General features: G+C 55.4%; 65 protein-coding genes and 1 pseudogene (1 of these 66 only partly in view). 11 read left to right on the top strand and 55 right to left on the bottom strand.

Annotation, left to right across the window (positions count from 1 at the left end):
• The 4 genes from ACOCF6_RS00945 to ACOCF6_RS00930 all read left to right on the top strand — a co-directional run.
• On the top strand, positions 1–74 hold the end of the coding sequence (locus ACOCF6_RS00945) for a hypothetical protein (protein ID WP_482458512.1). Its footprint begins 274 nt before the window's first position; only the last 74 of its 348 coding nucleotides appear in the window; its start codon lies beyond the left edge, outside the window; it ends in the stop codon at positions 72–74.
• A gap of 104 nt (positions 75–178) precedes the next feature.
• Positions 179–733, top strand: a complete 555-nt coding sequence (locus ACOCF6_RS00940) for a mechanosensitive ion channel family protein (RefSeq protein WP_482458511.1) — start codon at positions 179–181, stop codon at positions 731–733.
• A gap of 135 nt (positions 734–868) precedes the next feature.
• Complete coding sequence (locus ACOCF6_RS00935; protein WP_482458510.1) at positions 869–1741, top strand: bifunctional 5,10-methylenetetrahydrofolate dehydrogenase/5,10-methenyltetrahydrofolate cyclohydrolase; 873 nt, start codon at positions 869–871, stop codon at positions 1739–1741.
• Positions 1742–1753: 12 nt separating this feature from the next.
• Entirely contained in the window at positions 1754–2194 is a 441-nt protein-coding gene (locus ACOCF6_RS00930; protein WP_482458509.1) for an HAD family hydrolase, read from the top strand.
• Here the strand turns inward: ACOCF6_RS00930 and ACOCF6_RS00925 are convergent.
• Positions 2186–3148, bottom strand: a complete 963-nt coding sequence (locus tag ACOCF6_RS00925) for a transposase (RefSeq protein WP_482458508.1) — start codon at positions 3146–3148, stop codon at positions 2186–2188. The genes ACOCF6_RS00930 and ACOCF6_RS00925 overlap by 9 nt on opposite strands.
• Here ACOCF6_RS00925 and ACOCF6_RS00920 point away from each other — a divergent pair.
• The gene (locus ACOCF6_RS00920; RefSeq protein ID WP_482458507.1) at positions 3129–3842 is read left to right on the top strand and encodes an AAA family ATPase; all 714 of its coding nucleotides are present in this window, start codon (positions 3129–3131) and stop codon (positions 3840–3842) included. The genes ACOCF6_RS00925 and ACOCF6_RS00920 overlap by 20 nt on opposite strands.
• A 137-nt stretch (positions 3843–3979) precedes the next feature.
• On the opposite strand, the gene hypE is transcribed toward ACOCF6_RS00920, so the two are convergent.
• The 12 genes from hypE to ACOCF6_RS00860 form a co-directional block, all read right to left on the bottom strand.
• The gene (gene hypE, locus ACOCF6_RS00915) at positions 3980–4990 is read right to left on the bottom strand and encodes a hydrogenase expression/formation protein HypE (protein ID WP_482458506.1); all 1011 of its coding nucleotides are present in this window, start codon (positions 4988–4990) and stop codon (positions 3980–3982) included.
• Positions 4991–5012: 22 nt separating this feature from the next.
• Positions 5013–6104: a hydrogenase formation protein HypD gene (gene hypD, locus ACOCF6_RS00910; protein WP_482458505.1), complete on the bottom strand. Its 1092-nt coding sequence runs from the start codon at positions 6102–6104 to the stop codon at positions 5013–5015.
• A complete protein-coding gene (locus ACOCF6_RS00905) occupies positions 6101–6331 on the bottom strand; it encodes a HypC/HybG/HupF family hydrogenase formation chaperone (protein ID WP_482458504.1) in 231 nt (76 codons plus the stop codon). Before ACOCF6_RS00905 ends, hypD begins: the two co-directional genes overlap by 4 nt.
• Before the next feature lie 119 nt (positions 6332–6450).
• Positions 6451–8787, bottom strand: a complete 2337-nt coding sequence (gene hypF, locus ACOCF6_RS00900; RefSeq protein WP_482458503.1) for a carbamoyltransferase HypF — start codon at positions 8785–8787, stop codon at positions 6451–6453.
• Between the two features lie 4 nt (positions 8788–8791).
• The gene (hypB, locus tag ACOCF6_RS00895) at positions 8792–9607 is read right to left on the bottom strand and encodes a hydrogenase nickel incorporation protein HypB (protein WP_482458502.1); all 816 of its coding nucleotides are present in this window, start codon (positions 9605–9607) and stop codon (positions 8792–8794) included.
• Between the two features lie 2 nt (positions 9608–9609).
• Complete coding sequence (gene hypA, locus ACOCF6_RS00890) at positions 9610–9942, bottom strand: hydrogenase maturation nickel metallochaperone HypA (protein ID WP_482458501.1); 333 nt, start codon at positions 9940–9942, stop codon at positions 9610–9612.
• 32 nt (positions 9943–9974) lie between these two features.
• Positions 9975–10163 carry a twin-arginine translocase TatA/TatE family subunit gene (locus ACOCF6_RS00885; protein WP_482458500.1) on the bottom strand — a complete coding sequence of 63 codons (189 nt, stop codon included), beginning with the start codon at positions 10161–10163 and terminating at the stop codon, positions 9975–9977.
• Between the two features lie 22 nt (positions 10164–10185).
• On the bottom strand, positions 10186–11019 hold the full coding sequence (tatC, locus tag ACOCF6_RS00880) for a twin-arginine translocase subunit TatC (RefSeq protein WP_482458499.1): 834 nt from the start codon (positions 11017–11019) through the stop codon (positions 10186–10188).
• The gene (locus ACOCF6_RS00875) at positions 11016–11147 is read right to left on the bottom strand and encodes a hypothetical protein (protein WP_482458498.1); all 132 of its coding nucleotides are present in this window, start codon (positions 11145–11147) and stop codon (positions 11016–11018) included. The genes tatC and ACOCF6_RS00875 overlap by 4 nt, the downstream gene beginning before the upstream one ends.
• Positions 11140–11595, bottom strand: coding sequence for a HEAT repeat domain-containing protein (locus ACOCF6_RS00870; RefSeq protein WP_482458497.1), 456 nt, complete (start codon positions 11593–11595; stop codon positions 11140–11142). The genes ACOCF6_RS00875 and ACOCF6_RS00870 overlap by 8 nt, the downstream gene beginning before the upstream one ends.
• A 9-nt stretch (positions 11596–11604) precedes the next feature.
• Positions 11605–11871, bottom strand: coding sequence for a TatA/E family twin arginine-targeting protein translocase (locus tag ACOCF6_RS00865; RefSeq protein WP_482458496.1), 267 nt, complete (start codon positions 11869–11871; stop codon positions 11605–11607).
• 16 nt (positions 11872–11887) lie between these two features.
• Positions 11888–12034 (bottom strand): hypothetical protein, encoded by a 147-nt coding sequence (locus ACOCF6_RS00860; RefSeq protein ID WP_482458495.1) that lies wholly within the window; start codon positions 12032–12034, stop codon positions 11888–11890.
• A gap of 182 nt (positions 12035–12216) precedes the next feature.
• On the opposite strand from ACOCF6_RS00860, the gene ACOCF6_RS00855 reads away from it, so the two are divergent.
• From ACOCF6_RS00855 to ACOCF6_RS00835, 5 genes are all read left to right on the top strand, one after another.
• The gene (locus ACOCF6_RS00855) at positions 12217–12369 is read left to right on the top strand and encodes a hypothetical protein (RefSeq protein ID WP_482458494.1); all 153 of its coding nucleotides are present in this window, start codon (positions 12217–12219) and stop codon (positions 12367–12369) included.
• Positions 12370–12411: 42 nt separating this feature from the next.
• Entirely contained in the window at positions 12412–12585 is a 174-nt protein-coding gene (locus ACOCF6_RS00850) for a hypothetical protein (protein ID WP_482458493.1), read from the top strand.
• Positions 12586–12671: 86 nt separating this feature from the next.
• The gene (locus ACOCF6_RS00845; protein WP_482458492.1) at positions 12672–14549 is read left to right on the top strand and encodes an aldehyde ferredoxin oxidoreductase N-terminal domain-containing protein; all 1878 of its coding nucleotides are present in this window, start codon (positions 12672–12674) and stop codon (positions 14547–14549) included.
• A gap of 321 nt (positions 14550–14870) precedes the next feature.
• Complete coding sequence (locus ACOCF6_RS00840; protein ID WP_482458491.1) at positions 14871–15392, top strand: LysM peptidoglycan-binding domain-containing protein; 522 nt, start codon at positions 14871–14873, stop codon at positions 15390–15392.
• Between the two features lie 218 nt (positions 15393–15610).
• Positions 15611–17833: an NADP-dependent isocitrate dehydrogenase gene (locus ACOCF6_RS00835; protein WP_482458490.1), complete on the top strand. Its 2223-nt coding sequence runs from the start codon at positions 15611–15613 to the stop codon at positions 17831–17833.
• Positions 17834–18134: 301 nt separating this feature from the next.
• Here ACOCF6_RS00835 and ACOCF6_RS00830 read toward each other — a convergent pair whose 3' ends face one another.
• Positions 18135–19709 carry an HAD-IC family P-type ATPase gene (locus tag ACOCF6_RS00830; protein ID WP_482458739.1) on the bottom strand — a complete coding sequence of 525 codons (1575 nt, stop codon included), beginning with the start codon at positions 19707–19709 and terminating at the stop codon, positions 18135–18137.
• Positions 19710–19759: 50 nt separating this feature from the next.
• Between ACOCF6_RS00830 and ACOCF6_RS00825 the strand changes: the two genes are divergently transcribed.
• Positions 19760–21325: a transposase gene (locus tag ACOCF6_RS00825; protein ID WP_482458489.1), complete on the top strand. Its 1566-nt coding sequence runs from the start codon at positions 19760–19762 to the stop codon at positions 21323–21325.
• 65 nt (positions 21326–21390) lie between these two features.
• Here ACOCF6_RS00825 and ACOCF6_RS00820 read toward each other — a convergent pair whose 3' ends face one another.
• The 41 genes and pseudogenes from ACOCF6_RS00820 to ACOCF6_RS00620 all read right to left on the bottom strand — a co-directional run.
• Positions 21391–22830 (bottom strand): Ni/Fe hydrogenase subunit alpha, encoded by a 1440-nt coding sequence (locus ACOCF6_RS00820; protein WP_482458488.1) that lies wholly within the window; start codon positions 22828–22830, stop codon positions 21391–21393.
• A gap of 32 nt (positions 22831–22862) precedes the next feature.
• Positions 22863–23414, bottom strand: coding sequence for an NADH-quinone oxidoreductase subunit B family protein (locus tag ACOCF6_RS00815; RefSeq protein ID WP_482458487.1), 552 nt, complete (start codon positions 23412–23414; stop codon positions 22863–22865).
• Positions 23411–24133, bottom strand: a complete 723-nt coding sequence (hoxU, locus tag ACOCF6_RS00810) for a bidirectional hydrogenase complex protein HoxU (protein WP_482458486.1) — start codon at positions 24131–24133, stop codon at positions 23411–23413. Before hoxU ends, ACOCF6_RS00815 begins: the two co-directional genes overlap by 4 nt.
• A gap of 91 nt (positions 24134–24224) precedes the next feature.
• Positions 24225–24362 (bottom strand): hypothetical protein, encoded by a 138-nt coding sequence (locus ACOCF6_RS00805; protein WP_482458485.1) that lies wholly within the window; start codon positions 24360–24362, stop codon positions 24225–24227.
• The gene (locus ACOCF6_RS00800) at positions 24346–24483 is read right to left on the bottom strand and encodes a hypothetical protein (RefSeq protein WP_482458484.1); all 138 of its coding nucleotides are present in this window, start codon (positions 24481–24483) and stop codon (positions 24346–24348) included. The genes ACOCF6_RS00805 and ACOCF6_RS00800 overlap by 17 nt, the downstream gene beginning before the upstream one ends.
• Complete coding sequence (locus ACOCF6_RS00795) at positions 24476–24982, bottom strand: NAD(P)H-dependent oxidoreductase subunit E (RefSeq protein ID WP_482458483.1); 507 nt, start codon at positions 24980–24982, stop codon at positions 24476–24478. Before ACOCF6_RS00795 ends, ACOCF6_RS00800 begins: the two co-directional genes overlap by 8 nt.
• Positions 24983–25185: 203 nt before the next feature.
• Positions 25186–25473 (bottom strand): sll1863 family stress response protein, encoded by a 288-nt coding sequence (locus ACOCF6_RS00790; RefSeq protein ID WP_482458482.1) that lies wholly within the window; start codon positions 25471–25473, stop codon positions 25186–25188.
• Entirely contained in the window at positions 25470–25949 is a 480-nt protein-coding gene (locus tag ACOCF6_RS00785) for a TrkA C-terminal domain-containing protein (protein WP_482458481.1), read from the bottom strand. The genes ACOCF6_RS00790 and ACOCF6_RS00785 overlap by 4 nt, the downstream gene beginning before the upstream one ends.
• Positions 25894–26646: a cation:proton antiporter domain-containing protein gene (locus tag ACOCF6_RS00780; protein WP_482458480.1), complete on the bottom strand. Its 753-nt coding sequence runs from the start codon at positions 26644–26646 to the stop codon at positions 25894–25896. Before ACOCF6_RS00780 ends, ACOCF6_RS00785 begins: the two co-directional genes overlap by 56 nt.
• A 181-nt stretch (positions 26647–26827) precedes the next feature.
• Positions 26828–26956 carry a hypothetical protein gene (locus ACOCF6_RS00775; RefSeq protein WP_482458738.1) on the bottom strand — a complete coding sequence of 43 codons (129 nt, stop codon included), beginning with the start codon at positions 26954–26956 and terminating at the stop codon, positions 26828–26830.
• Positions 26957–26968: 12 nt separating this feature from the next.
• A pseudogene (locus ACOCF6_RS00770) lies at positions 26969–27168 on the bottom strand (indolepyruvate ferredoxin oxidoreductase subunit alpha); the annotation flags it as partial.
• Positions 27169–27213: 45 nt separating this feature from the next.
• Positions 27214–29964 (bottom strand): phosphoenolpyruvate carboxylase, encoded by a 2751-nt coding sequence (locus ACOCF6_RS00765; RefSeq protein WP_482458479.1) that lies wholly within the window; start codon positions 29962–29964, stop codon positions 27214–27216.
• 64 nt (positions 29965–30028) lie between these two features.
• Positions 30029–31021 carry an L-threonylcarbamoyladenylate synthase gene (locus tag ACOCF6_RS00760; RefSeq protein WP_482458478.1) on the bottom strand — a complete coding sequence of 331 codons (993 nt, stop codon included), beginning with the start codon at positions 31019–31021 and terminating at the stop codon, positions 30029–30031.
• Positions 31018–31905, bottom strand: coding sequence for a phosphoribosylaminoimidazolesuccinocarboxamide synthase (locus ACOCF6_RS00755; protein WP_482458477.1), 888 nt, complete (start codon positions 31903–31905; stop codon positions 31018–31020). The genes ACOCF6_RS00760 and ACOCF6_RS00755 overlap by 4 nt, the downstream gene beginning before the upstream one ends.
• A gap of 29 nt (positions 31906–31934) precedes the next feature.
• On the bottom strand, positions 31935–32567 hold the full coding sequence (locus ACOCF6_RS00750) for a carbonic anhydrase (RefSeq protein ID WP_482458476.1): 633 nt from the start codon (positions 32565–32567) through the stop codon (positions 31935–31937).
• Positions 32568–32593: 26 nt separating this feature from the next.
• The gene (gene purE, locus ACOCF6_RS00745) at positions 32594–33127 is read right to left on the bottom strand and encodes a 5-(carboxyamino)imidazole ribonucleotide mutase (RefSeq protein WP_482458475.1); all 534 of its coding nucleotides are present in this window, start codon (positions 33125–33127) and stop codon (positions 32594–32596) included.
• Between the two features lie 72 nt (positions 33128–33199).
• Positions 33200–36760 (bottom strand): pyruvate:ferredoxin (flavodoxin) oxidoreductase, encoded by a 3561-nt coding sequence (gene nifJ, locus ACOCF6_RS00740; RefSeq protein ID WP_482458474.1) that lies wholly within the window; start codon positions 36758–36760, stop codon positions 33200–33202.
• Positions 36761–36838: 78 nt separating this feature from the next.
• The gene (pal, locus tag ACOCF6_RS00735) at positions 36839–37420 is read right to left on the bottom strand and encodes a peptidoglycan-associated lipoprotein Pal (protein ID WP_482458473.1); all 582 of its coding nucleotides are present in this window, start codon (positions 37418–37420) and stop codon (positions 36839–36841) included.
• Positions 37421–38328: 908 nt separating this feature from the next.
• Positions 38329–39543 (bottom strand): Fic family protein, encoded by a 1215-nt coding sequence (locus ACOCF6_RS00730; RefSeq protein WP_482458472.1) that lies wholly within the window; start codon positions 39541–39543, stop codon positions 38329–38331.
• 195 nt (positions 39544–39738) lie between these two features.
• On the bottom strand, positions 39739–40662 hold the full coding sequence (locus tag ACOCF6_RS00725; RefSeq protein ID WP_482458471.1) for a TerC family protein: 924 nt from the start codon (positions 40660–40662) through the stop codon (positions 39739–39741).
• A gap of 59 nt (positions 40663–40721) precedes the next feature.
• On the bottom strand, positions 40722–40994 hold the full coding sequence (locus ACOCF6_RS00720) for a TFIIB-type zinc ribbon-containing protein (RefSeq protein ID WP_482458470.1): 273 nt from the start codon (positions 40992–40994) through the stop codon (positions 40722–40724).
• Between the two features lie 33 nt (positions 40995–41027).
• Complete coding sequence (locus ACOCF6_RS00715; RefSeq protein WP_482458469.1) at positions 41028–41777, bottom strand: TerC family protein; 750 nt, start codon at positions 41775–41777, stop codon at positions 41028–41030.
• Positions 41778–41814: 37 nt separating this feature from the next.
• A complete protein-coding gene (locus ACOCF6_RS00710; RefSeq protein WP_482458468.1) occupies positions 41815–42036 on the bottom strand; it encodes a DUF6290 family protein in 222 nt (73 codons plus the stop codon).
• 56 nt (positions 42037–42092) lie between these two features.
• Positions 42093–42956 carry a zinc metalloprotease HtpX gene (gene htpX / locus ACOCF6_RS00705; protein WP_482458467.1) on the bottom strand — a complete coding sequence of 288 codons (864 nt, stop codon included), beginning with the start codon at positions 42954–42956 and terminating at the stop codon, positions 42093–42095.
• Between the two features lie 408 nt (positions 42957–43364).
• Positions 43365–43496, bottom strand: a complete 132-nt coding sequence (locus ACOCF6_RS00700; protein WP_482458466.1) for a hypothetical protein — start codon at positions 43494–43496, stop codon at positions 43365–43367.
• 41 nt (positions 43497–43537) lie between these two features.
• Positions 43538–44875 (bottom strand): type II toxin-antitoxin system HipA family toxin, encoded by a 1338-nt coding sequence (locus ACOCF6_RS00695; RefSeq protein WP_482458465.1) that lies wholly within the window; start codon positions 44873–44875, stop codon positions 43538–43540.
• Positions 44876–45127, bottom strand: a complete 252-nt coding sequence (locus ACOCF6_RS00690; RefSeq protein WP_482458464.1) for a helix-turn-helix domain-containing protein — start codon at positions 45125–45127, stop codon at positions 44876–44878.
• Between the two features lie 127 nt (positions 45128–45254).
• Positions 45255–46670 carry a tyrosine-type recombinase/integrase gene (locus tag ACOCF6_RS00685; RefSeq protein WP_482458463.1) on the bottom strand — a complete coding sequence of 472 codons (1416 nt, stop codon included), beginning with the start codon at positions 46668–46670 and terminating at the stop codon, positions 45255–45257.
• Positions 46671–46783: 113 nt separating this feature from the next.
• Positions 46784–47284, bottom strand: coding sequence for a DM9 repeat-containing protein (locus ACOCF6_RS00680; RefSeq protein ID WP_482458462.1), 501 nt, complete (start codon positions 47282–47284; stop codon positions 46784–46786).
• A 130-nt stretch (positions 47285–47414) separates the two neighbouring features.
• Positions 47415–48059 carry an ERCC4 domain-containing protein gene (locus ACOCF6_RS00675; protein ID WP_482458461.1) on the bottom strand — a complete coding sequence of 215 codons (645 nt, stop codon included), beginning with the start codon at positions 48057–48059 and terminating at the stop codon, positions 47415–47417.
• 17 nt (positions 48060–48076) lie between these two features.
• On the bottom strand, positions 48077–48874 hold the full coding sequence (locus ACOCF6_RS00670) for a competence protein CoiA family protein (protein ID WP_482458460.1): 798 nt from the start codon (positions 48872–48874) through the stop codon (positions 48077–48079).
• Positions 48875–48894: 20 nt separating this feature from the next.
• Positions 48895–49674: a hypothetical protein gene (locus tag ACOCF6_RS00665; RefSeq protein ID WP_482458459.1), complete on the bottom strand. Its 780-nt coding sequence runs from the start codon at positions 49672–49674 to the stop codon at positions 48895–48897.
• Positions 49675–49702: 28 nt separating this feature from the next.
• Positions 49703–51418 carry an ankyrin repeat domain-containing protein gene (locus tag ACOCF6_RS00660; protein WP_482458458.1) on the bottom strand — a complete coding sequence of 572 codons (1716 nt, stop codon included), beginning with the start codon at positions 51416–51418 and terminating at the stop codon, positions 49703–49705.
• A 175-nt stretch (positions 51419–51593) separates the two neighbouring features.
• Positions 51594–51998 (bottom strand): helix-turn-helix domain-containing protein, encoded by a 405-nt coding sequence (locus ACOCF6_RS00655; protein ID WP_482458457.1) that lies wholly within the window; start codon positions 51996–51998, stop codon positions 51594–51596.
• A 69-nt stretch (positions 51999–52067) separates the two neighbouring features.
• Complete coding sequence (locus ACOCF6_RS00650) at positions 52068–52580, bottom strand: hypothetical protein (protein ID WP_482458456.1); 513 nt, start codon at positions 52578–52580, stop codon at positions 52068–52070.
• Positions 52577–53077 carry a hypothetical protein gene (locus tag ACOCF6_RS00645; protein WP_482458455.1) on the bottom strand — a complete coding sequence of 167 codons (501 nt, stop codon included), beginning with the start codon at positions 53075–53077 and terminating at the stop codon, positions 52577–52579. The genes ACOCF6_RS00650 and ACOCF6_RS00645 overlap by 4 nt, the downstream gene beginning before the upstream one ends.
• Positions 53074–53337 (bottom strand): hypothetical protein, encoded by a 264-nt coding sequence (locus ACOCF6_RS00640; RefSeq protein ID WP_482458454.1) that lies wholly within the window; start codon positions 53335–53337, stop codon positions 53074–53076. The genes ACOCF6_RS00645 and ACOCF6_RS00640 overlap by 4 nt, the downstream gene beginning before the upstream one ends.
• Before the next feature lie 30 nt (positions 53338–53367).
• Entirely contained in the window at positions 53368–54378 is a 1011-nt protein-coding gene (locus ACOCF6_RS00635) for a M50 family metallopeptidase (protein WP_482458453.1), read from the bottom strand.
• Between the two features lie 3 nt (positions 54379–54381).
• Positions 54382–54834: a DUF2059 domain-containing protein gene (locus ACOCF6_RS00630; protein ID WP_482458452.1), complete on the bottom strand. Its 453-nt coding sequence runs from the start codon at positions 54832–54834 to the stop codon at positions 54382–54384.
• 17 nt (positions 54835–54851) lie between these two features.
• On the bottom strand, positions 54852–55040 hold the full coding sequence (locus tag ACOCF6_RS00625; protein ID WP_482458451.1) for a hypothetical protein: 189 nt from the start codon (positions 55038–55040) through the stop codon (positions 54852–54854).
• Positions 55041–55051: 11 nt separating this feature from the next.
• On the bottom strand, positions 55052–55461 hold a 410-nt coding region (locus ACOCF6_RS00620), incomplete at its 5' end, for a hypothetical protein (RefSeq protein ID WP_482458450.1).

Raw genomic sequence — 55461 nt, 5'->3', positions numbered from 1 at the left:
TCAGCGAAGCACCAATTACAGACATGTTAAAGCGTAACATCGCGAAAAATATCATGACATATGCATATACTTAAAGCCGCATATGTCCAAACTCCAGTCGGCAACTTCGTTGCCGTGACCCTCAATATCATCCTGGTGGTGGCCATCCTCGGCTACTGCGGGATACAGACGACGACCTTTGCCGCATTGGTGGCCGGCATCGGCATCGCCATCGGCGCTGCCTGGGGGGCTCCTTTCCAACCTGGCGGCAGGCATCTTTCTCGTCGTGCTTCATCCCTTCAAGGTGGGGGATTTCGTGACGGCGGCCGGGGTGACCGGCACCATCAAGGAGATCGGACTCTTCGTCACCACCATCAACACGCCGGACAACGTCATGACGCTGGTCGGCAATGGCAAGATCTTCAGCGACACCATTCAGAACTACACCGCCAATGACTTCCGGCGGGTCGAACTGAAGTGCCAGCTGGCGAGCAGTGCCGATCATGTTGCCGCCATGTTGCTGCTAAGGGAGAAGCTGGCGGCGCTTCCCAACGTACTGGCGCAACCGGCGGTGGAGGTGGAAATCCTCGAGTTCAACCTGGTGGGACCGGTGCTGGCGGTGCGCTCCTTCTGTCATAACGACCATTACTGGCAAGTCTATTTCGATGGCAACCGCACCATCCGCGAAGCCCTCGCCGCCGCCGGCTTTCCGTCACCCATGCCGGCGCAGATGGTGGTGGTCAATAACCAGTAACCGGTATTTCCCGGAACTTGCGGTATGCAACGAAGGGGGCTGTTGTGGCCCCCTTCGTTTTGTGGTAGAAAGAAAGTCACTTTTGCGAGGCGGCGGAGGAGTTCCCCCCCTTGTTATGAGAGAGGACGGCATATCATGAACCTGTTGGATGGCAAGAAATGCGCGGAGAGCCTGATCGCCGACATAGCGAAAAAGGTGGCGGGATATGTGGATTCCGGCCTGCGCAAACCCCACATGACCATCATCCTGGTGGGGAAGCATGCGCCGAGCGAGTCATACGTCAAGTCGAAGATAACCACCAGCACCCTGGCGGGGTTCGACAGCAACATGATCCGCTTTCCGGAAACGGTCAGGGAGGCGGAACTGCTGGCGAAGATCGAGGAGATCAACAACGATCAGACCACCGACGGGGTGATCGTCCAGCTTCCTCTCCCCAAGCATATCAACCAGCAGCACATCATCAACGCCATATCACCCGATAAGGACATCGACGGCTTCCATCCGACGAACTTCGGCCGGATGACACTGGGACAGAAGGCGTTCAGGCCGGCGACCGCCTACGGCATCTGCAAGCTGCTGCAGTTCTACCAGGTGCCGGTGCAAGGGAAGCACTGCGTCGTCATCGGCAGGTCCAACATCGTCGGCAAGCCCATATCAATCATGCTTTCCAACGATTTCGACATCGGCAATGCCACGGTCACCCTGACCCACATCGAGACGCCGCGGGAGCTGCTGCTGGACGAGACGCGCCGGGGTGACATCGTGATCGTGGCGGTCGGCATCCCGGGGTTCGTTACGGAAGATATGGTGAAGGATGGGGTCGTCCTCATCGACGTGGGGATCAACCGGCTGGAGAACGGCAAGATCGTGGGGGACGTGGATTTCGAGCGTGTCGCGCCGAAATGCTCCTGGATTACGCCGGTCCCCGGCGGGGTCGGCCGGATGACCGTCACTGCGTTGATGATAAACACGCTTATGGCCTATCAGAACAATTTCAACCTGGCCTGACCGGCCAATCTCATGTTCAAGGCGATTTTCTGGGACAATGACGGAGTGTTGATGGAGACCGAGCACCTCTACTACCGTGCCAATGCGGAAGCCATGGCGCGGGTGGGGGTGGAACTGACCATCGATGCCTTCCGGGAGATATCGCTCCGGCGGGGGGAGAGCGTGCTGCAACTAGCTCTCGGTGGCGAGGAGGAGGTGCGGAGGTGGCGCGACATCCGCTATTGGGAACTCTTGGCTGCGGAGGCAGAGGTTATCCCGGGGGTGCCGGAAATCCTGACGAGACTCCACGGCAGGCAACCGATGGCGATAGTCACCAGCTGCCGCCGGGGGAATTTCCTGCGGATGCACCATGCAAGCGGCCTGCTCGGTTATTTCGACTTCATCCTCACCCGCGAGGACTACGGCAACTCCAGTCACGGTAGGGATGCCGGTTACCCGGCACCCCTACCGTGACTCCAAGTTGTTAAGATTGTTTTCAAATACCGCTTTTAGTTTCTGTATTTGAACGGCCAATTGCGTGTCATTAACCATACGATCCGACAAGCGGCGAACCGCAGAGCTCATACTTCCCACGTCCCTGTTGACAAGCATACCAACTTCAGAAAGTGTTCCACACTTCAGTTCCTTAGCGAGCCAACCCGCAACTGCCCGTGCTTCGGCGCTCTTTCTGCTCTGTGATGCTGTTTTTATCACGGTCTCATCAATAACATACGTCCGGCACACCTCGGCTACAATTTCTTGAGCGTTTATTCGAAGCGGCAGCCTATTGGAATCGACAAGACATTTCTCCAGAAAACTGTCGTCTCCCAGAAGTCGCGAGTCTGTTGCTCCCTTACCGTGAAATTCCGGTCGATGTCCTTCCCCGATGCCGTCCAGCACGAAATTTTCGTAACTTGTCCGGGCCGTTGCCGCCGATTCCTCGAACTGTCCAAGAGCCCATTCAGTAGTCAGCCAGGGAAGCGTTTCCTTACCCATATATGCATGATGACTACTCCATGGGTAATCACCCGGGGCTTTTACCATGCCAGCCCGGACGGGATTGAGGTGTATATAGCGTACCAACTCCAGAAGATAGCCGTCACTATCCACAAGAACCGCATTGTAGCGCCCCTGGAACAGATGCCCGGTTCTTTTGGTCCGCCAGTTGATCCAGCGGGTGTAGCGAAACGAGAGATTTTGCATGCCTCGCTGCAAGGGAAGATCGCCGCACTGCAAGGCTAGATGGATATGGTTGGTCATGAGGCAAAAGGCGTGAACACGGTAGCCGAAGCGGACAGTTCCTTCCTGAAGCAATAGATAGAAACGGAACCGGTCATCGTCGTCAAGAAATACTGGCTGTCCACCGTTACCGCGAAATATAACGTGGTAGAGCCCGCCGGGTAGGTGTATGCGTGGTTTTCGTGCCATATTGAAAAATTACATCAGATCGTTTATTTTGTCAACTTGGAAGCCTGACCCGAATGGCGCTATTTTGTCAACTTGGAAGCCTGACCCGAATGGCGCTATGACCCGAATGGCGCTACAGAGCCGGAGCGCCGATTTCTATCGTGAACTTGGAGACCTGTTCGGCGTATCTCTCAATCCGGCCAAGCGTTACGGCGGGTTCAAGGCGTTACGTACTCGATGGAACGACCATTGCAGAACGACACTGCTCCGGCCCGTGCTCTTGATTGATGAAGCCCAGGAGGTCAGTTCCGAATGTCTGACCGAGTTAAGGCTGTTGCAAAGTACAAGTTTCGATTCTAAAAGCCTGCTCTTTACCATCTTGTGTGGTGATACCAGACTGCTGGATAGGTCTCGAACTCCAGCGCTCCTGCCACTGGGCAGTCGTATCACAACCCGTCTGTCCTTAAATCAGTTATCATCTGAGGATCTGGTCGCTTACCTCGATTTTGCTCTGCAAAAAGCCGGAGCACCGCAACTCATAACGCCAGAGCTAATCCATGTACTGGCAGCGCATGCACATGGGAACATGAGGGTACTCACCCATATGGCAGCGGAATTGCTCGCTGCTGCCGCCGAACGGGATCTCCCAAGAATCGATGAATCACTCTATCTCGAACTATTTACTCAACCAGTACGCAAGCAACGGCGGTCATGAGGTAAGCTTATGAAGCTGACAGTATATAATCCACAAAAAGGCTGTCTGGAAACGCTTGACGTTGAGTTCACAGCAGAAAACACAACCTGGTTTGAAAATAGTAATAATGCCAGCTCAATCAGAAGAATTGAGAAGAATCAGCAAATCCGCGGCAATTGCTCCCCTGCCAGCATCTCAACCGACCGCATCCCCCCGACCACCGTCTCCATCTGTACCCGCCCGGGGCCGGAAGCGGTCACCTCGCCGATGATGGCCGCCTCACTTCCCAGTGGATGACGCCGCATCCGCTCCAGCACTCGTTCGGCAGCCTGTGGCGCAACAATGGCAAGAAGTTTCCCCTCATTGGCTACGTAGAGCGGGTCGAGTCCGAGGATGGCGCAGGCCCCCTTTACCGCACCGTTAAGCGGCAGAGCACTTTCGGCCAGGGTGATGCCGACCTGCGACTGGATGGCGATCTCCTTCATGGTCGTGGCGACCCCGCCACGGGTCGGGTCACGCAGAACGTGGATCAACTCACCTTCCACCAGGAGCTCCTCAACGATGCCGTTCAGCGGAGCGCAGTCGCTTCCGATGTCGATCTCCAGTTCCAGCCCTTCCCTCCTGGCCAGCACCGCAATGCCGTGGTCGCCGATGGTGCCGTTGATCAGGATTCTGTCCCCCGGCTTCGCCATGTTGCCGCTTATCTCCAGATTATGCTCGAAAACCCCGATGCCGGAGGTGTTGATGAAGATCTTGTCGGCGCTTCCCCTGGCGACTACCTTGGTGTCGCCGGTGACGATCCTGACTTGCGCCTGGTCTGCGGCCCGGCGCATCGAACCGAGTATCTCCGCCAGGGCCGTGCGGCTGAACCCCTCCTCAAGGATCAAGCCGACGCTGATGTAGAGCGGCCGCGCCCCCATCATCGCCAGGTCGTTGACCGTGCCGTTAATGGCCAGATCACCGATGTTGCCGCCGGAAAAGAAGATCGGATCAACCACGTAGGAGTCGGTGGTAAAGGCGAGCCGCTGGCCGTTGTGGGTCACTACCGCCGCATCGTTCTGCCCGGAGGCCGGGGAGTCGGAGAGGATCGGAATGATCAGTTCGTCGAGGAGCTGGTGGGAAAGTTTGCCGCCGCTGCCGTGGCCTAAAAGAATCAGGTCTTTATTCAATTCGGTTCTCCTTCATTAGGTTCTAACGCCCATATTTATACGCTGCCGCGCAGGTCCCCTCACTCGACACCATGCACGCCCCCACGGGAGACTCCGGGGTGCACTCACCGGCGAAGAGGGGGCACTCGAATGGCGACACTTTCCCTTTCAGGATTTCGCCGCACAGGCACCCCTTGTGTTCGCGCAACTCCTCCACTTCGACCGGAATCATTTTTTCCGCATCGAAGGCGGCATATTTTGCGTTGATCTCCAGGCCGCTTCCCGGTATGACGCCGAGCCCCCGCCACTCCGCATCGAAGGGGGTAAACACTTCGGCCAGCACCTCCTGGGCCTTCCGGTTCCCTTCCCATTTCACGGCCCGGCTGTACTCGATCTCCACTTCGCTTCTCCCTTCCACTACCTGGCGAACCAGCATCTCCACCCCCTGCATGACGTCGGTCGGCTCGAAGCCGGTGACCACGCACGGGACATGCTGCTCGGAGGCCAGAAAACGGTAGGCGTTCGCGCCGATGATGACGCTCACGTGAGCCGGGCAAATGTAGCCGTCGATCCGCAGCTCCGGGTCGGCGGAGAGGACCTGCATCGGTATGGGAATGGTCTTGTGCGCCGCCAGGACGAAGTAGTTTCCGACCCCCCTGGCATGGGCTGCCAGGATGCTTCCGGCGATCGTCGGAGCGGTGGTCTCGAACCCGACCCCGAGGAATATGACCCGTTTGTCCGGATTTCTGGCCGCCATAGCAACGGCGTCCAGCGGCGAATAGACGATCCTGACATCGGCCCCCTTGGCCCGCTCTTCCATCAGGGATGAGCTGGAGCCGGGGACGCGCACCATGTCGCCGAAGGTGGCGATGATCGTTTCGGGGAGCCTGCTGTAGGCGACGGTCTTGTCAATGTAGCCGTTGGGAGTGACGCAGACCGGGCAGCCGGGTCCGGATATGAGCCGTACCTCCCGAGGCAGGAGACTCCTGATTCCGTACTGGTAGATGGCCATGGTATGGGTGCCGCAGACCTCCATGAATGTCATCGGCTCGTTTCTTCCGGCTGTCATGTTTCTTATCCGCTCGGCCAACCCGAGCACCACCCGCCGGTCGCGGAATTCGTCAATATAGTTCATTGCATGTCCTCTTCCTTGAACACTTCCCGCATCATCCGCAGAGTTTCCTGTGCTTCATCCTCGTCCAGCCTGGAGATGGCGAAACCGGCATGGACAATAACGAAATCCCCCACCTTCACCTCCTCGCCGAGGAGCATGAGGTTTGCCTCGCGTTTGACTCCGTCGATCTCGGCCACAACATCGTCGCCATCCCTGCTCACCACCCGCATCGGTACACCCAGACACATAACTGACTCCTTTTAACTACATGTATTAATCAAAAACCGGTGGAAATCGAATTTGCCACAGGGCACAGAGAGACCGGAACCCGGATTTTCCTTCTCCGCATTTCCGTTGATCTCCGTGGTTAAAGACTCTTTCTTGCTCTGCCCGCAATCACGGCCTGTCCCAGCGCGAGCCCCCCGTCGTTGGGCGGCACCAGCCTCTGGCTGTAGACCCTGAACCCCTGCTCCGAGAGGGAGGTATGAACCCCCTCGCTGAGAAGCCTGTTCTGGAACACGCCGCCGGAGAGGACCACCCGGTCCGTACCGCTTTCGGCGCGGACCTCCTCGCACACCTCCGCCACCGCGGCAGCCAGCGTGTTGTGGAAGGCGCGGGCAATTACGGCACGGTCCGTACCGGCTGCCGCGTCCTCCGCTATCTTCTCCACCATCCCGCGCCAATCCAGCACCAGCGCCCCTTCCCCTCTCGCAATGAAAAAGGGATAGATCCGACGCCCCGCTTCACTCTCCGCCAGCGCCTCCAGCTCGATGGCCGCCTGCCCTTCGTAGGTGACCAGGTTTCTGAGACCGATGATGGACGCCACGGCGTCGAACAGCCTGCCGCAGCTGGAGGTGAGGGGAGAGTTGATCCGCCGCTCCAGCATCCGGAGGTAGATTTTCCGCTCCTGCTCGGATATTCCGGCCAAAAAGGGGAGCGGCAGGTTGAATACCCTCTCTCCGTAAACTGCATGGAGCCAGGCAAGGGCCATGCGGAAAGGCTCTCTCACCGCCGCGTCCCCGCCCGGCATGGGGACCCGGAGGAAATGAGCCATGCGCCGGAACTCCGCATAGCCGCCGTGCAGGAACTCCCCTCCCCAGACTGTGCCGTCGCCGCCGAAGCCGGCGCCGTCTAGAATCACCCCGATGACCTCTCCTTCCAGGCCGTTTTCGGCCATGCAGGAAGCCATGTGGGCGTGGTGGTGCTGGACCCCAACCTTCGGCAGACCGGGGATCCCGGCGGCAAAGGAAGCGGAAAGGTAGTCGGGGTGGAGGTCATGGGCCACCACCGCCGGCCTGATCTCGAGGATCCGCTGCAGGTGCGCCACCGTCTCTTCAAGGGAGCGAAGGGTCGCGGCGTTTTTCAGGTCGCCGATATGCTGGCTCATGAAGGCGCGGTCCCCGCTCGTGAGGCAGACCGTCCCCTTGAGCTCGGCTCCTACCGCGAGGACGCTCTGCTGAGCCGCGGGCAGCGCAATCCCCCGTGGGACGTAGCCGCGCGAGCGGCGCAGGAAAAGGGGCCCTCCCCGGAAAACGCGGATCACCGAGTCATCGGTGCGGGCATGGATCTCCCGGTCGTGGGAGAGGAAGAAGTCGGCAATGCCGGCCAGCCTTTCCAGCGCCTCGCCATCACGGAAGGCGATCGGCTCGTCGGAAATGTTGCCGCTCGTCATCACCAGGGCGGTGAAGTTGTCCCTCAACAAAAGATGGTGGATTGGCGTGGAGGGGAGCATCACGCCGAAATAGCCGTTGGCGGGTGCGACCGGATATGCGATCGGGTTCTCCTCCCTCTTCCGCACAAGCACAATCGGGCGTTCCGGCCCCGACAGCAGCCGCTCCTCAATTTCGGATACCAGGGCGAAGCTCCGGATTGAACAATTGTCCGGCGCCATGAGCGCAAAGGGTTTCTCATCCCTCTTTTTCCGCAGCCTGAGTTCCCTCACGGCGGCGTCGTTGCAGGCGTCAACCGCCAGGTGGTATCCCCCGACCCCCTTGATGGCCACTATCTTTCCCTCGCGCAGGAGACGGACCGCGGTTTGCAGAGAGGCATCGCCGCGCGTCTCCACCGGGTGACCCGCTCCGTCGGCCAGGAGAAGGCGCGGACCGCATGCGGGGCAGGCGTTGGGCTGGGCGTGAAAGCGGCGGTTCGCCGGGTCTTCGTATTCGGCCAAACAGCCCGGGCACATGATGAAGGGCGCCATGGTGGTGAAAGGGCGGTCGTAGGGAATACCGGTGATGATCGAGTAGCGGGGGCCGCAGTTGGTGCAGTTGATGAAGGGATACCGGTACCGGTGGTCGGCGGGGTCGAACAGCTCCCGGAGGCAGTCCGGGCAGACATCACAGTCGGGGGAGAGCTGCACGCTCCCTCCCTTGCCGCCGCTCGGCAGGATAACGAAACCATCTTCCCTGCAAAGGGGGATATCTTCAGATTTTATGTCGGTGATGGCGGCAAGCGGGGGCGCCTCGGTCTCCATCCCGACAAGAAAGGCGCTTATACCGGTTTCCTCGCCCTCCGCCTCCAGTAGAACGCCTCCCGAACTGTTTTGCACCCATCCGCTCAGCTGGTGATTCCGGGCAAGCCTGAAGACAAAGGGACGGAACCCTACCCCCTGGACGATGCCCTCTATTTCGACTCTTATCCGCCTGATAGGACCCTCTTCTTTACATCCAGCGTCATCCGGCAAAAAATCCGTGGTTTGTCTCATGCAGCTAGCTGCCAACCGTCACCCTCTGCTTTTTAACCCCTTCCGCCAGCCACTCATACCAGGCGTCCATCCCCTGGCCGGTCCTGGCGGATTCCTCGAAGATCCTGATGCCGGGGCTGACACGGCGGGCCATCTCCTGGCACGCCTCCATGTCGAAATCGAGGTGGGGGAGGAGATCCACCTTATTCATCAGAATGAGGTCGGCGGCATGGAACATCTGCGGATACTTGAGCGGCTTGTCCTCTCCCTCGGTAACGCTCAGTACCGCCACCTTGTGGTCTTCTCCCAGGTCGAAGGCTGCGGGGCAGACGAGGTTGCCGACATTCTCGATGAAGAGGATTTCAAGGCTGCCGAGGTCGAACTCGTCGATTGCATGGCAGATCATGTGGGCATCCAGGTGGCAACCGGCGCCGGTATTTATCTGCTTGACCGGAACTCCGGTGGCGGCTATCCGCCTGGCATCGTTGTCGGTCTGCTGGTCTCCCTCGATGACGGCGCAGCGAAATTTTCCCGCCAGGTGGCGGAGGGTCCGTTCCAGTATGGTAGTCTTGCCGGAGCCGGGGGAGCTTACCAGGTTCAGGACGAATACCCCCTTCTCCCGGAAAAGTGCCCGATTCCCCGCAGCCAGACGGTTGTTCTTGCCCAGGATGTCGGTTTCCACGCTGATCGTTTCCGTAGCAACCCCATCGTGATGGCGATGCTCGTGCTTATGACCATGTTGGTGTGAGTGATCGTGCCCATGGTCATGACCATGTTTGTGATCATGCTCGTGGTCGTGATGATGGTTTCCTTCGGGACCGCAACCGCATGTTGTACACATATTTATTCTACCTCCAGTTCTTTAACTCTCAGTTCCTCGCCGGAAAGGATGTCAAGTTCGTATCCGCCGCAGGCGGGACACGTTCCATAGTAGGACTTCACTTCAAATTCGGCGGCGCAATCCCGGCAGCGACCCCTACCCGGTATGCAATCAATGACCAGACGCGCTCCATCAAGCAGAGTTTCCTTTGTGCAGGCCTCGAAGCAGAATTCAATCGCATCAGGCATGACATTGCTGAGCGCGCCTATCTCCATAACAACCGAGAGTATACGCTTGCCTGCGGCAGCGCTCTCACATATTTCCACGACACCTTGGACTATCGACAACTCATGCACTAAGAAACCACCTTTCAAAAAAACCGATACTACTAACCCTCATTAATTACAGTTTCATTCTTCGAATTGATCTCGATTTCGTCTTTTCCTTCGGAAGCCTTTTTGAAATTCCTGATGCTCTTGCCGAAGGAGCTCCCTATCTCCGGCAGCTTGCCGGCGCCGAATACCACCAGCACGATAGAGAGAATGATTAACAATTCAGGCACGCCGAATCCGAACATGTAAGCCTCCATAAATTTGGGTTTATACTGCTAATGGTGCAATTTTTTTCCGGCCGAATAGCAGCGCCGTCCAGACGCTCACCTCGTACATCGTATAAAGAGGCACCATGATGACGAACATGGTTATCAGATCGGCGTGAAATGACGCGACGATGGCGCTCGCCAGCAGGGCGTACTTGCGGTTCCGGGCGAGCAGGCCGTGCGTTACGATTCCCAGGCGGGAAAGCAGCAGAGAAATAACCGGCAGCTCGAATATAATTCCGAAAATCAGGATCAAACGCAGACAGAAGTCGATGTATTCGCTCAGATTGAACCAGCTCTGCAGCCCTTCCGCTTCATAGGAGAGGGAAAAATTGATAATGACCGGCCAGATGAACATGAGGAAAAAAACCGCGCCGACGCAGAAGCTTACCGTACCGGCGGTGACAAACGGCAGAACGAAGCGTTTCGACTTGAGGTCGAGACGCGGCGCGATCAACAGCCATACCTGGTAAAAAATAACCGGGAGTACCAGGAACAGACCGGCGATGCCGGATATCTTGCACTGGATGAAAAACGGTTCCAGGGGGGTGCTGTAGTTCAACCGACGTTCCTTGACGGAAGAGACCAAGTCTTTGTCCAGCTTGTAGTGATCGTAGAGTGCGGGCAAGCGCTCCTTGACCTTCAGGTAGGCCGCTTTTTTCAAGTCGGTCAGGTAGGTCTTGCCGGTTATCGGCTTTTCAACGAAACTCAGCAGGCCCGTGGAAAAGTTCCAGAAAACTCCCATGCCAATGACAATTGCTACGACCATGACAATCAGCCGCTTTCGCAGCATCGTCAGAAGTTCGATTACAGCCGGCATTTTCCAGTCAATCATTGAATATCCTTAACCATGGTGCCGGCCTGTTTTGGCAATTGCTTCAATCGAACCGCGGCGGCATTCCGGATCATTTCGCTATTATCGCTCTCGCGGATGCTTTTCAGAATCCCGATGGACTCAGGCATCCTGGAAGTTCCCCAGATAATCAACCACCGACCATCTTATCAGCTCGTTGGCGTTGCTCATTTTTTTCAGGATTTCATTCCTGTATTTTTTGCTTTTGATTGTTCCGAGATCTCTGATCGCCATGCCGGATACATCTGGATTTGATGAATCCAAGTGCTGTCGAAACAGGGCTTCTGCCAGGGTAGCATCGGACTTCATCATGGCCCTGGCGGCGGCTCTACGCACCCTGCTCGGCTTTTTTGTGTCGTTATAAGTATTGACGAAACATGAATTTCCGGCTTTACCGCTTAGAGCCTGGATTTTATCGTTATATTCAGTAATTTTTGTTTCTTCAACCGCGTGGGCAAGTTGCCATACATTGTAATGATAATACAATCTGTCTTTCGATAACCAGCCAAGCGAAACGACAACCAATACAATTGCAAGCAAAAATGTTGGTTTTTTCATAGAGGCTGATCAGGCGCAAACTTCACTTGCAGCCGCCTCATGCGCCTTTTCCGGTTCCACCTTCTCTTTCGCGGCGTTTTCCCTGGCTAACCGCTCCTTTTCCTCGGCGGCCCGGGACTCCTCCTCCATATTCCTCTTGAAATCGTTCGTGGCCTGTTTGAACTCGGCCAGTCCTTTCCCCAGGGAGCGGGCCAGTTCTGGTAGCTTTTGCGGACCGAGCACAACCAGCGCGATGACCAGGATTATTATCATTTCCGGCATTCCTATTCCAAACATGACTGCTCCTATCTCATTATATTCGGTCTATTTCTGTCTTAACCGCCTTGATCAGCGCGGGAAACATCTCCTGGACTTGTGGGGAAAGCTCGACGCCCCAGTCGATCCGGGCCGGTTCAATGCCGATCACCACCGCCTCCGGCGTGGTTTGCCGCCCCGCCATAAATAGGGTCCGTGGTTTTCGTGCCATATTGAAAAATTACATCAGATCGTTTATTTTGTCAACTTGGAAGCCTGACTTGGAAGCCTGACCCAAAGCCCATGCAAAGCCCATGATGACCCAAAGCCCAAAGACCCCAATAGCGTTCCCTTTATGACGCCGCTTTCTCGGCCATCGGCGCCACCGTGACCTATGCCCGGGAACTGGTGAATCAGGATTACAACGTGAATGGCATCACATTTACGGTGACTTATGGCGAGGATAACCGTTCGCGGACCGCTCCCGGTCGGATTGCCGATCTGAAACAACGGGCGCTCGCCGGAGAGGAGATAGAATAGCTGCAGAACCTGCTGATCGGGGTTAACATTCGCGAGAAGCGGGTGCTGGATGCCTTGCTGAAGTTTGAGCGCGAAGCCGGGTTTGACCAGTTTATCGACATCGGCGAGGCCACGACGGAGAAGCTGGCAAAACTGGCGGCGTTCATTTCCAAGAGCATCAGTGCACAGTCACAGAGCCTCGGCACCGGCGGGGCAAGCAAGGTGCTGACGTTCTGACAAAAACGGACTGGACAGCTTGAAATACCGGCAAGATCAGCTATTCTATCCTGAGCTCTACCACATGCGAGCACAAAGGATCAGCCATGGAAATGCAGCAACGGGTTCTCTTCGTCGATCCGGCAACCGGCTTTTACCGGGTTTCAAAATACAGCTTTGAGCGCTACTTCGGCCCGGTAGACCTGGGCGTTCACCTGACCGAACAGTTCAAAAGTCTGAATTTCGGGGTCGGCATCTTTGCCGGATCGATCTTTCCCGGCTCCAACCGAATGGTAGTGACCGGATTTTCTCCCTGCTGGCAGGGCTTCTACATCAGCTCCATGGGGGGGGCCGGCCTGGTGTTCGACAACCTGGGGATCAACATGCTAAGCCTGGTAGGCAAAGCAACCGTACCTTCAGTGCTCTACCTGAACCGTAACCATGGTGAAGAGATCCAGGTAGAGGTGATCCCGATCGATGTCGCTGCAGTCTGGGCCGGCGGACGCCAGGGGGTCTACAGTCTGACCGACCGGGTGTTTGAGCTGTTCGGCAAGCGTTACGAAAACGATCCGCGCATTCTGGTGACCGGACCGGCCAGTCTACAGACCGACATCGGGGGGATCATGTCGGTGCCGATCACCAATGGCAAGATCAGCTATGTCGATACCTGGGCCGGTCGAGGCGGCTTCGGCAGCCAATTGCTGCAGGAGCACGGCATTGCCGCCATCATCTTCGGGGGGACGGTAGTAAACGATGATTTCCGCGATCATAAGGTGGCCGATGAGTGGTTCCAGCAGAAGTACAACCAGCGCTTGATGCACAAAGACCTGGAGGCGACCAGCAAATACCGTTTCGATGCAAAGATCGGGACCGGCGGCACCTTCGGGGTTAATTACGCCGGTATGGGTGGGCGGATCATGGCATTCAACTACCGCACCATCTTCCAGACAGAAGGGGAGCGCTTGGAACTGCAGCAGAAACTGGTGGTCGATCACTATCTCAAACAGTTCAACGAAGAGACCATTGTTCCGAAATACCAGGCCACGTGCGGCGAACCATGTGTAGCGGTCTGCAAGAAGATGCATGGTCCCTACAAGAAGGACTACGAACCGTACCAGACCATGGGACCGCTCTGCGGCATCTTTGACCAGCGAGCGGCTGAACAGCTCAATCATCACTGCGATGCCATGGGTTTTGACGCCATTTCCGGCGGCGGGGTGCTGGCCTGGCTTCTGGAGCTGCTGCACGAAAGGGTGCTGACCCCTGAAGAATTGGGGGTCAGCAGGCTGCCCCGCTGGGATTTGGCCGGTTTCGCCGTAGTGGCGGACTCGCTGCACAACGCCGAACTGGGGTGTGAACTGATCGACGCAATCTTGGAGCGGCGTGGCCTGCTCGATTTCCGGGAGGGGGTTCGCAAGTGGAGCCGAACCCATTCGCACGACAAGGGGGTGCCCCTGCACGACCGGCTGGTCTACATCTCCTTCGGCCGGCGGGGCTGGATGGTGCCGAATCAGTATTGGACAGCCGGAGCCCTGGCGCCGATGGCGATCATGGGGAAATACTACATGGTCTACTCTAATGAGTTCATCCCTCCCCGGGAACTGGGGCGGCGATGTGCCGAGCGATTGCGGCAAGAGTTGGTGCTGGACAACCTGGGGATCTGTCGCTTTCACCGTGGATGGGCCGAAGAACTGCTACCGGAGGTGATGGGGGCGCTCTATGACCGCAAGGAACTGTTCAACCGGTCTATCGCTGTGTTGGCAAGCCGTCTGCACAGCCACAACTGCCCAATCTTCTGGGAGTCGGAACGAAATATCGACTTTATCCTGACATTTTTGCGGCGAAAGCAGGAGGTGGACGGCGATCAAAATCCGGAACTTGCGGTATGGCTGGATAAGTTTGCCGTTGATCGACTGGAGGCGGCAAAGGAATTTTGGTACGAGACACTGAAGGGAATCGACGAGAGCCTGCGGGAGTTTTTCTGAATGGGGAGTGCTGCCTGGAAACGATTCTTGCTTTTATCCTTAAAACGGCAGTTACTCACGCAAAGGCGCAAAGCTCGCTAAGAAAGTCAAATACTTACAAACATAAAGGCCTTAACCAAACAGGTGAAAGAATACAATCTTGCACAGGTCAGGGGGTCAGGCTTGGAGCCTGAGACCCCAATAGCGATCGCTGGTCGCGTTGCTGACTGTCACTGCCGGCTGCGCGCCGACCGTTTGGCGCTGGTGTGACGAAGCTCGCCAGGCTGACCTGCTCATAGCTGCGAACGAGGTCGAGCAGCTGACAATTACTATCTGCTGGCGTTGACCAAGGGCCAGCTCATCGAGCAGTCACTGCTCGCCGATCGTCAGCGCCGGGAGGAGGCGGCCCGGCAGCTGGCGGAAGAGGCCCGTCGCGAAGAGACCCGCCGCAAGGAACTCGCCGAACGGGCCGAACGGGCCGAACAGGAGCAGCGTCAGGTAAAGGAGCGCGAGGCGGCCATCGCCAAACTGAGGGCTGAGCTGGAGCTGGCTGCCCAGGCGGAAGCCCGGCGCAAGCAGGAACGCTCCCGCCAGCTCCGGGAAAAGCCGCTGCCTACACACCATACCGTCAAGCGTGGCGAGACACTGCCGCAAGTCGCGGCCCAGGCAGATGTCTACAACGAAGCATCGCTGTGGCCCCTCATCTACCGGGCAAACCGGGACCAAGTCCGCGACCCGCGAGTCATCTGGCCCGGACAGGTACTCCGCATCCCCCGCAATTACAGCCGTGACGACCTGGCAGAGGCCCGCCGCTACAGTCAGGAACGACCTCTTCGCTGGCGGTTCAAATCCCCTGTTTTTTAGCCAAACTGAAGGAATTCAGCCAGCCAAGAGTGCGCTATTTTTGCTTGACATCCAAAAAGCGTTTGTATATCGTTTGCAAAAATTTTCGGCCAGGATGATATATGGCTAATTAGTTGAATCCGCAGGCTTTCAGCATCGACCAGGACCCCGGGCAAGTATGGCGGCAATGATCACGACAGGCAACGTTGGCGGTCTGACATAAAAACCAAGGAGAGAACATGACTACTAAGACGATTATCTGGACCGAAATTGACGAAGCACCTGCATTGGCAACCTATTCTTTGCTCCCCATTGTCCAGGGATTCACCAAGGGCACCGGCGTTGCCGTCGAGACACGGGACATTTCGCTGGCCGGCCGGATCATCGCCAACTTCCCGGAGAACCTGACCGAAGCACAGCGGATCCCCGATTATCTGACCCAGCTGGGTGACCTCACGCTCTCCCCGGACGCCAATATCATCAAGCTGCCGAACATCAGTGCCTCGGTTCCCCAACTGAAAGAGGCCATCAAAGAGCTGCAGGAGCAGGGCTATAACGTTCCGGATTATCCCGAGGTGCCGAAAAACGATGCCGAAAAAACGATCCAGGAGCGGTATGCCAAGGTTCTCGGCAGCGCCGTCAACCCGGTTCTGCGCGAAGGTAACTCCGATCGCCGCGCTCCCCTTTCGGTGAAGAACTTCTCCAAGAAGCACCCCCACAAGCTTGGCGCCTGGACTCCCGATTCCAAGTCGGAAGTCGCCCATATGACTACCGGCGATTTCTACGGCAACGAGAAGTCCGTGACTATGGATGCGGTGGTTGGTTTCAAGATCGAGCTGGTGGGCAAGGATGGCAAGACCATCGTGCTCAAGGACAAACTGACCTCTGTCGCCGACGAGATCCTTGATGGCACCTTCATGAGCAAGAAGGCGCTGAAGCAGTTTTATGCCGATCAGATCGAAGATGCGAAAAAGAATGGCCAGCTGTTGTCGCTGCACCTCAAGGCCACCATGATGAAGGTGTCTGACCCGATCATGTTCGGTCATGCCGTTTCTGTTTTCTACAAGGATGTGTTCGACAAGCATGCAGCAACCTTCGAGGAGCTGGATGTCAACCCCAACATGGGTCTTGGTGACCTCTACAATAAGATCCAAAGCCTGCCGGCGGCCAAGAAAGCCGAGATCGAGGCTGACATCCAGGCGGTGTACGCCAAGCGTCCGGCCCTGGCCATGGTCGACTCGGACAAGGGAATCACCAACCTGCATGTGCCCAACGACATCATCATCGACGCCTCCATGCCGGTCGTCGTGCGTGAGTCGGGCAAGATGTGGAACGCGGAAGGGAAGCTGCAGGACACCAAGGCCATGATCCCCGACCGCTGCTATGCCACCATGTACAAGGTGATCATCCAGGACTGCCAGAAGTACGGTGCCCTTGACCCCGCCACCATGGGTTCCGTACCCAACGTCGGTCTCATGGCACAGAAGGCAGAGGAGTATGGCTCACACCCGACAACATTTGAAATCCCCGTAGACGGGACCGTCCGTGTCGTCGATGTCAACGGTAAGGTGCTCATGGAGCATGACGTGGAAGCCGGCGATATCTGGAGAATGTCCCGGGCCAAGGACATCCCGATCCAGGACTGGGTCAAGCTGGCCGTGAGAAGAGCCAGGGCCACCGGCGCCCCGGCCGTGTTCTGGCTGGACAAGAACCGCGCCCACGATGCCCAGCTCATCGCCAAGGTGGAGAGGTACCTGAAGAATCACGACACCGCCGGCCTGGAGATCAAGATCCTTGATCCGGTCGCGGCGATGCGCTACTCCTTGGAGCGGATCCGCAAGGGTCTGGATACCATCTCCGTCACCGGCAACGTCCTTCGCGACTACCTGACCGACCTGTTCCCGATCCTGGAAGTCGGCACCAGCGCCAAGATGCTCTCCATCGTGCCGCTGTTGGCCGGTGGCGGTCTGTTCGAGACCGGTGCAGGGGGCTCAGCTCCCAAGCACGTACAGCAGTTTCAGAAGGAAGGGTACCTGCGCTGGGACTCCCTGGGTGAATTCTCGGCCCTGGCCGCCTCCCTGGAGCATTTGGCTGCCACCTTCAAGAACGACAAGGCCCATATCCTGGCCGAGACCCTGGACCAGGCCATTGCCAAGTTCCTGGACAACAACAAGTCGCCTGCCCGCAAGGTGGGCCAGATCGACAACCGGGGCAGCCACTTCTACCTGGCCCTCTACTGGGCTCAGGCGCTGGCCGAGCAAGGCAAGGACGCCGGGCTGAAGGCCCGTTTTGCCAAGATCGCCCAGCAACTGGGCGACAGCGAGGCCAAGAACAACGAAGAGCTGCTGGCAGCCCAAGGCAAGCCGGTGGATATGGGCGGCTACTATCACCCGGACAAGGTGAAAGTCTCCAAGGCCATGCGCCCCAGCGCGTCCTTGAACGCGATCATTGACGCTCTCTAGAACAAGAGCAGGCAGATACCCTGAAGGATACCAATCAAGTTGAAAAGAAGGATGAAAACGAAGATGTTGTCGATGCTCAGGGACTTCTCGACCAGGAAGCCTGTGAAGAATTCCAGTCCCGTGTCAAAGCCGCGTCAAAGCCGCGTTCATGGAAAAGAACCACGCCGACGTTGAACAGGAGGGCCAAGCCGACACATACGCCGAACCATACGAGCGCTTCCCTCATGCCGATGACATGACCAACGAAAAGATGATCATCTTTTCGAATTTTTTGATATTTTCTATCATGCCGTCTCCTTACTTAGACTGTAGTCCGTCGGCGAATCGCTTTTTCTATCTCGATGATGACATAGAAGATGAAGGAAGCGGATATAATCAGCCCCCATTCCCGAAGACCGATCGCCTGGCTGCCGAACGCGGTATGCATTGCCGGCAGATAGGTGAAAAGCAGCTGGAGCAGAATCATGATGCCGACGCCGACAAGAAGCCAGCGGTTGCTGAAAAGGCCGATCTTGAACATGGAATGGCGCAGAGAACGGCAGTTGAACAGATAGAACAGTTCACCGAAAACAAAGACGTTGACCGCACAGGTACGCGCCGCAGCCACGCTGTTCCCTTGCTGCAGTTCCCATTGGAACAGGCCGAAAGAGCCCACGAGCAACAGAAAACCGACAATCCCGATTTTCATCATCAACTCCCTGGTCAAAAGCGGTTTTTGCGGGTCCAGGGGTGGTCGCTGCATGATCCCCGGTTCCTTCGGCTCGAACGACAGCGTCAACCCCAACAGCACCGCCGTGGTCATGTTAATCCAGAGGATCTGCACCGGCAGTATCGGCAGCTGGGCGCCGGCAAAGACCGCCGCCAGGATCACCAACCCTTCGCCGAGATTGGTGGGGAGGGTCCAGGTGATGAACTTGACCAGGTTGTCGTAGACCCCGCGTCCTTCTTCGACCGCCGCTTCGATGGAGGAAAAGTTGTCATCGGTCAGCACCATGTCAGCCGCCTCCTTGGCAACCTCGGTGCCGGTAATCCCCATGGCCACCCCGATATTGGCCTCGCGCAAGGCCGGAGCGTCATTTACCCCGTCGCCGGTCATGGCGACAATATTGCCTGACACCTGCAGAGCCTCCACCAGCCGCAGCTTCTGCTCTGGAGCAACGCGGGCGAATACCGTCGTCCGCTCCACTGCAGTGATCAGCTCCACGTCGGAAAGCTCTGCCAATTCCCTGCCGTTCAGCGCCAACAGCTGGCCCGCTTCGTCGGCGTCTCCCTTCAACCCGATTTGTCTGGCTATGGCGGCGGCGGTAATAACGTGATCACCGGTGATCATTTTTACCCTGATTCCGGCAGCCTGACAGACCTGCACTGCGACAACGGCTTCGGGCCGGGGGGGATCGATCATCCCCTGCAGGCCGAGAAAGGTGAGTCCCCCGGCTACATCGCCATGCTCCAGCTCAATGAAGGAGTGGTGCCGCTCGGCACGGGCGAACGCCAGAACCCGCAGACCCTTCTCTGCCATCTCTGCTGCCGCCCGGTGGCAGTCGTCAGATTCCAGAGGGATCAATTCCCCTGTGCGGGAGAGAGTCCGGCTGCAACGAGCCAGGACACTTTCCACTGAACCCTTGAGATAGACCACACTACTGTCGATGCTGCCATGCTGTGTCGCCATATACTGATATTGTGACTCGAAGGGGATGACGCCATGGCGGGGCAAATCTGCTGAAAACTGCTCCCATTCAAGATCCGCCTTGCGGGCAGTCACAACCAGCGCCGCTTCGGTCGGGTCCCCCTCCACCCGCCACTCATCCCCGGCCTTGACCAGGACGGCATCATTGCAAAGCAGCCCGGAGATCAGACATTCGCGCAGCGCAGGCATGTTCAACGGGGTTATGCGTTCTCCGCCACGGTTAAACCTAAAAACGGCAGATGAAATGCCAAAAATGTTGTAACATCCCGGCAGCACTTCAGATTACCTGTCAGGAGGATTCACCAAATGATATTCAGGCCGTTGAACGTCCCTCTCGGGTTGCCGTTGATACCTTTGCCGGTCGTATCCATGTTGAGTGGGACCCGGATGCAGCGGTTACACCGATGGGGCAGCTTCCCTTCTTCATTGAATTCCTGAAGGTCAGTGGCCTGTATGACGCCTTTGTTGCCGAGTGCCCGCTTCGTTATACAAGCCCGAACGCACCGAAGGTTCGAGATGTTCTGGGGACCCTTTTGCTGTCAATTCTTACCGGCCACAAACGTTACGCCCACATCACCACCATCCGCAGCGACCGGGTCAATCCGGAACTTTTGGGGATGAAAGAGATCGCAAGCGAGGATTCCATTCGTCGTGCTCTTGCCGCCATGGATGAAGTAGAAGCAATTGCTTGGGCCGACCGGAGTCTGGCCAACAGCACCCGTCCCGTGCTCACGCTTGCTCCGTGGATACTGGATACCGACAACACGGTCAAATGCCTGTACGGAAAACAGGAAGGGGCCGTCAAGAGCTACAACCCCAAGAAGCCGGGACGGCCTTCTCATGCCTATCACAGCTACTTCATGGCCAACACCCGGATGGCCCTCGGCGTGGAGGTGGAAGCCGGGGACAAGCATACCGGCAAACACGTATCCGTGGGCTTGTGGCAGCTGCTTGACGGCCTGCCCAGAGAACTTTGGCCGGACTTTATCCGGGGCGACGTTTCCTTTGGCTCTGAAGCGATCATGCACGAAGCAGAAGAGCGCACTCTCCACTACCTGACCAAACTCCGTTTGACCGCGAATGTCAAAAAGCTCATCAACCGGCTGATCGCAAAAGGCGAATGGGTTGATGCCGGTCAAGGCTTCAAGGGCTGTGAGTCCACACTCAGCCTAACCGGTTGGAGCAAAAGTCGCCGGGTCATCGTCCTCAAGCGGCCGATCCGGGGAGAGGTGCTCATAAGCGACGAGCAAATGAATCTGACGTTCATCGAAACCGAGGACGGCGTCAGAAAGTACGAGTACCAAGTGCTGGTCACCTCACTTACCGATGAAATTCTCACCATCGCTCAACACTACCGGGACCGGGGCGACTGCGAGAACTGTTTCGATGAACTGAAAAACCAGTGGGGCTGGGGTGGCTTTACCACCCATGATTTGCAACGCTGTCGGATCATCAGCCGACTGGTGGCACTGGTCTACAACTGGTGGTCTCTCTTCGTGCGCCTGGCAAATCCCGACATACACCACGAAGCCATTACCAGCAGACCGCTTATGCTGCACTCTGTCGGCAGACAAACAAGCCATGCCGGTCAGACAATAGTTACCATTACCGGCACCCATGCAAAAGCATCAGTCGTACAGACTGCAATGCGAGAACTGGCGTGCTTTTTCAAAGAACTTGCCCGTACTGCGGAGCAGTTGGGGGTAGTGGAACGAGTCAAGTTGATTGCCCGGCGGGCATTCAGGAAGTTACTTGCTTCGCCGCCACTTCTACCCAGCCTGAAATTGCTACCGGCTACGGGGTGAATTCAATCAACTGCCGTTTTTAGGTTGAAACCTGCGAACAGCGCCTGTCACCATCCTATACGTATTCAAGAACTCAGGTTGATGCTGTCTAACAGCTCTCCCCCGGGCCCGTAGAGTTTCATCTGCAGCGGCATCCGTCCCAAGGCATGTGTTGAACAGGAAAGGCAGGGATCATAGCAGCGGATGCCATGCTCAACCCGGTTCAACAAACCTTCATCCAGCCGTCCGTTGCTCAGGTACCGTTTGGCGATCTGCAACACGGTGCGGTTCATGGCCCGGTTGTTGTGTCCCGTGGCGATGATCAGGTTGACATGGTTCAGGAGGCCATTGTCATCCACGTGATACTCATGGAACAGCACCCCGCGCGGGGCCTCAACCACCCCGATCCCGACCCGGTTGTTGGTGCGGGCGTGGCTGCGCACGTTGGTATCCAGGATTTCCGGATTGTTCAGCAGGGCATCCATAGTTTCCAGGCAAAACAGCAGCTCGATCAGTCGCGCCTGGTGGTAATAGAAGCTCCCCTGGACCGGACCGCCCCCCTCGCCAAATAGGCGGAAGCGTCGCAGTTCCTCTTCCGCCAGGGGGGTGGCTGCGTGGCTCGCCACGTTAAGGCGGGCCAGAGGGCCCACCCGGTACATGCCGGCATCGGTTTCGTGACCCCGTGGCTTATAGTAGGGAAACTTGAGATACGTCCAACTCTCCTCCGCCTCGCCGATGATGTCGCCAAACCGGGTTGGATCGAAGCCATCCTCAAGGCAGGTGCCCGATTCGTCTACCATCCGCAGGGTACCGTCATAGTGCTCCAGCCCCCCATCGGCCCCCACCAGACCCATGAAGAGACTGGGGAAGTTACCGTAGCAGCCAGCTTCCTCCGTCATGCGCGCCAAGGCTTCGTTTCCCAGGGTAAGGGCCGTGCGAGCGGTTGCCATCGCTTCCGGCAGCCCGGCGGCAATCCAGTCCCGCTTTTCCGGGGAAAGCGGTTCCCGCACTCCGCCGGAGACCGCCCAGGCCGGGTGGACAGCGCGGTCACCGATCAGGCGGATCACATCCTGGCCAAACTGCCTGAGCCGGATACCCTCCTTCGCCAGTTGAGGCATTGCCTCTAATAGACCGATCAGGTTGCGCTTTTTGGGATCGCTTTCCATCCCCAGCAGCAGGTCGGGACCGGACAGCAGGAAGAAGCTCAAGGCATGGCTCTGCACCAGTTGGGCGCAATGCATCAGCCGTCGCAGTTTTTCCGCTGCCGGCGGTATCTTCACCCCCTTGAGGGCATCTCCGGCCTTGGCCGAAGCCAGAGCATGGCTGACCGGGCAAATGCCGCAGATCCTCTCCGTTATGGAGGGCATCGCACGATAGCTGCGACCCAGGCAGAACTTCTCAAATCCCCTGAACTCAGTCACATGGAATCGGGCATCAGCCACCTGGCCGGCGTCATTCAGATGAATGGTGATCCTGGCATGCCCTTCGATACGGGTTACCGGTGAAATCGTGATAGTCTGTGTCATGCATTCTCCCTGATACTGATAAACTGTTCGCGTTACCCGAATGTTTTCTGTTCCGCGCTCAACTGCACCGGTTCACCCTGCAGCAGGGCCGAAAGCGCCGCCCAGATCCGCTCCGGGTCCGGGGGACAGCCGGGGATGTAGGCATCCACCGTAACCACCTGATGCAGCGGCAGCACCCGTGGCAGCAGCGCCGGCAACTCCTGCACCGCTTCCGCCCCATGGGGGGCACTGCCGGGACCGGCATGATAGACGGCGGTCAGCAGGTCATCAACCGTAAAAAAGTTTCTCAGGCTGGTAACGCTACCGGTTACGGCGCAATCGCCGAAACTCACCAGAATGCGACTCCGCTCCCTGATCTGCTCCAGCAATTCCAGATTATCCACATTGGCAACCGCCCCTTCGATCAGGGCCACGTCCACCCCTTCGGGAAATTCCTTGGCATCTACCAGGGGGCCGTAGACCAGTTCGATGGAACCGGCGATCTCCACCAGACGCTCCCCCAGGTCAAGAAAGCTCATGTGACAGCCGGAACAACCGCCCAGCCAGGCAGTGGCCAGACGCAGTATTGGTGACGGCCGGTTCATAGCCTCCTCCCTTTCGCGACCAGACGGCGGCGCTCAAGAATCCGCAGCAAGAATTCCCGCTCCTTGACCATCTCGCCAACGGTGGCGCCCTTTTTGAACAGGGCTCCGGTGGGGCAGATCTGGACGCACTTGCCGCAGTCAGTACAGCTTGGGCTCTCTCCCCACGGGCGATCCAGGTCTGCTACTATCCGGCTGGTAACTCCCCGACCGCAAACATCCAGAGTGTGGGCGCCTTCCACGGCATCGCAGATCCGCACACAGCGCAGGCAGAGGACGCAGCGGTTATGATCCAGGGCAAACCGCTCACGGCTGGCGTCCATGGGAAGAAGCTGGTGAAGATAATCGAATCGGACATGATCCACTCCCAGTCGCGCCGCCAGGGTCTGAAGTTCGCAGCTGTTGTTCTGAACACAGACCGAGCAGGTGTGGGTTCGCTCCGCCAGCAGCAGTTCAATGATGATCCGCCGGTACTCGACAATGGTGTCACTGCCGGTAACGACCACCATCCCCTCCTGTGCCTGGGTCATGCATGCCGATACCGGGCGGGAGCTCCCCTGCAGTTCAACTAGACAGAGCCGGCAGCCACCCATCGGCTCAAGCCCCTCCATGTGGCAGAGTGTCGGGATCTCGACGCCATGCTCCCTTGCTACCTCAAGAAGCGTCTGCCCCTGCTGCGCTGCAATCATTTCACCATCCATCATAAGAGTAATGGCAGGCATCAGAAATCCTCCCCGTTAACTCGCCCCGTCGCGATGCGGTGCAGCAGTTCATCTGCCATCTGGTGTATCGGCAGTTCGCTCATGGCGCATACTAGATCAGATCCGCCTCACTAGGTCGCTGCACCGTCAGCAGCAGTCCCCGGCTGCAGGGTCCCAGGCAGCCGGTTCCCACCACTTCCAGTTCCGCCGGAGTTTTGGAGAGGCCCACTTTTTCACGCAGAGCTGTCACAACTGCTTCCGTCCCGGCAGCCATACAGGGGGGTGCCACGGCAGACCAGCAGGCGCAGCCCCATGCTGTGACGTCGCACCTCCACAGTTTCAGCAAGCTCGGCAAGTTCGGCTCTAGTCATCCTGCACCTCCAGCAACTGCTGGAGTTTCTCCAGCGCTCCTGCAAGGGTCTCGGGGCCGTAGACCCGGTCATCCAGGGTCAGCATTGGCGCCAGACTGCAGTTCCCCAGACAGCGGGCCGTCCCAAGAAAGAGCTTGCCGTCGCTGGTGGTCTGTCCGGCCTGTATCCCGCAGCTCTCCTCCAGCGATTTCACAACCTCTCCAACTCCCTTGACATAGCAGGCTGTGCCGGTACAAACTATGCAACTATGCTCGCCCCTGGGACGCAGGGTAAAAAAATGGTAGAACGTGGCCACACCAAACACCTGGCTTTCGGGTAATTTCAGCTTGGCGGAGACATGGGCCAGCAGCTCCCGGCTCAGGTAACCATAGGCCTCCTGGGCGGTATGCAGCACCTCAATCAGAGCATCCGGCTGAAACCGAAGTCGCTTCATTGCCTGCTCCACCAATTTGAGGCGGGGATCATCAGGAGGAGAAACAGCTTTATAACTATCGGTCATGGTCTCTCTCTTTCGCTCGGCATGTCAACGGGAACTTTTAGAGGATATTAACCAGGATCATAAGTATGCCACAAAAAATCGAAACATCTGCGCAGATTATGTTGAATCTATATGTGTGCAAACCAGGTGCAGATTTCACAGAAGGGGACAGGCCGGCGGCATCTTCAGCGCAACGTGAACAAACACCAGATGAAACCGGATTCCTATTTAAAGCGGGACTTGGCCGAGTCGATGGCCTCGCCGATGGCGGTCCAGGCGAGATCGGCCCCCGCCTTCAGGTCTTGCCAGGCACTCTCTCCGGACTTCTGCACTTCCTCGATCTTCTGGCGGGCCGCGGCCTGCTTTGCCTTCAGGGCCGTAATCTGCTCGGCGTACTCACTCTTGAGTTCGGCCGAGACCTCATCGGCCTTGGCGGCCAGCTTGTCGATATCGGCGTTCCATTCCTCCAGTTTTGCCTGCATCTTGCACACATACTCGTCTCTATTGCTCATGTTTGCTCTCCTTTGGTTGTGGGTTGCTCTGCCTGTCTGCCTGGGTGCTGCCTGAAACTGCCGGACGTTAACCGGTGACGCACCTCTCCCAGCACCGCGTCATCAGCCAACAAATGCAACTGATCGCCGCCGCTTACCACCGTACTCCCGTCCGGCACGACAAATTTGCCATCGCGCTTGATGTAGACCACCAGCACCCCGCCGGGTAGGCGCAGATTGACCAGCTGCCGCCCCGCCACGCCTGAATCCGCAGCGACCGTGATTGCATGCAAGGTGCCGACGGTTACTTCTTCTTCGGTCATCGCCGCGTCCAGCTCCGTTCCGAGTAAGGGCAGTGCTTTGAGGTTCAGCCAGCGGGCCATCACCGGGATTGTCGCCCCCTGCAGCAGCGCCGAGGTCAGAACGATGAAAAAGACCAGATTAAAGATCATCTCCGCCTTGGCAATGCCGGCCACGAGAGGAAAAGTGGCGAGCACGATCGGCACCGACCCGCGCAACCCGCCCCAGGAACATGACGATTTGCATCAGCCAGGCGAGACCGTCGAGGAAGCGGACCAGGCTCTTCTTCTGGACAAAGGCGCTGTTTCCCATCACCATGCCGGCGACGTAGACGGCCAGGAAACCGTTCGCCTTCGACAGGCTGGTCAGGGTGTAGATCAGCGGCACCAGCGTCAAGGTCAGCACTGGGTATAACCCCTCATAATCGAGTTGCAGCCGGTTGATGAGTATCACCGCTCCCCTCCCAAAGAGGTAGCCCAATCCTGCGCCGATAACTATTTGCCACACGACTAAGGGGAGCAGGGAGAGAATGCCGGCCAGCGGATCGGTCAGCAGCATGATCATACCGACCGTCAGGAAGACCGCCATCGGGTCGTTGCTTCCCGACTCCAGCTCCAGCAACGGTTTGAGATTGCCGCGCAGATTGATGTTGCGGAAGCGGAGAACCGCAGAGACAGCCGCAGCATCGGTGGAGGAAACGATCGCCCCGAGCAACAGCCCCTCCAACCAGGAGAAATTCAAGGTCACACGAACAAACCAGCCGAGCAACAGGGCGGTGCTCCCCACGCCGACGGTCGAGAGCGCCAACCCTTCGCGCAGCACCGGTTTGACACTCTGCCATTTGGTGTCCAGACTGCCGGCAAAGAGGATATAGGCCAGAGCAATAACCCCCACCAACTGCACCATAGGGGGGTATCGAAATAGATACCGCCCGGCCCCTCGGATCCGGCCAGCATCCCGACCAGCAGAAACAGCAGCATGGCCGGGATGCCGAGGCGACTGGAGACCTTGCTGGCCAGGATTGCCACCAGAAGCAGGATTGAAACCGCGAGCATGATCAGTTCGATCTGCATCATTATGGACTCTTTCTGCCTCCACTTTTCCTGCGTGGCAACCACACTCTCGCTTCCGTTCCGGCTCCCGACTGACTGGTAATCAGCAGCGTGCCACCATGTTCTTCGCAGATTTTTTTGGCGATCGGCATGACAAGGCCGGTGCCGCCAAATGATGCGCCGATGGCAACCTCCAAGGCGACCTTCTCGTTGGGGGCCCCCATGATGCATCAATTTCCTTGTATCTGACGACATTTTCAAGAATCTCGGTGGAGGGGGTGCCTGGATAGGCGCTGGCAACCGTTACCCCTGCCTCGTGGGCTCCCCGGGCAAAGGCTTCGTTACCGGATAGAATCTCTTTCATTTCATTAGCTCCTCGTACGTATCATCGAATTGCTCTGCTGTTGCATTACCCGGTATTCCTGACACCTCCTGCTATGGCGTTGACCGACAGAAACAGCTCGCCCAGCAGTGTCTCCGAACTGGGATATCCTGCATCACTATCCTGCACCTTTCTCCATGCCCGCAGCAGGTTGATCTGTTGTCGATGCAGGGCTTCAAGCGGTGCTTTACGCAGAGTTATGGCAGCCAACTGCATGGGGCGCCGAACGGCAAGCGACTCACTGAACAGACGGTGAATAAAATTCACCGTCAGCTCGAATTCCTTGTCGATCATTCCGGAAAAATGTGTACGAAGTTCGCGATCATCCACAAGTTCTGCATAGAGGTGCATGATCTCCAGGTCAGCCTGCAGTGTTGCCAGTTCAATGTTCATGAAGAGATAGCGCAGGAGCGGGAAACGGGTAATATCCGCGCAGAGAAGTTCAAAGAACTGAGGGTGAGTTTCATTGAGCCGTGCCAGAGCGGTACCGGCACCATACCAACTCGGCAGCAGGTAGCGTGACTGGTTCCAGCTGAAGACCCAGGGAATGGCCCGCAAATCAGCCAGTGTTCTGCGTCCGGTGCGACGTGAGGGTCTCGAGCCGATCCTCAACTGTTCCATGACATCAATCGGTGTCGCTTGAGAAAAGAACTCCATAAAGCTATCGCTGCAGATCAATTCTTCGTATTTCAGCCGACTGGCATCAACAAGAAATTCCATGATTATTGCCAGTTCCGGCGCCGATGCGTTCGGGCGGGAAACTCTGGCCGTCATGCCGAGAACACCTGCCAGCTGAAGCTCCAGGTTGTAGGTGGCAGTCAAGAGGTTCGAATATTTCTGGGAGATCGTTTCGCCCTGTTCTGTCATGCGGAATGCCCCACGCAGCGACCCATGCGGCAACGCTTCGAGAAACCGGAACGTCGGACCGGCGCCACGTCCTATTGATCCTCCGCGTCCGTGAAAGAAGCAGATATCCGTATCAAAGCGGTTACCGACTTCGGTGAGTTCGAGCTGTGCCTTGTAAAGTGCCCCGTGGCTGGCTATGATGCCGCCATCTTTGCAACTGTCGCTGTAGCCGACCATCACCTGCTGGAGTGGCCTTTTTCTTTCTGCCGTTCCGAGTGTATTTCTGGTTATCGGGTGTGACAAAAACTGTTGCAGAATCAGTGGAGCACCCTGCAAGTCATCAATTGTTTCAAACAGCGGCACAACCCGCAGCAGTGAGCGACATCCCGTCTCTTCATACACAAGCAGTCCAGCCTCTCGCGCCAGCAGGTAAACAGTCAGCAGGTCGGAGCAGTTCCTGGTCATGCTGACGATCAGTGATCCAATGCCGTCATCACCATACATGCGGATGTGATCTGCCAGCACCCGATAGCAGTAAAGAACGGCATCAGCTTCTGCACCGGCCCGAAAGCCGGGAAGCAGAAAGGGACGCGGTGAGGCAAGCTCTCCGGTAAGAAACGTGATGCGCTTTTCTTCCGACCACCCGGAGAAGTCAGAATCCTCAATGCCCGCAGCGGCAAGCAGCTCTGCAACGGCGCGATCATGAAAGGCGCTGTTCTGACGAATGTCCAATACGGCCAAGTGGAAGCCGATCGAATCAACCAGGCGCCGGATGTTGAACAGCTCCATATCAGCGAGGCGCACAGCACCTACTGCCCGGAGTGAACCGTCAAGCATGGCGAGATCCTCTGACAATTCAGACGGTATTTTATAGTGCCCCGAGGTATCGTCCAGAGTCGTCACATGATCACGAAAGGCGGTCAATGGCAGACAGGATATAATGAGGTTGAGTGCCTGACGCCAAGATTCTACCGGATTGCGGGCAATGGCCTCAGCACCGGCGGTTCCGAGGTGTGCCGCCCGATCCTGTATCCATTGCCTGAGAACCTCCGGAACCGGTTGAAGATAATCGGAGAGACTGAACTTGGCGGCCAGATCCACCAGACGGCGACGAATAACCGAGAGAGCATTAAGCCGCAGGTCCTGAAGAGACTCGTGCGTCACCTCTGCCGTGACCAGCGGATGCCCATCCCGGTCGCCCCCAACCCAGGTGCCGAAGCTCAGCCGGGGAAGCTGGTGCTGCATAAAGCTGTCGGTCGCAAACCCTGCATCCTGCCAGGCAGCCTGAAGTCTGTTGTCAAGGATCGGCAGCGTTTCCGGGAATACGTTCTTCAGGTAATGGATAACATTCCTTCGTTCTGACCGCACTTCAGGTTTTTCAAGGTAGATATTGCCGGTACGCCAGAGGAGTTCCAGCAATTCCTTGATCTCATAGCGTATCTGGCGCTGTTCCACTGGTGTCAGTATGGGATTATCCCGCTTTACCAGCAGAAGGTAGAGCGCACGATGCTTGTCAATAACCGACACCCGTTTTGCCTCGGTAGGGTGAGCCGTCAGCACCGGTTCAACATGAACAGCTCCAAGGCTCGCAGCGATTTCGTCTTCCATATAGCCATCGGCTTTCAGCTTCAGCAAGGTATTGCCCCACAAACCCCGCTCAGAGGACAGACCGTTTTCGCTCTCTACCATGCGGCGCACCTGTACCGCAGCATTCTCCTCCACCATTCCGAGCAGTTGAAATGCTATGGAATAGAGCTGACACGCCCGCTCGGCAGCAACCTGATCATTAAATGACCGGGATTCGTCACGCCAGGGGATGATCGATGCGACCTCTTTCTCTCCCAGTTCAAGCAGCACCTCCCGGAAACACTCAAGCAAAAACCGGAGGTCTGCTCCGATTTTGTCCTGTAGCCGTCTGATATCATCATTCATTAATTGCCCCCTTATCCATATGAAAATCTGGTGGATGCGCTGTAGCTGGCTTTACACAATGGCATTATGAGCAGACCGCCCGACAGAGACGATCCCTGACAGCCCGCCATGGCTCGGTCTCCGGCACCGCTTCAATCAGGATTCTGCCGTAGCCGCCTGCATCAAGCCGACGTAGTGAGGCATACAGTGCCTGGCCGTAGTCGATGGGATCGTTCGGCAACAGAAGGCACAGTGTTGTCGGATACAGTTCAGTAACGGTTTTTGTATGACAGAGGATGGCGGCGCTCTGCCCAGCGTCGCCTGAATCTTGAAGTACGGTTGAAAGGTGTGCGGCGGAAATAATGAATGACGAGGTCAGTGGCGCATAGTGCGATGCATGACAGCCCGGCGCCTGCAGCGCATGATTAGATTGGTCGGGGTGAGCGACCTCCCGGCCAAGGGCCTCGCACAGCTCAGGGAGTGAAATGCCACCCGGCCGGAGCAAAATCGGACGGTCATCGACCAGACTTATTATGGTCGATTCAAGCCCCACCTGGCAATCTCCACCATCAAGAATAAGATCGGGCGCTGATCCCAGTTCGTCGCGCACATGGTCGGCACAGGTAGGGCTGATGCGACCGAAGCGGTTGGCGGATGGCGCGGCAACGCCGCCACCGAACTCCCGGAGCAGAGCCTGCGCCACCGGATGGGCAGGCGCCCGGATGCCTACGGTGTCAAGTCCGCCGGTCACCAGATCGGAAACCCTCCGGCTCCGGCAGAGTATGATGGTGAGCGGGCCAGGCCAGAACCGCTCGGCCAGACGCATGGCCGCATCGGGAACATGCCTCGCCCAACGGTCGATCTGGCTCAGATCAGCCAGGTGTACGATCAGCGGGTGGTCGGCTGGCCGCCCCTTGATCCTGAATATCCTGCGTACCGCTCCTTCGTTTTCAGCATCAGCGCCAAGTCCGTAGACGGTCTCGGTCGGAAAGGCAACCACACCGCCGCTACGCAGCAGAATGGTCGCCTTAAACAGTGCACTGGAACTGTTTATGGACGATGATGCTCCCGGGCTCACTTCCCGGCTCCTGTCAGCCGCACCAGAGCCTCCATATACTTTTCGCCGGTTTTGCGCACGATATCCTCCGGCAGTGGCGGTGGTGGAGCAGTTTTGCCCCAGTCCAGCGTCTCCAGATAGTCCCGCAGAAACTGCTTGTCAAAGGAGGGCTGCGGGCCTCCGGGGCGATAGCTGTCCATGGGCCAGAACCGGGATGAGTCCGGTGTCATGCACTCGTCGATGATGATCAGTTCATTGTTGTGGATGCCGTACTCGAACTTGGTATCGGCGATGATGATCCCTTTTGTCGCGGCGATATCCCGTGCACGCTTGTAGATGGCGATGGTCACGTCGCGAATCTTCCCGGCCATGGCAAGCCCCACCAGCTCCACGCACTGGTCAAAGGAGATATTTTCATCATGCTCACCCAGTTCAGCCTTGGTTGAAGGTGTGAAGATCGGCTGCTCCAGCTTGGCTGATTCCACGAGACCGGCGGGCAGCTTGATGCCGCAGATGGCGCCGGTCTTCTGGTAATCCTTCCAGCCGGAGCCGGAGATGTAACCGCGGACGATGCACTCCACTGGCAGGGGTTTGGCCTTTCTCACCAGCATTGAGCGCCCTTCCAAAACCTCGGCGTACTGCTGGCACTGGGCCGGAAAATCTTTCACCTCGGTGGAGATAATGTGATTGGGGATGATGTCCTGCATCTGCCGGAACCAGAAGGCGGATATCTGGGTCAGCACATACCCTTTGTCGGGAATCCCCTCGTTCATGATGACATCAAAGGCGGAGATGCGGTCGGTGGTGACGATCAGCAGGGTCTCGCCCAGATCATAGATATCGCGGACCTTACCGCGGGCAACCAGTGTAAGGTCGGGAAAGCCGGTTTTAAGAATAATAGACATGTTGTGTTTTCCTTTTTGTTGAAATGCCGTTAGTTGATTTTCTGGAACAGGCCGGAATCCTGCCGATATTCCGACAGTTCCCCGGCATTCAGGTCAAAATACCAGCCGTGAAGCGAAAGAGTACCGTCTTTCACCCGCTGATCGATCCAGGGGAAGGAGTGCAGATTTTCAAGCGAGAGCAGAATAGCCGCCTGCTCGGCGGCCCGTTGCTGCAGCTTGGGATCTATGCCCGGCAATTCAGCCAGCACCTTTTCCCGAGCCGACGTAGCTATGGACATCCAGTTGGAGATGAACCCGCCACCCTTGCAGCCGCAAGTCCCTGCCATGAGCGCGTTGATGCCGCCGCACTGGGAATGACCCAGTACGATGATATGCTCCACCCCCAGGTGGCAGACGGCAAATTCAAGTGCCGCGCTGACGCCGTGTTGACCGCTATCTTCGACATATGGCGGAACCAGGTTAGCCACGTTGCGAACCGTGAATATATCGCCCGGGGCGCAATTGGTCAGGATGGCCGGATCAACCCGCGAGTCTGAACAGCCGATGATCATGGTTTTGGGGCTCTGCCCCTGCTTAAGTGGCTCGAACTGCGGGGTCTCCGGGCCGAAATAATCTTTCCGGAAGGTGCGAAACCCGGTTATGAACCGTTCAAGATCTTTCATTGTGCGGACTCCTGTATCGTTGTCATTCAATTAGTGAGTTTTGCCAGGGCCTCATCGGCGGTCAGGTCATAGCGTTCACGCTCACGCCTGGCAGCCTGTTCCAGCGCGCTATCAATCTCCGGGTATTTCAGCGCCAGTATCCGTGCCGCCAACATGGCCGCGTTTCGGCTGCCATCGATGGCCACGGTTGCCACCGGCACTCCCGGCGGCATCTGCACTGTTGACAGCAGGCTGTCCAGGCCGGTCAGCGGGCCGTTCCCCAGCGGCAGACCGATGACCGGCAAACGGGTATGTCCGGCAATGACGCCTGCCAGATGGGCGGCAACACCGGCGCAACCGATCAGCACCTGCACCCCTTCCCGATGGGCGCGGTCAAGATAGGCAAAAACCTTGTCCGGAGTGCGATGAGCCGAGGCGACGACAATTTCGCTTTTAATGCCGAGTTCGGTCAGAGTGTCGCGCACCTTGACAACTGTCGGCAGATCATTGGGGCTGCCGGTGAGGATGCCGACCAGGGTGTGATTCGGGGTGGCAGGGGCGGTTGTAAAACTGTTTTCCATCGTAGTGACTCCTTTATTGAGGTGATGTCACGCTGTCTGGGAGCTGTTGCGCTCCCAGACAGCTTTCTGTTGTTATAGTGCCGCCAGTTTCTGGTAATACTCGAAGCGGCTGGCAGTCCAGGCGGTAGCCTTCTTCATCAGCTCGGCCGCTGCTTCGGGGTTGGCCTGCTGCAACACCTTGTAGCGGTTTTCACCGTAGGCGTAATCCTCAAATGAAGTGGTCGGCGGTTTACTGTCAAGCTGCAGCGGATTTTTGCCTTCTGCGGCCAGGGCCGGGTTATAGCGGTACAACGGCCAGTAACCGCAGGAGACCGCTTTTCTGTTCTCGTCCACACCCTTGGTCATATCAATGCCGTGGGCGATGCAGTGCGAATAAGCAATGATAAGTGATGGTCCGTCATATGCCTCCGCTTCGATAAATGCCTTGACCACCTGGGCCGGGTTTGAAAGGGCAACGTTGGCCACATAGACATTGCCGTAGGCCATTGCCATCATGCCGAGATCCTTTTTGGCCATCGGTTTGCCCCCTGCGGCAAACTGAGCCACAGCGCCGGTCGGGGTGGCTTTGGAGGCCTGCCCGCCGGTGTTTGAGTACACCTCCGTATCAAGCACCAGCAGGTTGACGTTTTTACCGGAGGCAATGACGTGATCGAGACCGCCGTAACCGATGTCGTAGGCCCAGCCGTCGCCACCGACGCACCAGACCGACTTTTTGACCAGATAGTCAGCAAGCGGCAGCAGCTGTACGGCAGCCCGCTCTGTGCATCCCATGAGGGTTTTCTTCAATGTCGCCACCCGTTCACGCTGCAGTTCGATACCGGTCTGGTCGGATTGATCTGCAGCCTTGATTTCTTTCATCAGCGGGATGATCGGTGTGCAGGAACTACAGCTACAGGTCATCAGTTGATCCAGCAGTTCCAGAGCCGATTCGTTGAATTTGTCAATTGCCAGGCGCATACCGAAACCGAACTCGGCGTTGTCTTCGAACAGGGAGTTGGACCAGGCCGGTCCGCGGCCATCGGCCCGCTTGGACCAGGGTGTGGTCGGCAGGTTGCCGCCGTAAATGGAGGTGCAGCCGGTGGCGTTGGCAATCATGGCCCGGTCGCCGAACAGCTGGGACAGCAGTTTCAGGTAGGGGGTTTCACCGCAGCCGACACAGGCGCCGGAATATTCGAAGGTCGGTCGGACCAGCTGGCTGCCGCGCAGGGTATCGAGTTTCAGCGTGGTCGGATCCATGTCGGGCAGCGCCAGGAAGAAGTCGTAGTTGGCGGCTTCCGCTGTCCGCAGCGGCGGCTGGAACTGCATGTTGATGGCCTTGTGCTTCGGGTCTTCCTTGCTCTTGGCCGGGCAGTTGTGGACGCAGGCGCCGCAGCCGGTGCAGTCTTCCGGAGCCACCTGCAGGGTGTATTTCATCCCCTTGAACTCGGGCAGCTTGCAATCGGTGAACTTGAAGGTAGCCGGTGCATCCTTCAGCAATGTGCCGTCATAAGCCTTCATGCGGATAGTGGCATGGGGGCAGACAAAGGAACAGATACCGCACTGGAGGCAGAGGGACTCGTCCCAGACCGGGATGTCAACGGCGATGTTGCGCTTCTCGTACTGTGAGGTGGCGGTCGGGAAGGTGCCATCGACCGGCATGGCCGAAACCGGAAGCTCGTCGCCGAAACCGGCAATGATCCGGCCGGTGACCTCCTGAACGAATTTTGGGGCGTTCCTGGCGACCGTAGGGGGCATGGTGATGCTGCTGTCAGCCGTGGCTGGCACCTCGACCTGGTAAATCTTCTCAAGCGCCGCATCCACGGCAGCGTTGTTCATGGCAACAACTTTGTCGCCCGATTTGCCATAACTCTTCTTGATGGCGTCCTTGATCTCGGTTATGGCCAGTTCCAGCGGGATGATGCCGGAGATCTTGAAGAAGGCGGTCTGCATGATGACGTTGATGCGGGCGCCCAGTCCCAGTTCCTCGCCCAGCTTGATGGCATTGATCACGTAGAATTTCAGCTGTTTATCGATGATCTGCTGCTGTACTTCCCGGGGCATTCTGTCCCAGACCTGGTCATGCTCGAAGGGAGAACAGAGCAGGAAGGTACCCCCCGGTTTGGCCTTGGCCAGCATGTTGTACTTCTCCAAGAAGGTGAAGTTGTGACAGGCAATGAAGTCGGCGTTGTCGATCAGGTAGGGGGCGTTGATGGCCCGTTTGCCGAACCGCAGGTGCGAGGTGGTGATGGTGCCGGCCTTCTTGGAGTCGTAGACAAAGTAGGCCTGGGCGTTATTGTCGGTGGTCTCGCCGATGATCTTGATGGTGTTCTTGTTGGCGCCGACCGTGCCATCGGAACCAAGGCCAAAGAACATCGCTTCGTAGATCCCTTCCATGTCAGTGCGGAAACCCGGATCATATGGCAGGCTGGAGTCGGTGACATCATCGTTGATGCCGACCACGAAATTTTTCTTTGGTTTGGGTAGTTCGAGGTTGTCAAAGACCGCCTTGACCATGGCCGGAGTGAACTCTTTGGAGCCGAGGCCGTAACGGCCCCCGACGATGACCGGATAACCGGCAAAGCTGCAGATTCCATCTGACATGGCTTCACCGATGGCGGTGCGCACATCCAGATAAAGCGGCTCACCCATCGAACCGGGCTCTTTGGTACGGTCCAGGACGGCGATGCTTTTTACCGTTGCCGGCAGGGCCTTGACAAAGGCCTCCAGCGGAAAGGGGCGATAAAGGTGAATCTTGATCACACCCACTTTCTCACCTTTTTTGACAAGGGCGTTCACGGTCTCCTGGACCGTATCCGCCCCGGAACCCATCACGACAACAACCCGCTCGGCATCCGCTGCACCGGTGTACTCCACCAGCTTGTAGCTGCGGCCGGTGATTTTGGCAAATTTGTCCATCTCCTCCTGGACGATGGTGATGCAGGCCGGGTAGAAACGGTTGACGGTCTCACGCCCCTGAAAATAGACGTCCGGGTTCTGGGCGGTGCCGCGTATGACCGGCCGGTCTGGAGAGAGGGCGCGCAGACGGTGGGCGTTGACCAGCCCATCATCAATCATGGCGCGCATGTCGTCAAAGGTCAGTTCCTCTACCTTCTGGACTTCATGGGACGTGCGGAAGCCGTCGAAAAAGTGCAGAAACGGGACACGGGAGCGCAGGGTGGCTGCCTGGGAAATCAGGGCAAAGTCCATGACTTCCTGGACATTGTTGGAGCAGATCATGGCCCAGCCGGTAGAACGGCAGGACATGACGTCGGAATGATCGCCGAAGATGTTCAGAGCGGCCGCAGAGATGGCGCGGGCAGAAACATGAAAGACCGTTGAGGTCAGCTCGCCGGCGATTTTATACATATTCGGGATCATCAGCAGCAGTCCCTGACTGGCGGTGAAGGTGGTGGTAAGTGCGCCGGACTGCAGGGCGCCGTGGACAGCCCCGGCGGCGCCGCCTTCGGACTGCATTTCAGTTACCAGCGGGATCGTGCCCCAGATATTCTTCTCTCCGGCCGCGCTCTTGGCGTCCGAAATCTCACCCATGTTTGATGACGGGGTGATCGGGTAGATTGCAATGACTTCGTTGGTGGCGTGGGCCACGTGGGCAGCGGCGGTGTTGCCGTCAATGGTTACTATTTTTCTGCTCATGAATTGCTCCTTTTTTAGGTGCGTTAACCTGTCTTTATGTGAGCGGGAGAAGAGCGAGGTCCTATCCCGCTTCTCTGGCTATTTTACAATTACGAACTCAGCACGCCGGTTCTTGGCAAAGGTTGCCTCGTCATGGCCGACCATAGCCGGCTTGTTCTCGCCGTAGCTGATTGTCTCCATCCGGTCGGGGCTAACGCCAAGGGTTTCGATATACCGCCGTGCAGCCAGGGCCCGCTTTTCAGCAAGTGCCAGGTTGTATTCGTCAGAACCACGTTCATCGGCATGGCCTTCGATAACTACACGAGTGACCTTGTTTTCATTCAGCCAGCGGGCATTGCGGGTGAGGGTGTCCCGTGCCTCCACACCAAGCAGATACGAATCGAAGTCGAAGTAAACCGGGTCGAGATGAGTTTCACTTTTGACGGGATTGATCTCTGCCGGTTCTTTATCCGTCGTGGCAATACTCTTGCCCGAAACTGCCTCGGTCATTACGCCTTCGGCGGTTTTATCCGTGACAGCCGGGCCCGGAGAAGTCGCAGTCGGTGCTGAAGCGGTGGGAGGTGCCGCCGAATCGAGCTTGGCAGCTTGTTTCGTGGCGCAGCCTGACAGAGTGACAAAGCTGCAGATGACAGTTGTTGCAATGAGAGTACGAATGGTCATGATTGACTCCTTATTACTGTTGTTAACGGACCGGCTGCCTTCCTCGATTTCGATCAGAAACGCTGTACACAAACCGCATTGCTGTTGTGCAATACAGCCGACACAAGGTCGCTCTGGCAAAGAAAAGAGCTGACACGAGTGCTGATACGGCTCGATGCTAGTCCGGAGTAAAGTGAAAGTCGCGGCCGATGGCCGTTAGTACGAAGTAGAAACCCACGTCCTATGGACGTGGTAATGTTTGTTGGTTATGCCGGTCCCGGATGGGTATGGCCGTCTGGCCGAATCAATTGTACAACCTGAGCTTAGTGATGAACCAAGGGTTTTCAGCCGGAGTAGCAGGAACTGTTGCTATTTCGGAAATGCTGATACGCCCCCCTATGGGGGGCTGCCCTTAAAGCCGCGTCCTTTGGGCGCGGATTCTTTACTGGATAGCGAGTGATGAAATCAGGCGAGGCTGTCCGGTGGGACGTTTATCTCCAGGTAAACCTGAGGCATTGCTTGGAAAGGCTCGTGGGATAGAAGCCTGGAGACAGCTGGATTATAGGCAGGAACAAGATAGTGGGTAGAAAAAAAGTTCGAATAGTCGAAGAACGAATGCTTGGGAGGCTTGAAATCGTCTGATTCAGAATTGTCGCTATTTTCATCACTTTCAAGAAAAGCGGTAGTGGAATAATTATCCTGAACAGAAGTCAACTCAACCTTCGACAGGAAAAAGCCGTGTGTGACTGTATATAGGGTCACTACGAGCAACATGAGAGCTGAATGTCTGATTAAGGATCGAATAAATTTCATGATTAAATGTTCCAATATTCGCACGACCAGCTGTGCTGGGCCAAAATATTAAATGATAAAAAAAGGTTACGACTACCTCAACAAAACAAGCCCATCAGCTTGGATCTTTGGCGATCCTAGCGTGACAGCAGCGGAGACAGCTCCGGGAAAAACCAGCCGGCGGCATGGATCGGGAAACCTATTCTGACTTCACCTTTCGGTGTATCGGAAACCAGCAACCCCTCGGCCAGCAGCTGGGCCAGCAGGTTTCTGCCGGTCCGTTCCTTCAGGCCGGATGCCTCGATAACCGCGCCCCGGGGCGCTTCGCCCAGCAGCAGTACCTCTTGCAGCATCCTGGCCGCTTCCGGCCGGAGGTTGTCCATGCCTGGCGGATTAGGGATCATGGCGGTGCCGCGCAGCTGCACGTAGCCTCTGACCCGCTCTACCATGCTGTCAAGCTTCAGCATGTCGCCCATGTACTCCACCTGATCGAGGCAGACTTTCAGGAAAAACTGGCAAAACTTGATCAGCCCTTCGCTGGACAGACTGCCTCTGCCGTCCAGGTCGTTCCGGCGTGGCGTATCGGCCCAGGCCAGGGTTGCCTTGTAATCGGCATTCCTGAGGGCAAGACCGCGGCTGAGGGACCAGAGGCCGAAGCCGTGGACCGGAATCCTATGCAGATAGGCATCGGTAAATAGACGAACCACTCTGCCGTTGCCGTCCAGAAAAGGATGTATCCACAGCAGCCGGTGATGGGCCGCTGCCGCTGCCACCAGCTTGGCGGCGCCATGGTGCCTTTCGGGAGCGTATGTCCCGGCGAAGCGTACCAGAAGACCTTCCAGGCGGTCCTGCCCCGGAGGCTCATGCTGTCCGACCTTGACCGGTTCCGTACGCAGCTCGCCCGGCACCACCCGGCTTTCCCGTCCGGTCTCCGGATTCGTCATGACCCGAAACTCTTCCGGCACCAGCTTGAAAAACTCCCGGTGCAGCGAGCAAAGAAACTCCTGGCCGGCAATGTTGAGGGTCGGTTCCGCATGCAGCCACGTTTCCATCTGCCGCTGGACCATGATATGGGCAACGCTTTCCAGTTGCAGGTTGCGCTTGGCCGGTTCAGCGTCGTACTGCTGCTGCATGGCCCGGACGATGTCGCAGGGATGGGTGTTGTGTCCCTCGATCAGGTTGGAGTAGTAGCTGTTGATGATGCACAACAGCTCGCGCAAGGCGTGCAAGGTAAGCGGGTGCTGCCTGGTCCCGAGAGAGGCCGAGCGCTGGATAACCTCCAGAGCCAGGTCTTTGAGGTCGTCGATCCGCTCCGGAAGCAGCGGTGTCATCTGGCTGGTTATATCGGGCATAATGGAGTTCCTTTGCCAATCATCTTGCCGGTAACATGTATTTGCATAATACAGCAATAGCTCTGAATTACAAATTATATTATTTCTGCTGATGTTTTTTTGCCGATTATGTTGCCGATTATATGCAGCGCGGTGCGAAAGGAGCTTGCGTAAGATGGGGATGGGTGGGCTGTTGGCAACAACGGATACTGAGGATCAGGTGTCAATCGGCTTTCTATCGACGAGCAGCGATGCCGTGACCGCCAGCGCCAGACAGGTAAAAATAACCATCAGCGAAACCTGAATCGGGATATGAACCCCCATGGCCGTTGCGATCATCTTGCCGCCGACAAAGGCCAGAATGGCTGATATCCCCATGTGCAGATAGACAAACATCCCAATGATACTGGCCAGCAGGAAATAGAGCGCCCGCAGTCCCATGATCGCGAAGATATTGGAGGTAAAGACGATGAACGGGTCAAGTGTCACGGCAAAGATGGCCGGAATCGAATCGATGGCGAACAGCACGTCGCTGCTTTCCACCATGACCAGCGCCAAAAACAGGGGGCTGGCTACCAGCAGACCTTTGCGGCGCTTGAAGAACCAGTCTCCCCGGACCCGTTTTGTGAAGGGAAACAGCCGCCGGGCCACCCTGACAAGCAGATTCTTGTCAGGGTGAACTTCCTCCTGCCCCCCAAAGGCCATCTTCCAGGCGGTAAAGAGCAACAGCGCGCCGAACAGGTAGAACATCCAGTGGAAGGTTGTCAGAAGTTCTATACCGGTAAAGATGAACAGCGCCCGCAGAACCAGTGCCCCGATAATGCCCCATTTGAGGATGCGGGCCTGGTGCTCGCCACGAATCTTGAAGTAGCTGAAGATCATGATGAAGACAAACAGGTTGTCGACCGACAGCGACTTTTCAATTACATAGCCGGTGAAGAACTCAAGCGCCTTGGTTTGACCAAGAAACAGATAGATGCCGACATTGAACACCAGTGCCAGTGAAACCCAGACCGTGCTCCAGATCAGCGCCTGGCGAAATGGCACCTCATGTGCTTTCCGGTTCATCCCCAGATCAACCGCCAGCATGACTACCATCAGCAGTCCAAAGGCGACCCACATTATTGATTGCTCTGACATCAGTTTCCGTCCATCATGCGTTCAAGGCGCTCTTTTACCGAGTTTTATCGTTCATCCAATCAGTCAAACAGCTCTTGCAGAAACGATTTTTTCTTGTATGGCTTATGCCCATGGGAATACCCGTGACCATGGCCGGGAGCATAGACGTTTGGCTGTGGCGCATGTTGAGTTTGCCTGGGTGGTGACATCTCTTGTGGAGCAGAACGTTCTATAATCTTGTCGATCTCACCCCGGTCAAGCCATACGCCACGACATTGCGGACAGTAATCAATTTCGACTCCCTGACGGTCTGACATGACAAGGTTGACAGTAGTACATACGGGACAGTTCATAATGTTTGTTCTCCTTTTTTAACGTTATGTTCATCACCTTTCGGTGGAATCTTTCAAATATGGCTGATGTAGCTTGACCGGTGTGCCGCGCCTGAGCCTGAGATTGAACAACTCGACCATAACCGAGAAAGCCATGGCAAAGTAGATGTATCCCTTGGGTATATGCATGTCAAAACCATCACCGATGAGAGCCATCCCGATCAGGAGCAGAAAGCTGAGCGCAAGCATCTTGATGGTCGGATGCTTATCGACAAAGGCGCTGATTTTGCCTGAGAAAAGCATCATGAATATGACGGCAATGACAACCGCTGTAACCATCACAGCCAGTTGGCTTGCCATCCCCAGGGCAGTTATGATCGAATCAAGGGAAAAGACAATATCCAGAAGAAGAATCTGCACAATGACTGCGCCAAAGGTTGCCCCAACGCGAGCGGAGGAGATGGCCTCTTCGCCTTCAAGCTTCTCATGGATCTCCATAGTGCTCTTCCAGAGCAAAAAGAGCCCGCCACTAATGAGGATCAGATCGCGACCGGAAATCTCGTTGCCCATAACGGTGAACAGCGGTGCGGTGAGCCCCATCAGCCAGGTTAGGGAGAAAAGCAGTGCCACTCGGATAAACATTGCCAATCCAAGGCCGATCAGCCGGGCCTTCTCCTGCTGATGCACAGGGAGCTTGCTGGCCTGAATGGAGATAAAGATAATATTGTCAATGCCCAGGACAATTTCCAGGGCAGTCAGAGTTACCAGTGCCATCCAGACCTGCGGATTTGTCAACCATTCCATTTGTAAATCCTCTTATGTTCAGTGCGTGTTCAACAGCCTAATCCATGCACAGTTTGCGCTGCCTGGCTCTCCACAGATCAATTGCTTCCCGCATTATTTCGGAAATGCTTTTGGATGTCGTCTTTGTCAGTTTTTCCAACGTTTTTTTCTCATCATCGTTGATGCGCAGTGAAATGACATTTTGTACCACTTCAGTTTCTTTCCGTTTCTTTCGGGATGCTTTTGATTCCCTGGTAAAAAACTTTCTGGTGTAAGACATGGTTTCCTCCTGTTTAGTGTGCCGAGACTGTGTTGATCCGGCGGTTAGGGTTAACGTCAGAGTGTTCGCGTGGCCAGTGATTCGAGTCGTGCAATACGCTCTTCCATAGGGGGATGGGTCGAGAAGAGCGACATCATGCCGCCGCCGGTCAGCGGGTTGACTATAAACATATGGGCCGTCGCAGGTCGGGCATCCTGCATCGGTATGGCCTGGGAAGCGTTGTGCAGCTTGCGCAGAGCGCCGGCCAGGGCAAGGGGCCGACCGCAGATCCCCGCGCCGGATTCATCCGCCAGATATTCACGGGAGCGTGACACCGCCATCTGAATCAGCATTGCGGCAATCGGTGCAATGATTGCCATGGCCAGCGAGCCGACCATGCGGCCGATTCCGCCCCCTTCTTCATTATCACCGCGTCCGACGCCGAACATTGCCCCCCATTGCAGCATGCTGCCGATCATGGAGATAGCTCCGGCAAAGGTAGCGGCAATGGTAGAGATCAGGATGTCGCGATTTTTGACATGAGCCAGTTCATGGGCCATGACCCCTTCCAATTCTTCCGGTGTGAGGATACGAAGAATCCCCTCGGTGGCCGCAACAGCGGCGTTCTGTGGATTGCGGCCGGTGGCGAAGGCATTTGGGCTCTGGTCGGGGATGATGTAGACTTTCGGCATCGGCAGGCCGGCGCGATCGGCCAGACGCCTCACCATGCCGTAGAAGGCAGCGTGGTCCTGTTCGCCAATCTCTTGTGCCCCGTACATCCTGAGCACGATCTTGTCGGAAAACCAGTAGGAGAAGAAGTTCATGGCGGCGGCCATGAAGAAGGCGAAGACCATACCTGTCTTGCCGCCGATGGCGCTCCCCATGAGGACCATCAGCACGGTGAGAAGAGAAAGAAGAAGGGTTGTCTTGAGTCGATTCATTGTTATTACCTCCGACGATTTGACCAAAAAAATCTTGGCTGTTTTTCGCCGGGGGTAATAAAAAAAACCTTTACCCCCGGCATGATTGCCTGGATAAAGGTCTTGTTTACAGGATACTGTCCCAGCTCCGGGTCTTTCGACCGTATTGACGGAAAACTGGGTCGGCCTTTTCTCTGGCCGATAACTACTCCCCTTTATACTTGAGCAGATGATAAGTATTCAATACGCTGATGTCAAGAGGTTTCTCTGCGAGGTGTCGCTGCGTGGAGTTTCTGTGCGATGTTACATTTGGCTGGTGACCAACAGGGAAGTGACCGTTGAAAAACTGATCGAGGTACGTGAAAAGCTGTTCCGCGAGCTTCCAGAATAGGGCATCCGACTCTCTGTGTATGTTGCCTACTGATCTACTTACTGATTGTCTGGTTGTTTGGTTGCCAGTATTTCCAGAAGAAGAGCTTCCCACTTCTGGAGAGCGTCTTTTTTCTCTTCATCATAGCGATATTTGTTATAAACCCCAACGACACCAGGTTTCTCTTTCATTATCCCCCTCCCCCGAGTCGGGGGAGGGGAAAGGGGGGCTATTATCTTTCTTCCGTTTTTGAGTTGGCGGGTATCAAACGGTTACGTACGCCTTTCATTCCGTCGAATGTGGACTGGGCAACTTCTTCATGAAAAGTTGCTGGCAACATTCCTTTCACGTTCTCAATAACAAAATCCATCTTCTCAAGCAACTCCTTGATAATGGACTCCATCTCATCTACCGGAAACCCGCAGACACGTGCTGTAGACAGCCAATGACGGAGTTGTATTTTTTCCCACTGATAATGGGTGCTTTTGCCTCTGACAGCCATTGCCATCTTCATTTTCTGTGATTCAACCTGTCTCTTTGCTACAAGGGGATACGCAGACATGACATCATAGATGGGAGCAAGCTGAAAGCTGCCGCCTGGCAGCAGGAAGATGCTGAAGTTCTTTGCATGACCATCAATGGCGCCGAGTAACCAGAACAGCACCTGGGTCTTGAGAAACAAGCTCCGATCCGCCAGTGCATTGGCCGATCCCAGAAGCAGGGTCATGATACGCTCAACTCCCGGGCCGCCATCACTTTCATATTTCAAGGCCGGTGATATGTTCAGCGCCTGGCACATATCTTCCTGTGGCAAACGGATCAACCAGGAGCGGTCATCGGCCCACCTTCGATCAAATCGCTCTACCACCAGAACCTTTACGTCTTCGAATGTTGCTATCTCAGCGTTGGCAACCGGAATGCCGTAGGCTTTCAGGATCAGTTGGCACAACCATTCGTTTTCCACGCTGTCGGTCAGATCCATACCGCTGTGTGCGATTTTACCGATGGGGAGTTTGAATATGTGACTGGTCGGGGTAACGCCCAAGGGACGGTGCCATCTGTCATTCAATCGAAGCAGGGCGGTCTTTTCCTGTGCGCCGGCAATTGAGATGCGGAAGTCGTCATCACCTTTCATACCGAGCGGCATGGTGGCGTAGTTGCGCAACACCTCGGCAATCTGTGTATCGGTGAGTTCTTCGGCGTCAATGCGTCTCACATCAATGGTGGCGGCATCTTCCGGAAGTAGTTGCAGCGCCCCAACGCAATCCCGACCAACATGCCAGAGAAGATCAAAGCAGCGATTGCTCTTTGCCCCGAATCGGGCCTGAATTCTGCTGCGTATCGGTTGGCTGTCCGGCAGGAGGTTGTCAAAGAAGTTCTCCACCACATCACCGATGTAAACCTTTTGGCTGAGCGGCATGGAGAGTGATAACGGTCGTCTCAAATCAGAATGCAGCCATTCATCGCCGTACTCGAAACGAAGCTGGCCGACAGCGGTCCGAGTCAGACATCCTACGTTTTGACCATTCATAAAGAGGTGAAGATCGGCTGTATTCTTTGGTCGTGCCATTTACCAGGTATCTCCCGTGTTTTCTGAGGCAGGCTTCTGACGAGGCTGAATATTCAGTTCAAGGTCAAGGGCTGCGAGGAGTCGAAAAAGTGTGTTCAATTCAGTTCCCGGATTTCCTTTTTCAATTTTGGAAATAGTGTGCTGTTCCATGCCTACCGAATGCCCGACAGCTTTCTGCGACATTCCCTTGTGCTTACGTTCGGCCCGCAATGCCTGGCCAAGGGTTTCTGGAGAGCTGATTTTCTGGATCATTTCTGGCTCCTGCTGCAATTCGGGAATAACAATCTTCCTGAACAAAAATATACCCTGAAAGACATAATGTCAAAATATATTCGTAACGACATAACCAGAGTTCATATTCCATCGAATATCAAACGTGTTACTTCTGGATGCCTGATTGATCTATTGATTGTTTGGGTGACAAGAGTTCAAGGAGGAGAGTTTCCCATTTCAGAAGGGCAGCTTTTTTCTCGTTATCATAGCGATACTTATTGTAGACACCAATAATCCCAGGCTTTGTATGATTCAGGATTTCTTCAGCATGTTCATCAGATACTCCAACTCTTGGCATATTGGTACGAGCGGTACGCCGGAGATCGTGAGGAGACCAAGGCGTCATTCCAAAATATGGAGCTTTGCTTGCATTGATTATATTGGCACCAACTACCTTCCCAATTGAATCGGCCAAGTACCCTCTACTGATTGCCCGACCAATTGTATTGACAGCGATATGTCCAGTGCTTCCCTTCTCTGATGGGAAAATGTGTCCTTTTCTGGTGCCTATAAGGGAAAGAGCGGTATCTGTCAGATAGACTCGATGCTCCCTGCCGTTTTTTGCAACCTTTGCAGGAATTGTCCACCATCTATCATTAATTTGGTCGCTGTGCATCTGCGCAACTTCACCAGAGCGTTGTGCTGTAACGAGAATCATTTTGAGAGCACGTTTCACAGAATCAGATGAAGGCGATTTTGAAATTGCATTCCATACTTGAGGAACCTCGATGTCATCCAGGACTCGATCACAAACATTTGCTATGGCCTTCGGAACTGCTTTTGTGATCTGCAGAAAGGGTTGAGTTTCAACCCATTCCCGAAGTAATGCATATTCAAAAATTTGCCTACCCGCTTTAAGGACATTCCCTGATTGCCCTGGCGCACGTGCCGCGACATCTTGTATAAGAGCAATGGCATCCCTACGGCGAATTTCAGTAATGGGTTTTTTGCCCATGACCGAAATTATTCCGCTTTTTACGGTGTAGAGAAAATTTCTTTGAGTCTGGAGACCATGGTTTTCTTTTGAATACTTTACATAGTAGACTGCGGCGAGTTGTTCAACTGTTGCCGGAATGAAATCTTCAGGAATACCTTCGTCCATGAGGAGTTCGAAGGTGTTTTTTTCAAGTGCGGCAGTTGATTGGGCGAGTTCTTCAGCTTTTCTGCGAGACTCCTCCAAGGCAGCTTTCTTATCTTCACGGGGATCAACACCACTCTTGACGAGATTGTAGGCGTCGTTATAAGCTTTCCTGGCATCGCTCAAAGACATCCCAGGGTAGTTGCCTATTTTCATATACCCTTTTTGTTTGTTGAGCTCGAAAATAAACAGAAATGACTTTATTCCTGACGGCAGGATTTGAAGTGCAAAACCTCGACCTTCCCTGACTGTGAATTTTTTCGCTTGAGGCTTGATCGAGGCAAGATATCGATCTGTAAATTGCTTCATCTCAGGTCCTTTTTTTGTAATTACCGTGCATCCGTTTTTGCATCCGTTTTGCTCTTCGCTACCATCATTTTGCATCCGTTTTTAGCGTCGTGCATCCGTTTTGCATCCGTTTTACAGTTGGCAACAATTTAAAAATCAGGAATCACCTAGAGACATATTTAGCAAATTAGTTTAGCAATGTCAATTATTTATAAAATCCAGTTGAGACACGGGGAAACATTTTGAAACATTTTGGGCAGGAAATCGTCTACATTGCCAGGATGCATCCCTCTATCAAGGATCAATGCTTCGGTATACCACACTTTGCAAACATATAGATTTTCGCCTTCCGCTGAAACACCACCTACAAGAGCCCCTTCGAAATTTTTCTTTGGTCTATCCCAAGAACCTTTTCCAGTAGCAACCTCATATTCATCCTTTTCAATTTCCTTACCCCCAAAAGGAACATTGCATCTGCCAGAGATTAGTTTCCCTGGATGAACTCCTCCGCTATGATTTGCGCGGCATACATATAACGGAGCCCCATCGTTACGACAAAATAAGCAATGGTCTCTCCCAACAAACAAGGCATCTTGGGGTAGCGGGTCTCCTTTTTTTGCAGGAATCCATTTTACTTCTGCTTGCGCAATACTTACCAAAAATGACGAAATCAACAGAATCACGCTTGTAATACGAATAATTGTCTTCATACAAACCTCCTGATAATTTAATTGATAGCCTCTATATCTATATTGCGTCATGTTTGGTTGCGGTCAAGCATCGGCTGACGTTTTTTAGTGGTAAGACTGTCTGAGGGGCCTTTGTATGATTCCTACTTGACTATCCGTGCAGGATCGACATGATTTTATCTACCGTGGTGGCCCCCATCCCCTTCATCTGGAGCCATTCTTCACGAGTTGCATTCAGAGCTTTGCCAACCGTGCCGAAGTGGGTGAGAATGTCACGGGCCTTCTTGCCGCCGCAACCAGGCAACCCTTCAAGCACATAGAGTTTGGAGGTGATCCCGTCCTTCGGTTTCTGGACACGCAATGGAGGAATATAGCCGAGGCCTTTCTGGCAGTGTCGACCCATAGTGGCGACGAGGTTTGCCGTCTCCTGGGCGTTGGCTGAAGGGATGAGAGAGGCTCCAGCTATTACCGACAGATAACTCAACGCCCCATATATGGATTCCTTGGAGAAGCCGTGTTCCGTGTCATGGACATCGCCTTCGATGATATAGACCACTCTCTCGTAGGATTCGGTCATAAGCTGTAACTGTGGGAAAAATCGGCCATCGAGAATACTTGAAAACAGGTCAACATTGCGCTTGCGCTCCACGATGCAATTTTCCCCGACGAGATAATCGCCACTGTCGAGCGTTCGAACTTCAATTTCGTACCCTGGCATGGACTGGAGTAGTTTGATGATGCCTGACCGTGTTTCCGTTCCATCTGCGATGATTTTGATTGGTGTGTTGTCGACCATAATGTCTCCTTCTGCTCTTATTGTTTTTTGAGGTCAACTTTTACACCTATTGAGAAACCTGCAATAGCCATTGCCCTGTAAGGATATGGTTCAGGTTTTGGTTTATCGGTTACCAGCGGGGTTGTGAGGCTGTTTATTTGTCCTTTGGACTCCCACCTCTCACGTTTGACAGCTTTAGCGCAGGTGGATAAGTAATTGACCGTCACTGAGACCCGGCGAAAGTTGTAGAACCTTATCCTACAGTCATTTTCATGGAGGGCACATGTCGAGAACAAACAAATATCATTTTCAGAAGAAATTCTGATTTCTATGATCTTCGCACCGGACATAATTTTATTTGGTTCTGAAAAATGTGTCACAGCCATTTCGATGTACAGAACCGCCCCATTATCATTGAACAATAATATGTCAGGGGTAAACTCCCCGTCCTTTACTTCGATACCGATATTTTTGAAATACCGTGTCAGGTCTATCTGTTTGGCGGAAGGTTCGTGCCCCGAGCCCAAACTGCATCCCTCCTTACAGCCGATACAATTCCTATGAACTAAGCTTTCTATCCAGAAGGGATGTTTATTCGCCAGGCACTCCACATAGGTTTGGTAAAAAGTGAGTTTTGCAAGTTTGTGAAGATAGGTCTCGGTTGAGCAATTTACTTGTGATTTGTGTCTAAAGTGCTTTTGTCGAACTTGCCCAAGGATGGGCAGCAATGAGTTACCACAAGAGATGCACTGGAATTCTCCGCCTTTGGCGACCTGTTCAGAGCCAATCTCTACAACCGTCTGGTTGTTATCAAGTGCATACCTGTATTTAATCAAGTTGCCCGCCGTATCTGTCCCTATCTCCCCTTCCGGGCATAAAATGGTTTCGTGGGGAACTGGTAGATACGCGCCATCGGCTTTGACGCCTTCTGCAGCACCTCTTGTGGGGTGGGTTGAGCGGGGTTGAGTTGGATGGAGTCGGCCAGCATGAATATCTCGTAGTCGGTCGGCCGGCGGTCGTCGTACCGCACGCCATAGCGCTCGCTGCGGTGGGTGAACCCGTAGAGGATGAAGTCTTCCGGATCCTTCGGGTTGTAGGCGATCCCAAGGAACGGGTTAACGTGGGTGTACCTGGTGTTGTGGAATTGACGGTACGCCTCGGTGAGGTAATGGCTGTCCTTGAAGTAGCTCACTCCCCAATTTGGAAGCTGCTCGATCGGCACGAGGACCCGCTTGAACGTGAGCCCCAGTATGACTGGATAGTTGACGTTGGAAGCGGCGGCGATCTCCCTTGCAGTGCCAGCAGCGTTGACAGTGAAGAGGGCTATCTCCGGGTCAAGGCTTTTTAACTCTTGATATATTGTATCAGTATAGCGCCGGGGCTCCCTCTGCTTGATCTTGTACCATGAGGTGAACTCGCTGGTGGGTTGGCATTTGAACGTCCCGTCCTTCCATGACTTCCTGAAGGTAGTCTCGGGGCCGATAACAATGCTCCGGTCAACCCCTTGGCAAGCGACCACATAGAACTGTCCCATGAATCGAATGACCACCACCACATCACGGGAGAGTTTCAGCGCTTCGGAAGTGTTGATGGCATCGGCAATGCTTTCAAATCCGGCATAGGGTTTGAGGTTCATATGCTTCCTCCTGCTGGGCCTTCGTGTCTCATTTCACACGGGGGATAAACATAGGCATCTTGCTGGACATCTTCTTTGCAAAGTCAGGCATGGCCAGACAGTCGTTCCCGGTCAGTCCATTAACGTTCTTGACCGAAAAGTCGGCGCCGGCCTCCCGTGCCAGTTGGACCATCTGAGGAACTATGGACGTCCCGGCAAAATGGGCTATGTTAAATTTATCATGATTCTGGATATTGGGGTTGGCGCCTGATCCAAACAGCATCTTGGTGATGGAGACGTTACCGCGGCGCACGGCCTCCATCAAGGGGGTCCAGCCTTCGTTATCCTGCTGGTCAATTTTCGCCCCGTGGTCGAGAAGCCAGACTGCAAGGTTGATGTCCCCGTGAGCAACTGCATAGAAGATCGGGGTCCATCCGTTGGGTCCGATGGAGTTAACCAGGGTCGGGTCGGCTTCAAGCATCCTCATGCTATGGTGGATGTTATGGTCCTGCAGCGCCAGGAAGAGTTCGGGGCAGGCAAGATGCTGCGGTGTGGAAATATCTTTCTTAGCCGCGGCCACTTTATCATGGTGAGATTTGAAGGCCTGACTCATTTTCTCAGGGGTGATGCCTTTCAGATATTCGATCGCTTCTGGAATGTTGTCGAGCACTTCGTCGTCTAATCTTTCGCGAGCGGACCTCTGGATGTGTTCTTGCGACACCTGCCGCTTAACTTTGGCGGCCCAGCGGGCATGCTCGAAACGTGGAGCTGATTCAGGAGGAATTTCAGAGAGGAGTTGTTTTTCTAACATACTCCGGCCGATGAGTTCGATAACGAATTGGTCACCAACGGCTTCTTTAATTGTATAAATGTCGCCTGAAGACGGGTCTACGATAATGTTGTCGGAGGCATGTATGGCGGAGATTTCTCCACCCGCTTCGTCATGTATGGTCACTCTTTCGCCCAGTTCCCACTCAGCGTCGTATGTCCCGGTCGCGATACTGTGGCCGCCGGCCTTGGCCACCAGATCCAGGTCATCGAGCAGTTGGGTGTCAATGACGAAACCTTCCGGCACCGGGAGGGGCAGAAGTTCCCATATCTCACTGCCCCATCGAGAGAAGCCTGCTTCGTCACCGGGGACACTGATTTGGAATTTGTTATGCAGGACCTTGGGACCGGGGGTGTAACCCATTGCCTGCAGATACCGCAGGTCGGTGTCGTATTCGTCCTTCGCAAAAGCGGTGACCATAATCGGTTTACCGGATGAGACGATCGGGTCGAGTGCTTTTGTCCATTCGTCCCGGTGCATTTCGAGGCCTGGCTGGAACATAACAAGCAGGTCGAAGTCGGCAAGATTAATGGGACTGTTTTCAAGCGGTCTCTTGATTATTGTCGATGGTTGGAATCGGAGAGAGACGTCCGGGAAGAATGATGACTTTAATTTGAGGTGGTTGGCTTCCGGGCCAATCGAGGTTACTTCAACCGGGAACGTCTTCCCAACCATCTCGGCAATGCACGGGTACCAACATCCATTATCTATGAGGTCAATATCCGCAGCGCCGATATTCAGGATCCGCAACCTCTTGACGTCGAGCAGCTGCGGCGCAAAGTGGATGATGAATTTTGCGATCGCGGCCGACCCGGCCAGGTTGCCTTCAAGACGGTCTCTTTTACCGGATTTGATGAACGAGAATCGAGGTGATTCTTCAAGTTCCCTTAACAGGTATTTCCATGCCTGGCAGCGTTCGATCATGGGTGTGTTCATAATCCCTCCTTGTTGTTCCTAAACGGAAGACCAGAAATCGCGGCAACTTGTCCCCGTATTAGTCAGAAATTTTTGTTCATAACACACTCCTCAACCGTTTACCACAGCGTATAAAGTGAATTTTACAGCGAGAATTCAACCTCTATCACAAGGATACGTCTGCCTGAGATCGCCTCTATTCACTGAATTTATTCAAATCCTGTAGTGCTCTGTGCTGGTGCCTGAGCTTTTCAAGACTAATGGTTATCGCAGCATATCGTTCAACAGGTTCCATTTCTCGCAAGATCCGGTCGGTTTCAAGCATAAAGGCTCTTGTTTCTGGCAGAAAGCGTGACGGGTCGAATTTCTGCGGGATTTCTGGCAACTCCATATCCCACCAGTTGTCGACGAGATCGTATTTCTCCGCAACCGACTTGAGGAGTCTTTTGCCGGGTTTTCTGACTCCTCTGACATACAGCGAAATGGATGTCGGGCTTATCCCTAAATCGGCCGCGAATGCGGTCTGGTTGATCCCAAGAAAGGATAAGAGATGAGGGAATTGATTCCGGGGAGGCCAATTATTTTCATCCAGTGATTTCACATGACTCTCCTAAAAGCATGTTCGTCAAGCAGAGCCGCAGGTTGCCACCGTTTGGAGGCACTGGTTGGCTTATCCTGTTTTTTTGGCAAATGGGTTGTCATATATCAGCGGCAGGACTTCGCGAAGATGCAGCCGGCGAAGTGCACTGGTCATCATGCTCCACTCCCCGGCCAGGTCTCTTTGGGAAAAATGAAAGTCTGCTCCGGAAAAGCTGAAGCAATTACCCTTGGGGCCAACCACCTGTGTGGCCTTCCCACGTTCATTGACCCAGATCAGCCCCCACCGTGCCGGCAGGTCCTCGGGCTTGATAACACCAGACGGCGAGAGGTAGAAGCGATACGCCCCGACCCCCGATTCGGACCGCTTGCGAAAGGCCTTCTTGGCATCGGCGAGGAAATCAGCACGGGAGGCTTTGCACTCGACCAGGATCGAGCCATGCTCATACCCACTGCCCGGCTTAAACCCGATGGCGTCAGGTATCTCCGGCGAGCCGACATGATGAAGCTCTCGAAAAACAAAGCCGCACCCCTTGGATTTAAGCAGCCAACGCTCGGCGATGACAACCAAATCGGCATGGGTCACGATTCAACCTCGGGGTCATTGTTGGCTTCCAGCAGCGATTCCATAAAAATTTCATTCCAGCGGTGCGCCTGTTTCAGCAAGGTGGAGCAGATGTAGTAGATTGCGAGACTAGGAGAAAACCAGAGCATGCTTATGAACACGCCGGCCAGCGTTATCGGTCGATGAAGCTTGTAAGCACCGATCAGGCCGAACGTCACGAGAAATGCCGCAAAGGTGAACGCCAGGTAGGCGAAAACCAGCAGGGCGTCATGCCTTCGGGTCAATGATATTTCCACGTTTATGTCAGACCCGTACGCTTTTGGGATGATCTCACCCTTGACGTGTGACGGTTGCAACAGATACTTGAGGTCAAAGGACGTCGGTCCGACAAATCCAGAATATTGAGGCATGGTCTCTTTCGGAGTCCCGTCTTCAACGAACGCCTCCAAACGTTTCGTGAATTCCTCTGGTGTAAGACATGACTCCAGGCAAATCTTCTCATGTCGGAACAAGCTCATGATGAGACCTCCGCAATGATGTAGCGATCAGTTCCGACTTGGGTCAGGACCTTGGATGCTGCCATCTTTTTCACAAATGAAGGAGATACGCTGCCAGCTCCCGAGAACTGGCCATCAGGAAACTGAGGGAAAAACCTTCTCAGCTTCGGGGGGCGGTAAAGGGTCGCGCCGGCCTTTAATACCTGCAGGACTTGTGGCCAATCTTCCTCGTCCCTGGGTGGCGCTGAAAATGTCGATTGAACATCCTTATCGTTTCCCACAAAAACCTCCATCTGTTGCAAATCGATTTGTTACTTGAACATCCTGGCCACATCACCAAAGACGATCAGCGCCACCAACGCGAGTACAAATGCCGCACTGAGGTTCGTGATGGCCCCGCGCACTCTTTCAGGGAGGGGCCGTCCTATTGCGACCTCGTAAAGATTGAAGACGACTGCACCCCCATCCAGCACAGGCAACGGGAGCAGGTTAAGCACAAAGAGGTTGGCGGATAGGAATGCCATGAACATCAGCATTGCAGCTGCCCCCATTTTGCTTCGTTCTGCTCCGACCTGAGCAATCATGATCGGGCCGCCGAGTTGGCCGACGTTACCGAACATGTGGAAAAAGGAATCCGCAGCCAGGCTCACGTCTGTCGTTGACATGGCAAAGGCCTTCGGGAGGACATGGGCAAGGGGGATTTGTTCTTTGGCGATCTCGCCTGCAGCCTTGACTCCGATTACCCAGCGTCCGTTTGACTTCATCGGGGCGATCCTGGTTGTGTCTTCCATCCCGTCTCGGGAAAAAACGATAAATGTTTGCGCTCCATTCGAAGAGGCAAACCCATTCAGCATGTCTTCCCAGTAGGGGGTCGCTTTGCCGGCGACGGAAAGGATCCGGTCCCCTGCTCTCAGGTTGGAAGCCGCTGCCGGCGTGCCGGGAAACACAGAGCCTATAAGAGTGGTCTGGTGTGGGATGCCGGTTGAGGTGATCAGGAGATACGCCAGCAGGGTAAATAGAATGTTCATCCCGGGTCCGGCAAGAGAGATGGCAATCCGCGCCAAGGGTGTCGCTTTGGCGAGGGGTTTGCCAGGGGGCCCCTCCCCTTCGAATTCCACTTCGAGCATCTTCACATAACCGCCAAGCGGGAACAGGGACAGGGAGTACGCCGTACCGCCGTATTCCCTCGTGAACAGCTTCGGCCCAAACCCCAGAGAGAAGTCGGTGACAGCGACCCCCAGCAGTCTGGCGACCAGGAAGTGCCCCAGTTCATGGATCAGGACAAGAAAGCTTATGGCGGCGATGGAGATCAGAATTGTCATGGTTTACTCTTTTTGTTTCGTCTTCTCGTAAACGCCCATCATGGCAGCTGATATTTCACCCTGAAGGACTGGAAGCACCTCTGCCTGCATTGCAGGCATCTTGCGCATGACCTCTTTGCCGTCGGGAGACGCATAGAATTTGGCCAGGGAATTGATCTCGCTGGTGGTGAAGTGCTTCTTCATGCTCGCGATCATTGCGTCAGCGATCTTCTTCCTGTCCACGGCCTTGAAGGTGTCCTCAATGGTCTGCTTGGAATCCGGTGGGACCATCTTGAGGAACCCGGTCATCGCATCATTGAGCATGGCGTCTATCGGCGCCGCCTTGAGATACTGCTTGATAGCAGCGTCTTTTGCCCTGTCGGCCTTATCTGACTGGTTGCCCTGCTCTGCCCAGGCAAAAGAGTTCAGTACCGCCACCACCGTCATAACCACTGCCAACACCAATCGCTTTTTCATGTTTTCTCCCGGTCATTTTATGCGGCTTTTTGCAGCCGGCTCTTTCTCTCTCTAATCAACGCCTGATGCTCGATCTGTCCAAATTCGAAGAGCGCCATTTTGCCGCCAGTGGCTACCAGGGACATGGTGACCGTGCTCCGGTCTTTCCCTCCCTTGTATTCGTTGTAGGCTTTGAGCGCCATTTCGTATGCAGGTTTCCTGGCCATGGGGCCTCCTTCTAGTCGAGAAACAAGTTGCCCTGCTCTGCACGACCAAAACGCCACTGTGGGACAAGCCTTTCGGACCGGTCTAAGTCGAGGCGCATTTCAATGTCAGGGCGGAGACTGCTTAACAGCTTCGACGCCAGGCCGGAGTGGCAGGCAAAAACCCCCAGTTCCTTCACCTGAGCCTTGGTCGACTTGCTGTATGGGCACCAGCAACAGAGGATCACGTCCTTATCGGGGGCCAATGAATCGGCAAAATGCTTGATCTCGTCAATCCGGGTGCCGAAGGCCCTCATGAGCTCGTCCCCGAATACTTCCAGTCCATCATAGAAGTCGTGTGGGTCGAGGCTGCGCAAGTAGTTTTTAGTTCTTATGTCCGCCAGGTCGTCTGTAACCGGTGCGAAGAACAGAAGCTCGGGATAGT

This window comes from Geobacter psychrophilus (assembly GCF_056821595.1).
The sequence above is the reverse complement of the archived record's forward strand: the minus strand, read 5'-3'. Positions and strand labels throughout refer to the sequence as shown.

What these genes read in the sequence shown, in the direction of transcription:
- ACOCF6_RS00935 (WP_482458510.1), top strand. Translation starts at nt 869, where the DNA reads ATGAACCTGTTGGATGGCAAGAAATGCGCGGAGAGCCTGATCGCCGAC.
- ACOCF6_RS00930 (WP_482458509.1), top strand. Translation starts at nt 1,754, where the DNA reads ATGTTCAAGGCGATTTTCTGGGACAATGACGGAGTGTTGATGGAGACC.
- ACOCF6_RS00920 (WP_482458507.1), top strand. Translation starts at nt 3,129, where the DNA reads ATGCGTGGTTTTCGTGCCATATTGAAAAATTACATCAGATCGTTTATT.
- ACOCF6_RS00925 (WP_482458508.1), bottom strand. Translation starts at nt 3,148, where the DNA reads ATGGCACGAAAACCACGCATACACCTACCCGGCGGGCTCTACCACGTT.
- hypD (WP_482458505.1), bottom strand. Translation starts at nt 6,104, where the DNA reads ATGAACTATATTGACGAATTCCGCGACCGGCGGGTGGTGCTCGGGTTG.
- ACOCF6_RS00905 (WP_482458504.1), bottom strand. Translation starts at nt 6,331, where the DNA reads ATGTGTCTGGGTGTACCGATGCGGGTGGTGAGCAGGGATGGCGACGAT.
- hypF (WP_482458503.1), bottom strand. Translation starts at nt 8,787, where the DNA reads ATGAGACAAACCACGGATTTTTTGCCGGATGACGCTGGATGTAAAGAA.
- hypB (WP_482458502.1), bottom strand. Translation starts at nt 9,607, where the DNA reads ATGTGTACAACATGCGGTTGCGGTCCCGAAGGAAACCATCATCACGAC.
- ACOCF6_RS00885 (WP_482458500.1), bottom strand. Translation starts at nt 10,163, where the DNA reads ATGTTCGGATTCGGCGTGCCTGAATTGTTAATCATTCTCTCTATCGTG.
- tatC (WP_482458499.1), bottom strand. Translation starts at nt 11,019, where the DNA reads ATGATTGACTGGAAAATGCCGGCTGTAATCGAACTTCTGACGATGCTG.
- ACOCF6_RS00875 (WP_482458498.1), bottom strand. Translation starts at nt 11,147, where the DNA reads ATGCCTGAGTCCATCGGGATTCTGAAAAGCATCCGCGAGAGCGATAAT.
- ACOCF6_RS00870 (WP_482458497.1), bottom strand. Translation starts at nt 11,595, where the DNA reads ATGAAAAAACCAACATTTTTGCTTGCAATTGTATTGGTTGTCGTTTCG.
- ACOCF6_RS00865 (WP_482458496.1), bottom strand. Translation starts at nt 11,871, where the DNA reads ATGTTTGGAATAGGAATGCCGGAAATGATAATAATCCTGGTCATCGCG.
- ACOCF6_RS00860 (WP_482458495.1), bottom strand. Translation starts at nt 12,034, where the DNA reads ATGGCGGGGCGGCAAACCACGCCGGAGGCGGTGGTGATCGGCATTGAA.
- ACOCF6_RS00845 (WP_482458492.1), top strand. Translation starts at nt 12,672, where the DNA reads ATGGAAATGCAGCAACGGGTTCTCTTCGTCGATCCGGCAACCGGCTTT.
- ACOCF6_RS00835 (WP_482458490.1), top strand. Translation starts at nt 15,611, where the DNA reads ATGACTACTAAGACGATTATCTGGACCGAAATTGACGAAGCACCTGCA.
- ACOCF6_RS00830 (WP_482458739.1), bottom strand. Translation starts at nt 19,709, where the DNA reads ATGCCTGCGCTGCGCGAATGTCTGATCTCCGGGCTGCTTTGCAATGAT.
- ACOCF6_RS00825 (WP_482458489.1), top strand. Translation starts at nt 19,760, where the DNA reads ATGAAATGCCAAAAATGTTGTAACATCCCGGCAGCACTTCAGATTACC.
- ACOCF6_RS00820 (WP_482458488.1), bottom strand. Translation starts at nt 22,830, where the DNA reads ATGACACAGACTATCACGATTTCACCGGTAACCCGTATCGAAGGGCAT.
- ACOCF6_RS00815 (WP_482458487.1), bottom strand. Translation starts at nt 23,414, where the DNA reads ATGAACCGGCCGTCACCAATACTGCGTCTGGCCACTGCCTGGCTGGGC.
- hoxU (WP_482458486.1), bottom strand. Translation starts at nt 24,133, where the DNA reads ATGCCTGCCATTACTCTTATGATGGATGGTGAAATGATTGCAGCGCAG.
- ACOCF6_RS00800 (WP_482458484.1), bottom strand. Translation starts at nt 24,483, where the DNA reads ATGACTAGAGCCGAACTTGCCGAGCTTGCTGAAACTGTGGAGGTGCGA.
- ACOCF6_RS00795 (WP_482458483.1), bottom strand. Translation starts at nt 24,982, where the DNA reads ATGACCGATAGTTATAAAGCTGTTTCTCCTCCTGATGATCCCCGCCTC.
- ACOCF6_RS00790 (WP_482458482.1), bottom strand. Translation starts at nt 25,473, where the DNA reads ATGAGCAATAGAGACGAGTATGTGTGCAAGATGCAGGCAAAACTGGAG.
- ACOCF6_RS00775 (WP_482458738.1), bottom strand. Translation starts at nt 26,956, where the DNA reads ATGCCGATCGCCAAAAAAATCTGCGAAGAACATGGTGGCACGCTGCTG.
- ACOCF6_RS00765 (WP_482458479.1), bottom strand. Translation starts at nt 29,964, where the DNA reads ATGAATGATGATATCAGACGGCTACAGGACAAAATCGGAGCAGACCTC.
- ACOCF6_RS00755 (WP_482458477.1), bottom strand. Translation starts at nt 31,905, where the DNA reads ATGTCTATTATTCTTAAAACCGGCTTTCCCGACCTTACACTGGTTGCC.
- ACOCF6_RS00750 (WP_482458476.1), bottom strand. Translation starts at nt 32,567, where the DNA reads ATGAAAGATCTTGAACGGTTCATAACCGGGTTTCGCACCTTCCGGAAA.
- purE (WP_482458475.1), bottom strand. Translation starts at nt 33,127, where the DNA reads ATGGAAAACAGTTTTACAACCGCCCCTGCCACCCCGAATCACACCCTG.
- nifJ (WP_482458474.1), bottom strand. Translation starts at nt 36,760, where the DNA reads ATGAGCAGAAAAATAGTAACCATTGACGGCAACACCGCCGCTGCCCAC.
- pal (WP_482458473.1), bottom strand. Translation starts at nt 37,420, where the DNA reads ATGACCATTCGTACTCTCATTGCAACAACTGTCATCTGCAGCTTTGTC.
- ACOCF6_RS00730 (WP_482458472.1), bottom strand. Translation starts at nt 39,543, where the DNA reads ATGCCCGATATAACCAGCCAGATGACACCGCTGCTTCCGGAGCGGATC.
- ACOCF6_RS00725 (WP_482458471.1), bottom strand. Translation starts at nt 40,662, where the DNA reads ATGTCAGAGCAATCAATAATGTGGGTCGCCTTTGGACTGCTGATGGTA.
- ACOCF6_RS00720 (WP_482458470.1), bottom strand. Translation starts at nt 40,994, where the DNA reads ATGAACTGTCCCGTATGTACTACTGTCAACCTTGTCATGTCAGACCGT.
- ACOCF6_RS00715 (WP_482458469.1), bottom strand. Translation starts at nt 41,777, where the DNA reads ATGGAATGGTTGACAAATCCGCAGGTCTGGATGGCACTGGTAACTCTG.
- ACOCF6_RS00710 (WP_482458468.1), bottom strand. Translation starts at nt 42,036, where the DNA reads ATGTCTTACACCAGAAAGTTTTTTACCAGGGAATCAAAAGCATCCCGA.
- htpX (WP_482458467.1), bottom strand. Translation starts at nt 42,956, where the DNA reads ATGAATCGACTCAAGACAACCCTTCTTCTTTCTCTTCTCACCGTGCTG.
- ACOCF6_RS00700 (WP_482458466.1), bottom strand. Translation starts at nt 43,496, where the DNA reads ATGAAAGAGAAACCTGGTGTCGTTGGGGTTTATAACAAATATCGCTAT.
- ACOCF6_RS00695 (WP_482458465.1), bottom strand. Translation starts at nt 44,875, where the DNA reads ATGGCACGACCAAAGAATACAGCCGATCTTCACCTCTTTATGAATGGT.
- ACOCF6_RS00690 (WP_482458464.1), bottom strand. Translation starts at nt 45,127, where the DNA reads ATGATCCAGAAAATCAGCTCTCCAGAAACCCTTGGCCAGGCATTGCGG.
- ACOCF6_RS00685 (WP_482458463.1), bottom strand. Translation starts at nt 46,670, where the DNA reads ATGCAAAATGATGGTAGCGAAGAGCAAAACGGATGCAAAAACGGATGC.
- ACOCF6_RS00680 (WP_482458462.1), bottom strand. Translation starts at nt 47,284, where the DNA reads ATGAAGACAATTATTCGTATTACAAGCGTGATTCTGTTGATTTCGTCA.
- ACOCF6_RS00675 (WP_482458461.1), bottom strand. Translation starts at nt 48,059, where the DNA reads ATGGTCGACAACACACCAATCAAAATCATCGCAGATGGAACGGAAACA.
- ACOCF6_RS00665 (WP_482458459.1), bottom strand. Translation starts at nt 49,674, where the DNA reads ATGAACCTCAAACCCTATGCCGGATTTGAAAGCATTGCCGATGCCATC.
- ACOCF6_RS00660 (WP_482458458.1), bottom strand. Translation starts at nt 51,418, where the DNA reads ATGAACACACCCATGATCGAACGCTGCCAGGCATGGAAATACCTGTTA.
- ACOCF6_RS00645 (WP_482458455.1), bottom strand. Translation starts at nt 53,077, where the DNA reads ATGAGCTTGTTCCGACATGAGAAGATTTGCCTGGAGTCATGTCTTACA.
- ACOCF6_RS00635 (WP_482458453.1), bottom strand. Translation starts at nt 54,378, where the DNA reads ATGACAATTCTGATCTCCATCGCCGCCATAAGCTTTCTTGTCCTGATC.
- ACOCF6_RS00630 (WP_482458452.1), bottom strand. Translation starts at nt 54,834, where the DNA reads ATGAAAAAGCGATTGGTGTTGGCAGTGGTTATGACGGTGGTGGCGGTA.
- ACOCF6_RS00625 (WP_482458451.1), bottom strand. Translation starts at nt 55,040, where the DNA reads ATGGCCAGGAAACCTGCATACGAAATGGCGCTCAAAGCCTACAACGAA.